This window comes from Pseudomonas sp. HLT2-19-2 (genome assembly GCF_054898005.1).
In genome coordinates this window covers 3,259,765-3,316,229 of the sequence record NZ_CM142712.1, presented here as the reverse complement: position 1 = coordinate 3,316,229, position 56,465 = coordinate 3,259,765, and the positions used below count along the sequence as shown (strand labels likewise).

Below are 56,465 nucleotides of genomic sequence, written 5' to 3'. Positions count from 1 at the left end.
TACTATCTCTCCTGGATTCCAAGCAACATTGACAGAAACGCGCTCGGCAACATCTCGAATTTCAGCCAGAAGGTCACTCGGAAACGCACTTCCATCAGCTAGATGTACGCGAAAGTCGTCTCGAGCGTAGAAATCACTCTTGGGACGATAGGCATGAATCATTAACGAGTTACAAAATGAGGGAACTCCCGAAGTCAAGGAAGGAACTACCGCCATCGTACGGAAACGTCCATGCAAGTCATCACCTTCAAAGTGATATTCAAGCTTTTCGTAAGGTTTGAGCTTATTGCTAAGATAGATAAGCGCTTTTTTTGCTTCTTCGATAGTACGAACGCCCAATGTTTGTTGCCAGCGAACCGGGCGAGCTTCCCAGCTCCAGTGCAGCTCTAAATCTTCAACGAACTCACGAGTAGAGTTCTGAAGCTCATCCAAAAGCCGCGCTCCATCACATATGACTGTTTCCCCTCCTGACGCGGCTGGTCTCTCGCAGAAAAAAATAAGGAGATCGGGACAACCAGGCGCGTAAGAGGCCTCCCGGTGAAGGGGAATTGAATCGATTCCTTTGTTCACTGTTGATGTGCTTGGATCTTTGCTTACCGGGTCACGTTCAATTGTATTGGTAGCGTGGTGAACGATGGGAATCATTAGGGAGTCGCTAATCTCTATGAAGTCACTCATTCTCGCCCCCTTGGTACGAACCATCACAGCGCCGTGACTTGTGAGAGCGCCACGTACTGCCGCTATATTCATGCTCTCAAGGATAGGTAAAAGCTCGTCAGAAACCATGTAAAATTCCTTTTCTTAATGGTAAGTACAACTCGAAATTCAGGTTGGTTGTTGTTTTCAATTTACTTTAAGTGCGGTACCTCTGGGACGCAAAAAGGTTTTAGAAGCCGGTGCACTCATGAAAAATAGTGCTCGCTCACTAAGCCGCATTGGAGAATTCAATCTAGGCTTGCCAATTTTATGGCCGCCGAACTCCTCACATTACAATTGTCAGGTCGGTGTTAAAATCTAATTATTCTCTAGAGGAATCGCCCCCTATGCGTTAGAGATAGTGCCAAAGATAAAATAACACTAGCATTTAAAAACCTGCCACCTGCTGGTTTTGACTTTAGGCTAGCAATAAAAGAGAGGCAAATACTCACCATTCAATTATCCTTGGCTGGTCAACGCTTCATACGCTCGTACACAACGCTATAAAATGGCACAGTAAATATTGGCAAGCCCTGTAAAAGAACGCCATGATCATTGCGCGAATTTAAATATAGCTAGAGACTTATCGCCAGCGACATCTAACTGCGGGCGATAGCGACTACTGATCCCGGCATTGGGAGAGGATGGTCTCGCGAATTGGAGACGACTAAATGATTTTGATTTTGTGACTGCCATGTTCACGATAACTCTTCCATATTGATCTGAGCAGCTTGTTACATTTGGTAATATTTACGCGGATTGGAATTCTTGTCAACCCTAAAAAGTGCCAACCCCTTGAGATTTTCAAGGTGTGCGGACAGGCATAAACTTGCTGCTGGATTAGATGCAGCAGGCGTTATGTGTCATTTGACGAAAGAATAAGGTTATGATTTTTATGGGAATTCCCGAGCGGCAAACCATTTCGCCTCGATTGCTTGCACCCGTGTTGGCCGTTTCTCTCCCCCCTGGAGTCGCATGGGGCTGATCAATCGGTTAGCCAATCTGTTGTCTTACTCATCGAAGGAAATGCCCGAGAACTGCGAAAATGCTGGAACACATCTACTCAGTCACTGAGCCATCAAACGCCGGCCCATGGCACGACTACGATTGAGCCCGGCGTCGGCGTTATCATCGAGCGCACGTTCACCCTCCTTATCCGGCAGTTCTTCAATTCTTTTCTCTATCATGGCGTCGACCTCAGAGCGACCAGCACTTAGTGGATCAGAAGGCGTCAGCATCGGGTCGCCTTCACCCATGCTGGCTTCTAGCTTCGGATCGTTGTTCAGACATACCTCCCAGTACCTTGGAAGTATGCAGATACAGTTTGGAGAGGCATCCAATTTCGAGCGTTCGATTTGTCGACATCCTAGTAACCAACCCTTCAGTCAGCGCGACGGAATGTTAGGACAGCTCCATCTTCTACTTCTTATGAGGATCTGAGGTGAGAGAGCACCCAGTAACCCCTCACGGTCGTTACCTTGTTGTCAAAGGGCAGCTTTGGCGGTGATCTAACCCATCGCTGGAGGAAGACGTGCGCCAAAGGCTCGTAGATGGACTAATGGCGGCTCGACGTGAAGTTAAGCATCGAAGGCTTCGGGAGACACGTCGCAGTTGAAAATAGCTCGAGGAAACGTACAAACCGCCAAAGTCGCGCTCGGTGAGCGGGGCCCTGTCTGGTGGGAGGACGGCAGCCCTGATCTCAATCAGCATCAGGTAACTGATCGAATGACACCCCGATCCCAGCGATAAGGGCGATGTTGTCCACTTAAAAATACGTGGACACTATCGCCCCTATCATCAGGATTGCCATGCGCCAAAGAACCTCTTATCCCAAACCCTTTAAAGCCCAGATCGTCCAAGAATGCCTGCAACCTGGCGTGTCGATGGCCAGCGTGGCCCTGCGTCACGGCATTAACGCCAACCTGGTTCGAAAGTGGATACCTGCTTATCGTGATCATCAGGCGCCGGCTTTTCCTGCTTTTGTTCCGATGAAGCTTGCCCCCGCAACCCAGCCCGATCAGCAGATGTCGGTCAACATCGAGGTTCCTTTCGGGCCGCAAAAACTCACTGTGAAGTGGCCATCCTCAGACCCTGACGGGTGTGCTCGTTTTGTCCGCGAGCTTGCCAAGTGATCCGCATTGATGCCATCTGGCTCGCCACCGAGCCCATGGATATGCGTGCAGGTACCGAGACCGCGTTGGCCAGAGTGATTGCAGTATTCGGTGCGGCGAAGCCGCACTGTGCTTATCTCTTTGCCAATCGACGTGCTAACCGAATGAAAGTCCTGGTTCATGACGGGATTGGTGTTTGGCTGGCTGCACGGCGGTTGAACGAAGGCAAATTCCACTGGCCAGGCATTCGGCAAGGCTGTGAGATGGAGCTGGCAACCCAGCCGATGGCCTCAGGATCACAGCAGTCCAGGGCGAAGGTCACGCTCAGTTTGGCGCCGTCCTCGCAGCGGAACTCAAAACCGTCCGAGCACCAAGGTGTATCACGGGTTTGCACCGCAATACGGCCTTCGTGCCGACGCGGCACCCCGAGCTTTTGATGCGCCGCTCCAGCAGCAAGTTGTGATCACGCATGACCCGGTAAACACGCTTCACGTTAATCGCCGGCAGCAACTGGGTTTCACGGGTGCGACGCAGTATTTCCCAGACACGACGGTAGCCATAGCTCGGCAGTTCGCTGACCTGGCTGCTGGATTTCAATCACCAGCTCAGCGTCGTCCACAGGCCTTCTTCGCCGTACTTTGGGCAAGGCTGATTGCTTGATTCGAACCGTTAATTGCGAGCGCGCCACAACGAGACATCCGCTGACCAGTTTCACTGGTCGTCCCCCGGCAGCAAGGGTGAATGCGCAATCCATTTTCGCGACCGGGCGATCTCCACAGCCTCTTTGAGGATTTCTGCGTCCATCGTTTTCTTGCCCAGCATCCGTTGCAGTTCACGGATCTGCTTGAGCGCATCGCTCAGTTCGGAGACCGGTACCACGGCTTCGCCAGCACTGACCGCCGACAGGCTGCCGTCCTGATACAGCTTGCGCCAAAGGAACAGTTGGTTGGCATTGATGCCGTTGCGCCGAGCCACCACCGAAACGCTTTGCCCTGGCTCAAGACTCTCGCGAACCATGGCCAGTTTTTGCTCTGGGCTCCAGCGGCGGCGCCGCTCCTGGCCCAAGAGTTCCCCACTCTTATGGTTGCTATGAGTCATAAACATAACCGTTTGCCTATCTTTTATCGTAAGGGGGAAACGGCGTCCTGTCTTTCATGGGGCTCGTTCAAATACCTTCAGATATCGCTTATACGGTCGATAACGAGTAGATGGGCTTTGTTGTCCGTCAACTCTTGACGCAGCTCGAACACATATTGCATGAAATATCATGATGGCAATTAGCCTCGACTGGTGCATGATCTGCTCCATTCCTCCAACTGAGTTACCACACCGCCAAGGACTGCCAACCGCAATCACTATCGTATTGGAATCGGCATGCCCAGGATTTGCTCGCTTTTTCTGCTAGTCACTGTTTTGTTATGTGCCAATAGTTGGGCTGGCGTCACCAAGCTTTACGTCGAAATGCATGAGCAAAACGGCAAGCCTCTGTCCGATGTCGTAGTGACCCTCCAAGGGCCTATGGGTCAGGCTAACGTTCAGCTCAAGGCCGACATGGATCAGCGAGCTCAGCAGTTCGCACCCCACGTGTTGGCCGTGCATACCGGCACACCAATCAAATTCCCCAACAGCGACAATATTCGCCATCAGGTGTACTCATTCTCGCCGGCTAAACGCTTCGAGCTACGGCTTTACGAAGGGACACCCTCAGACCCAGTGCTGTTCGATAAACCAGGTATTGTGGTGCTTGGCTGCAACATCCATGACTGGATGCTTGGTTATGTGTATGTCACCGATGACCCTCGCTTCGGTGTTACCGATGATCAAGGTAGACTGACGCTGGAAACTTTGCCGGCTGGTGAGTACCGGGTCACCCTATGGCATCCCCAACTCAAGGACATGAAACCATTCAGCGCAGGCTCCATAAAGATCCCGGTCACCGGCCTCAAACAGACCTTCAGCCTGGCTCTGGAACTGTTGCCTACGACCGCTCCGACCGCTCCCGCACCAAATGCCTTCGGTGACGCGTTTAAGCGAGCTGCCCGTGAAACTACGGAATAGCTTTCAAGCGCAAGTCACTGCGGTGTTGATCCTGCTGTCGCTGGTGGTGATTGGCTCATTGTATTTCAGCGTAAAGGTGGCGACCAACTCAGCGGTTCGCAGTCAAGCAAACTCCCAATTGGAGGTAGGTACACGAGTCTTTGAGCGGTTGCTGGAGGTGCGCGGTCGACGCTTAGCCGATGGCGTGCAATTACTTGCAGCTGACTTCGGTTTCCGCGATGCGGTTGCCAGCAGCGATTCCGCTACCATGCGGTCGGTACTGTTCAATCATGGCAAGCGCATTAACGCCAGTGACATGATTTTGCTTAGCATGGATGGAAAAGTCCTTGCCAGCACGCTGGACGATGTACTAGACGGTTCGGTATTTCGATACGACCTGGCGCTGCGCGAAGCCCGACGCATCCAACAAACCATGTTGATCGTTCCTTTGCAGGGTAAACCACACTTGCTGGTGGAAGCGACTGTACTCGCACCCCTGCCGATTGCGAGGGTGGTGATGGGCGTCAGCATGGACAATGCCTTTGCCAGTGAGCTGCGTTCGCTGACCAGTCTTGAAGTATCGTTTCTTACCATTGATAAGCAGCAACCCGGGCAGCTCATCAGCACCCAACCGGACGTTCTCGGCAAAAGTATCACCGGCTTGATGTTGAGTTCGTCCCCGCAGGACGCAGTGCTGCTAACGGAGCACTTGGAGCATAACTTCCTCAGCCAGTCTTTGGTGTTGGCTGGCGGCGCGAGTGAGTATGACGGTCAGGTTATAGCTTTACTGCAAAGTCCAATCGATGCAGCCATGCAAGCGTTTGCACCGCTGGATGAAAAAATCCTTGGTATTGCCTTGATAGCCTTGCTTGCATCGTTAGTCGGCGCTTTGCTATTGGCCCGTGGTGTGTCGCAGCCAGTTAGATCGCTGGCGCTGGCAGCGCAGCGGATCGGCCAGGGCGACTATCAGACCCCTGTGATACTGCGCAGAAGCGACGAATTCGGATTGCTGGCCAATGCAGTCAACTCGATGCAGAGTGGCATCGCTGAGCGTGAACAGCAGTTGGCTCACAACGCTCTGCATGATCCACTCACAGGCTTGCCAAACCGTACGTTAGCCATGGAGCGACTAGGTAGTGCGATTGCAGCACAACGACCCATGGCGTTGATCTTTCTCAGCATTGAAAATCTTCGGTATATCAACGAAACAGCTGATCCCGAGACAGTTGGTCAATTGCTCCGTCAAACCGGTCAGCGCTTGCAAGTGTTGCTAAGTCCAGGTGATACCGTGGCGCATTTGATAGCAGAGGAATTCCTCCTTTTGCTTGATGGCCTCGACGGTGAAGCGGCAGTCGCAGTAGCTGACCAGCTTCAGCAATTACTGCTTAAACCTCAGCAAATCAACGGTCACGATCTGGCTCTTGATTGCAATCTCGGTATTGCGGCATTCCCCGCTGATGGGCAAAGCGCACAGAACCTGCTGGAACGCGCCTCTATTGCTATGAAAGACGCCGCAAAGTTGCCCGGCCATTTACAACTTTATCAGCACGGGCGTGACTTGGCCCATCGTCGTCAGATCACTTTGATTCGCGACCTACGTCACGCGGCAAGCAAAGGTGAGTTCCTACTGCATTACCAACCCAAGTTAAATATCCGTGAAGCTCGCGTCAGCCAAGCAGAAGCCTTGTTGCGCTGGCAGCACCCGCAACTGGGCATGGTTTCGCCTGCTGAATTTATTCCTTTGGCGGAACGTACTGGAAGCATTCAGATACTGACCAATTGGGTGATCAACGAAGGCATGCGACAACTATCGGAGTGGAATCAGCGGGGGTTGCGCTTGCAGCTGTCGCTAAACATATCCGCCGATGACTTGATTAGCGATGACCTGGCCGCTCGTGTGTTGGCGCTACTACAGAATTACAGCCTGCCGGCAGAACAACTGATCTTTGAAATCACTGAAAGCGCTGTCATGCGGGAGCCAGAGCGGGCATTAAAAGTCCTTCACCAACTGCGTGATTGCGGCATTAGCCTGTCAGTGGATGACTTCGGCACTGGCTACTCGTCCTTGGCTCACCTCAAGCGACTCCCTGTGCAGGAGTTGAAAATTGATCAGTCCTTCGTCCGTGACTTGGATGAAACCAGCGAGGACTCAGTGATCGTCCGTTCAACCATCGAAATGAGCCACAACCTCGGACTCAAAGTGGTCGCCGAAGGAGTCGAATACGAGCACAGCTTAAGTTTACTCGAGCGCTGGCACTGCGATACGGCGCAGGGTTATCTGATCAGCCGCCCGCTCACAGCGCCAGCATTCGAGGCCTGGGTGGCGTTGCCCTTAAGCTTTCGTACATCCATGGTTCATTGAACGATATGACCTCACGTTTGTTTTTGGTGATCGGCTGCCTCGTCAGCTTAATTCACCAATCCACCCTCGCCGATAACGGACGCCTGATTGCTACAGGTGGTGCCAGTAGCCTAGAGGGCGCGGCAGGCGGAGGAATTACGCCTTGGGCAATGCTTGCCGGCTACGGCGAAAAAAATGAGTGGGGCGCAACTGTGTTCGCGACCACAGTCAACCTGCCCGATTATCGGCTGGATGTGGCTGGGCTGGCCGTGGCCTATGACAACCGCGTCGAGTTATCTTTCGCCCGACAGCGCTTTGATCTCGGCTCTTTAATACACAAACTGAGGCTGCCAGAGAACAGCCTCGACCAGGACGTGCTCGGCGTTAAGTTGCGTTTGTTCGGCGATTTAATTTACGACGATCTGCCTCAGGTTTCCCTAGGTCTCGAATACAAACATCAACGAGATTTCCTGATCCCGAGCTTGGTCGGCGCTAAGCGAGACAGCGACACAGAGGGCTACATGGCCGCCAGTCGCTTGTTCATGGGCGCAGCGTTCGGATATAACCTGCTTGTCAACGGAAGTCTGCGTTATAGCCGTGCCAATGAGCTTGGGTTGTTGGGGTTCGGTGGTGACCGTCGCGACACGCGCAGTGTGCTCAAGGAGGGCTCTCTGGCCGTATTGTTCAATCCACGTTGGGCGGTAGGCGTGGAGTATCGAGAAAAACCGGACAACCTGTCATTCGCCGGGGAAAGCGATTGGGCGGATCTATTTTTAGGATATTTCCCTAACAAACATTTGTCGGTAATGCTGGCATACGCACGCCTGGGCGAGATCGCCACGCTAAAAAACCAGAATGGCACGTACCTTTCTGTGCAAGGAAGTTTCTGATGCGCTTGTTCCTACTTTTTCTGGTTCTATCACTGAGTGCCTGCGTGCAAAAGCCGGCCAAGGATGACAGCCTTTATCAGGCTCTTGGCGAGCGTCCCGGCATCACCCGAATTGTTGAGGGCATGCTGCTGAACATTGCTCAGGATGAGCGAATCGTTGAGCGCTTTCGCAAGATTGATATCCAGCGGCTGCGTGACAAACTGATCGAGCAATTTTGTGTTGAGGCTGGCGGGCCTTGTATCTATACCGGTGACAGCATGGCTGAAAGTCACAAGGGGCAGAACGTCAGCCGCAGCGACTTCAATGCTTTGGTTGAGGACTTAATCGATGCGATGGATGATCAGGCGATCGCGGTGCCGGTGCAAAATCGGTTGATTGCGCGACTGGCACCGATGCGCGGGGACGTAATCGAGCAGACGAGACCGACAGTTACTTGCCATACGTCGTCGACAGTGAACATCGCATTGCTTCCTGAGCTCTACCGCAACACATGCATTGAGAATCGTCGTCATAAATGAAGATCGAAAAGCACAGGCGCTTGAAGAATGGCATTCATTGCTCTCAAAATCCGAGATCCTTATGACGGCTCATGAGCAATACGAAGAGCTACTGCGGCTTGCCGAAAAATACTTAAAGCAGGGTTTTATCAATCGTGACGAGCGTAAGGTATTGGTGATGGAGGCGACCCAGAGGTATGCCCAAGCCGTGGAGGGGGTGGGTCAAGGAACTTAGCTCGTAATAGAGGCCAGATTATTTTCGATGGCTGCCGCTGCCCTGCAAGTTGATTAGGTTCTACGTTGCGTGGCTCAGGGTCTCAAGCTTCGCGGCCTATACGGGTAGCACATGAATAAATGATCGCCTTGGTTACTCCGGTGTCACAAGCACCGCAAGAGTCAATCTGATGAACTCTTCGTTCTTGTCGATTGCCTCCAAGGCCCCCCGAACGTTCTGGGCTACGTCGTCTGATCCACGCTGCTCGACCCAAAGCGTAAGCTCCATAAGGGCGGCCTCGAGCGCCAGTTGGTTTTCGTTGATTTTGAAAAGCAGGGAAGGGAGCAGGTCTGCGTTGGACATCGTGATTCCTCCGTGGAAAAGGAGAGAGTAGTCCTTTAATGCCTTAACGTTACTCGCGCTCCAATTGCCTGGCGTCTGACGTCAGCTGCGCAGCGAATGCACGCAGTTGGTCGGGAGTCACTTGATCGAGATTGGGCGAGGAAGTTATACCGTGGATTTTACCAAAGCAGACAGCTTGCGGCAGCAAACCGAGATGCTAATTACAGTTTTAGAGCAGCGTAATAGCTTCCGCCAGACCCCACGCGTTGCCAAGGTAGACCTAGTACCAAAGCCTGAAGTTGCTCGGTATCTAACTGCACTTCACTGCCTTGCCGAACGCCTGGCCAATGAAATTAACCTTGGTTCAAGCGACGTGCCGCCAGCCATACGCCAATCCCATCGTGTACCAGCACTTTCATCCGATTCGCGCGGCGATTGGCAAACAGATAAGCGCAGTGCGGCTTCGCCGCTCCGAACACCGCGACCACCCTCGCCAGCGCCGTTTCAGTGCCGGCGCGCATATCCATGGGCTCGGTGGCGAGCCAGATGGCGTCGACGCGGATCATCGCAACAGGTCTCGAAGGAAAGCGGCGCAGGCAGCAGCGCTATCGGTTGGCCAGTTCACTTTGACGGTGCCGCGTGTGTGCAGAATCTCAACGCTGATATTCGATGAAGATACGGGCGCCGTTGTTTGCATAGGCAATGGGATGAATGCTGGTTGAAGCGCCGTGCTTTTCTGCACTTGCCCCCGAATCCATTTGTGAACGAGGTTTGCGTTAAGGCTATGGCTGAGGGCGATGCTGGCAATAGATGCGCCGGGTTGGGCACACTCTTGAATGACCTGGGCTTTGAAGGATTTGGAATACGAACGGCGTGTTGGCTGCATGAAATACCCGCTTAAAAGGCTAGAACTGGTGCCCACCTAAATTTAAGTGCACACCATGTCCCGGCTTTGCGGGGTTGGGTAGATGACTTGGCCGGACGCATACCATTGATTTGATGCAGAGCCTGCTTCTCTTAAGCCCGGGTAATCATCAAGGGCAAGACGAGGTTTGCCGTCTTCAACCGGGCCGGATTCCTGTTTATGAATCACTCCGGCTTCAGCATCCGCACGCATCTGCTCGAGTTCCTTATGAAATGCCTTGTCTTGAGCCGTTGGCTTGCTGGTGTATGGCTTTCGTTCGGGTTCAGGCTGTGCTGCATAAGTCGTTACCGCGTCAGGGTAATGCTGTAGCTTTTCCTGAACTTGCGATTCGAGCATCGCACGTAGTGCGTCTTTGTCGGGCCGAGTCAGCAATTTGTCACTCCAATTAGGCACGCTATGGTGGTGAAGAGTTCTGTGTAGCCCTGCAAGAGTGTTTTGATCTCACCAGTGCTCATACTCTGATGTGTCCAGGTATGCGTTTCCGGCTTGGCGGAGGACTCTGAAGTTCAGCCTGATGTACTGGTTCAGCGAGGCATTTTATGGCTTCCTCATTTGTCTTCGAGGCGTAAGCGTCCGCCCAACACACCTTGCCTAATTAAACGGGCGCCTACCTGTTGCGAGATTGCACTCCAGTTGACCACCCGTTTGCATTCGACCTGACCTGTCATTTGCATGCGCTCTGACCATCGATCGCATCGGAGTTGACCAGCACGCTTTCCAACCATGGCGACAGAGAACGGCCAGGAACGGTCATACGAGTCTATATCCGCTTTTGGCCTTAATAACTCGGCAGGTTGATGGCGTCAGCTTTCGGCGAAAGGATTTTCCCGAATAAGGTCTTGAATCCCGGTGCTGTGGCGATCCTCAACACCGCGTGGCCAATTGTGATGCCAAGTCGCGAATGCGGTGATGCCAATCTCGGCGCGAACTTGGGTACGCTTTGCGCCTGAGCGACGTAAGGGCGCATCAGCTTTTCGTAGGCCGCGAACGCGTGGGCGTGGTCGGCGTGACGACTCAGTTCGCCAGCCAGCACGTAAGCGCCGCACAGCCCCAGGCTAGTGCCCATGCCACTGATGGGCGATGCACAATATGCTGCATCACCTACTAGCGCGATGCGCCCCTTAGACCAACGGGGCATTTTGACCTGACCCACCACGTCCAGGTAAAGGTCGCTTGCATTCTCCAGCGCGTCGAGTACGCGAGGTGTCTCCCAACCGGTGCCGGCAAACATCTGCTTGAGTAAGGTTTTTTGTTCGTCCTGCGCGAGCTTCTCGTACCCGCTCGGTGCCTGCTGAAAAGATAGAAAGGCGCGCGTGGTGCCCAGGTTATCCGGACGCAAACAGACACAGCGGCCGCCGGGAATGTTGTACCAGCGCATGACCTGGCCATCGCTCGACTGCCATGGCACGGTGAAATAGGCGGTGTAGAGATCAAGAGGTCGGCGCTGGACTTCGTTGCCGAATACCCAATTGCGCGTCGTCGAACCAATACCTTCAGCCACGATCACCAGATCGTAAACCTGCTCGCCTCCCTGCTCGAAGCGCACATGAACCTGCTCGCCCTTGTCGTCCATGGTTTCAATGCTGTCGCCGAATCGGTAGCTGACCCGATCCTGGCTATGCTGGATCAAAAGCTTGGCAAGTTCGCCGCGCAAAATCTCCAGTTCAGCTATCGGCCCCTCACCGTCGAAAGCATTTACATCGATAAAGGCCTTGGTGCGATTGTCCTGGTCGACAAAGGCGATGCCCTGCTCGTGGGTTGTGTTCGCCCGAACCAGAGCTTCCAACCCCATACGCTGAACGACGACGCGACCGGCGCCCCGTACGTCAATCGTTTGCCCGCCGTCGCGAAACGCAGACGCCCTCTCGACCACGGTAACATCCATGCCATAGCGGGACAGCCAATAAGCCAGCGCTGGCCCGGCGATGCTTGCTCCGGTCACAAGAACTTTTTGTGCTTTCATCACGCGTCCTGATTTTCACGGGTAGGGTTAGTGCTGACCGGCAAAGTGCTGCGATAGACCTCGATCACCTGTCGGAGAAATGTCTCGACCACTGCGCGATCCTGGCCGTCGAGTGCGCGGAGGACAGCGCCCAGACCATGGAGCATCGGCGCGATATGCCGATAAGCCTGCGCCACCGAGTCGGCTACAGGGCACACCAGTACACGGCGTTTGTCAGTGAGTTGTCGCTCACGAACCACATGTCCGGCGCGCTCCAGCCGGTCGATAACCTGAGTAACGCCTGCGGTAGTCACTGAAAGACGCGCTGCAAGCTCGGTCGGCGGCAATGGCCCATCAGTGATCAGGTGCTCCAGTGCCGCCACGTCGGTCTGATTAATGCCCAATGCTGTGCCCAGATTGCTGGCAGCTTTACGCGTCAGGATGGCAATTTGTTGCAACTGCTGGCCGATGGCATCACTGGCAATTTGCAGGCTTTGTGGATCATCGGTTGGATATGACGGAGATGAAGGCGACTTCATGCGTAGGGGCTGTCCAGAATTTAAGGCTGAGTGTTATGAGGACAGCGAAACTAACACGTAGCTAACTTACTTAGCTAGCTTTCAAGGCTGCGGGCGAAAAAGCCGCAAGCGTTGCAGACGCGCATCAATTGTTTATGAGGGTTGAATCACAGCATTTAGGGCCGCTTTGGGTCGTTCTCTGCCGGCCATGTCCGCGAAGCGTGCTGCTCAAACCCCATGAAAATGACTTTTCAGGCCGATGCAAACGGGTGGTCAACTCTGTGCAATTACCCACCTGTGCGACAACAGCTCGGAAATCTCGCTCGCCCGCTGGGTGGGCAAACGAGTCAGTACGTCCTTCAGATACGCATACGGATCATGCCCATTCATGCGCGCCGACTGGATCAAACTCATGATCGCCGCCGCCGCCGCCCGCTTGCCGCTGCGCAGCGATCCAGCAAACAACCAGTTCGACCGCCCAAGCGCCCACGGCCGGATCAAGTTCTCGATCTGGTTGTTGTCGATGGGTACAGCACCATCTTCTAGGTAGCGCGTCAGCGCTACCCAGCGTTTAAGGCTGTAATCCAGGGCCTTGGCCGTGGCCGAACCCTCGGGCACAAGTTCGCGTTGTGCCAGCATCCACTCATGAAGTTTTTCAGCGATGGGCACCGCTCTTTCCTGGCGTAATAGCCAGCGATCTTCGTCGCTCATTTCCTTGGCGTGTCGCTCGACTTCGTACAGCCCGCCAATCGAGTGAAGCGCCTGCTCCGCCAACTGACTTTTATTCGCCACGTGCAGGTCGAAGAACTTGCGGCGCGCATGGGCCATGCAGCCGATTTCGGTGATGCCCAGCTCGAAGCTGGCCTTGTAGCCGGCAAAGTCACCACAGACCAGCTTGCCGTTCCAGGAGCCTAGGAAATTACGCGCGTGTTCGCCAGCACGGCTGGGGCTGAAGTCGTAGACCATAGGCTTTAGGGCCGAGAATGGCGTAGTGCTGTAGGCCCAAACGTAAGCGCGGTAGGTTTTCTTCTCGCCGGGCGCCAGCATCTGTACCGGCGTTTCATCGGCGTGAACCACGCGCTGGGACAGCACCGCTTCGCGCAGGGCATCGACCAGCGGCTGAAGCTGCACGCCGGTTTGACCCACTCACTGCGCCAGTGTCGAGCGCGGAATGGCCAGGCCGGCACGACCGAAGATCTTTTCCTGTCGATAGAGCGGTAGGTGGTCGGCGAACTTGGCCACCATCACGTGTGCCAGCAGGCCGGCAGTGGGGATGCCCTTGTCGATCACCTGCGGTGGTACCGGCGCCTGAATCAGCGTTTCGCACTGCCGGCACGCCCATTTTCCACGCACATGCTGTTCGACGGTGAACACGCCCGGCGTGTAATCCAGCTTCTCGCTGACGTCCTCGCCGATGCAGGCGCACTGGGTGTTTTCCGGTTCGTGATGAGTTACGGTGCGTGGAAACTGCGGTGGCAGCGGCGCGCGCTTGGGTTGCTGGCGCTTCTCTTCTGGAACGGGAGCTAGTTTGAGGGCGTTCAAATCGGCGTCAAACAGAGCTCCCCTTGCGATAAAGCTATGCCAGTGCGACACTGGGTTGCATTTTTGCGACATGCCGGGCCGATTTTGGGGGCGATTGTGTCTGTCCATCCTTCCTCACGCCTGAATTTCGGCTTTCGCAAGACCGTGGCAATTTTTATGGAAGGAAGGTAGTCCGATGTCCCTGGTAATGGAAAACCTGAATCGGTTTGAGCGTATTGAGTGTTCGAAGGTTCATGCGAAGGAGGCTTCTTACCCCAAGCATGTCCATGAAGAGTATGTGATCAGCGCAAATCTCAGTGGGTTGGAGCGGATCTGGTACGACGGCAAGCAACAAGACGTGTCATTGGGTGAGGTAACGCTTTACAACCCCATGACAGTCCAAGCGTCGGAGTTCTGCGGGAGAGGCGTGCAGTTTATTAGCGTGCATCTGGATGGCAATCAAGTGCGCAGCATCCTTAACCAGACTGCTAGCACGAATACCCTGCCCACATTCCAAGAGGGGGTCATCCGCGACCATGACCTGTTCCGCTCCATCGTCGACCTATTTGGACATCTGCGCTTGAGTAGCCGCGAAGAGGCACTATTGGTGCTGTTCAGGGAACTGCTGCGATTTCGCACAACTCCTGAGACAGATAGTGAGCCGTTGCAGGCGGAACAGCTGATCAATTTCATGAAGGCCAATCTATACGAGCCGATTGAGCTTAAAGACCTTTGCGCTGAAGCCAACCTGTCCAAGTTTCATCTAGTGCGAAGCTTCAAGACCATCAATAAACTTCCCCCCATGCAGTATTTTATGCAGTTGCGTCTGATCGAAGCTCGCAAGCGTCTGCGTCTCGGTGATCCTCCAGCACGCATTGCCGTCGACTTGGGTTTTTTCGACCAGGCCCACATGAGCAATGCGTTTCGCAAAGTGATGGGTACGTCGCCGCGAAACTACAGTTCGATGCTCGGCGGTTGCGGGTCGCCCAAAAATTCGTTATAGCCGGTGATCACAACGTAGATAGCAAAGTAGGCAAAGATCACAGCTGAAGCCATGTAGGTGTATTTGACTAATTTTTGCCCCAGCAACTGCTTTCCCCGAGACGCAAGCAAACTAAGAACCAAAGCCCAAACCACCCCAGCGGCGAAAAAGCCGCTGAGGAATAACCCAGCGCTGGTTATGTCTGAACCCTGCCGGGCAATGATCGCGCCGCCCACTGCCGCGAACCAGAGAATGGCACTGGGAGAGGACATCGCTAACATGATGCCGCGTAAGAACAGTGCCAGACCACCGTTCCCCCACTGCCTTTCTGCCGCATCTGGATCACCCATTTTAGTTTTCAGGGCGCTCCACAGCATTTTTACGCTGAGATACGATAGGACAGCTGAGCCGCCAACCCACAGTCCCCAGCGCACCCACTCGATCTGCAGTAGTACGGCCATGCCAGCCATGGCCAGAATCGCGTAGATTAGATCCCCCACGCAAGTCCCAATCCCTAACCATACACTCTGAGCAAAGCCTCGCTGCATCGCAAGAGTGATCATGGCCATATTGGCTAGACCCAATTCCAAACAAAGAGATAGGCTAAGCAAAAAACCATTACTGAACTGCATCGATACACCCTTCCATTATCTGTTGAGCATAACCCAATGTAATGCCGCACCTACCCAAGCCGAACATGAGATCCTCCTCATCTTCGATACGGTGCGGGCAATATATATCTATGAAACGTTCGAATTGCGCCAGATCGCCGACGAGCGCGGCTTTTATTAACTTCTGTGCGATGATACGCATGGTCTCGATGAATCGGTCGGTATCGACCGTCAGCCCGGTAATGGGTGTACCGCTGATCACCCCAGCATCATGCAGAATGCGCAATTGGATGTATGCGGAACCAGCATCAGGGAACTGGCGTGGCCCGCGACGGAGGTAACGTAACAGCTCCAGCACGTACATGCGGGTCATCTTTGCTGAGTCGAGACCTATGCTGCCGGCGATGCTTTCATCTACGCTTATCAGGAAACCGAATACGTCCGCCAAGGCCTCCTGGATCACCATCGATCCCCAGCGATCATGCTTACTCAACTGGCCAAAGCTGGTGTCCTGCAGAACAATGGAGTGGCCAAGGTCATGACCCCTGAACCAGGTAATCAGGTAGCGTTCGATCTCATTAGACGCAGGTAAGTCCCCTAGTTCCCAGTTGAAGAGCGGCGCCTGCTCTAAAGCGATCTTCTCGTAAAGATTGCGGTAGGTGTTTGCGAAGACAATAGTACGTTTAATGGGTGAATACTTGACGCCCTGGTCTTCGGGCATGAAGTAGGCGAAATGCTTAGGAAAGTAATTCGCTTCTCCCGCAATCCCGAATAGGTCGATGATCTTGTAGGCTCAGTGCGGTAATGCCTGCAAGGGGACGTCCAGCGTCTGGGCCAAACATTGCAAGGCTTTGGTAAAATGCTCATCGACACAGTCTGACACGCATTGAAGTCCCGTATTTGGGGTTCCGAAAAATGCCGAGTAGAACATTTTTCGTGACTTCCCTAGCCAAGTTGACAACTCCCCCACATGACCAACCAATTCACGCTCGTTCAGCTCCGATAGGTGTTTGCTCATGATCGAGAACATTTCGCCGCCCATTAGCCCCTCGGCGATGAAACCAGCCGCCTTGCGGGAGTCGACATCCTCCAGTTGTGCGCTAACTTCTGCCAAGCGGGTGGCGATGTCTTTCTTCAGCGTGTCGGTTACGAGCGGAATGTGTTCGCCGTAACCTTGTAGGCTGCGCAGTGCATCTACTTGCTTCAAGATTTTACTAATCTGTTCAACTATGGATGGGGCGAGATTTTCAGGCGTCGGTAAATAAACCGTGCGAACGACATGCTGCATGCTAGGGGGCCAGAAAATGCTGCTCATCTTGGTGCTCCTTGGTAAGAGAGCCCATCAAACCTGTTCGCAATCAATGCTTATTGGAAAAAATTGCTCACGTTCTCGCGGAGCAAAGCTACCGGGCCCAAGGTATTCAGTACGTAGAAGTCGCCGCAAAGAATGACAGCAAGAAATGCTTCAAAAAAGGGATCGAATGGGCGCAGTAACTGGGGATCAAGGTGCGCTGGCTGCGCGACGAAGAGCCGACCGAGGAGAAGCTAGAGTTCGTATACGGCATGCTAAGAATGGCGCTTTACGATCATCAAATGTAATCAGCGGGAGCGGGTAATCTTTTCGGTTTGCGCAGGTGGTTGCCATAACCTCAAAGAATCGGGCAGACCGAAAAATTGATGTTGTTGAGTAATTGCTTCGGCCCATCCAGCCTGATTGGATCGATGTCCGAGCGAACTGAAAAGACTTAAATGGAAATTTTAAAGTGACGGAGCCACGCCCCGAGATTCGTTTCACCGAGATTGAAACCGCAGCGCCATCGGCACCATGTCTCTACGAAAATCGTTACAGACGACGGGGTGCTTCTGAAGGTTGGAATCAGTGGCAATCTTCGCAAAGGCTTATTCAGCATCGACAATCTAAGCAGTCACGTCTGAAGCTCAAGGAAGGCGGCGATTGGGGCAATTCGGCTGACGTCATGAGCAAGCAGTCGATTCTCGCTAAACACCTGTTCTTCTCAGCACAATGGTCAGGCTACGACCTGCAGACTGAGGTTGGCCGACAGTCCTTTTTGGAGCACCGATGCCATGTGCTGGTGACAGTGACGCTGAGCCCTCGCAGCCGAGTTTAACGCAAGGAAGGCGTGACGATCCTGACCCGCTCCAGGCTTTACTTCAGCAGTGCGGAAACCAGTCCAGAATAGCCACGTAGTCGCGTACTACTATTAGCAAGGGGCGTTGCGTATTTAGGAAGATGCTACAGGGGCCTTCAACGGCCAATTTCTTGTGGGGTTGGCGAGCGAGAGTTTGTTACACCCACGAATAGGTACTGACCACTTTGCTCTTTGATTCTTTCGACTTTGCCCGCCTCCGGGATGTGCAGTGCTCGTCCATCGCGCTGCATCAATCGCCCTCGATCATCCGTCACAGCGAGGTCTTCAAGTAAGGAAATATTTGGGCGAAACCCAGTGGCGAAGACTAGGCCATCAACTGCTTCGTGGTGACCATCCGCCCAAACAACTCCGGTTGGGGTTACTTGCCCGAACATCGACCGCTGATTGAATAGTCCTGACTTCAGCGCTTTTTTGTAAGTGCCGTCATCCAATACCGGCGTGCTCTGATCATTGAGCCAGCGAGTCCTTTCCAGGCCTGTCCATCTCAGCCAAGCGTGGAAATCCGCGCCGAGTAGTTTCTGCGGAAAGAATCGGATCGCCTCGCGCGTGGCAAGCGTGACCTCAGCCACCTTCGCTAGCTCGTAAGCAATCTGCACTGCCGAGTTCGCCGCTCCAATCACTACGATGCGTTGCCCACTGAGCATTTCCACATTCCGATACTCGGCGCTGTGAATGCGAACACCTTGGAAGCTTTCGAGCCCAGGAACTTCAGGTGTATAGGGGCGACTGAATGCCCCCGATGCCACGATCAGCGCCCTGGTAAAGAAGCGCTGCCCATTGGCAGCCACTATCTGGAACCCCCCAGCTTCTCTACTCACCTTTATGACCTGTATCCCCGGAAGAATCGGTAACTGGAAGAAGCTGGCGTACTGCTCCAGGTAGCGCACTACTTCATCGCGGGAAGGGTAGTGCCCCGGTTCTCCAGGAAACGGCAGCCCCGGTAGTGAGGAGTACGCTACCGGCGAGAACAGTTCGAGGCTGTCGTAGTAGTTACGCCAGTTACCACCTGGTTGCTGCTGCTCATCCAGGATTAGGAAATCGAGTCCCTGCTGCTTCAAATGCCAGCCACAGGCTAGTCCTGCCTGCCCTGCGCCTATTACGACAACCTCGAATGGGCGATCTATTATGTTCATGTGTGCGCACCTATACACATATAAAGGTAAGAAAAAATCAGCGAGATCCGCCTGGGCAGCACAATAAAGCAATGCTCTTGGTGTGATGGAGGATGTCCTCCAGTCGCTTGACGATGGCTGGGCCATCCACCTCATAAAACATCTGACGTCCCACCTTAGTGGCGCGCACGATTCCCGCGTCCAGCAGCACCTGAAGATGACGAGATACCACAGAGCGCTCTTGAGGTAGATCAGCCGCAATCGCGGTCACATCTGCTCGACCTAATTGCATCACGCGCTTCAGCACAGCAACTCTTGGCGGCTCGCAGAGGGCTTTGAAAAATGTGCCCTCGAGAGACTCAATGGCAGACTCAATGGCTTGTGATCGGTTGGTGGTGACGTTCATGCCGAGAATATATGTGCATGTTGATGCACATGTAAAGCCCCGTGTGGAGGGTGGCACTGCCTCCTTCAGTAGACAGCAGTGCCACTACAGTTATTTCTTAATGGTCTGTGCTGTCCGGCTGGATTTATCAGAGTTACGGATTGGAGGCCCTGCTTGTGGGTTTCCTCGGCCTTCGTATTGCTGGCCGCCCTAATTTCAATCGCCTTACCTAGGCATGCCAAGGCGATATGAAACCGTCAGGCAGGACGGAGTGAACCTCTGCGCGTTGCGCGCGAGGGGGAGTTGGCAGAGCCTGAATCAGCTCATGTCGGAGCCACGCCATGCCACCGCAACCGCACCCAGCTTCACTACTTGAGAACTGTGTGAGAGTCATACCTCCCAGCGCGGGTTGCGGCTTATTCAGCCAGGCCGCCGCTTTCTCTTTGTCTGCAAACACTTGCTCGGTTTGCGGCTGAATCAGCTCAACATAGTTCACGATTCTGGCTCCAGTGAAATAGGTTTCCTAGTGATCAGTGCCATGGCTGACGTTTGCACTAAGCACTACGTCCGGAATGTTGTCGTAGGGTGCTGCATCTCTCTTAGCTGCAATCCGTAGCATATCGCCGCTGGGTAGAACTCTGCCTGTGGATCGATAAAGCGAGCGCTCAGCCAAGGACAAGCAATCCGGTCAATCTTGGGTCGTTCACGGGTAATCCACCTCATGGAACACCTCCTGCCTAGTTCAATAGGCTCGGGTGGTTTGGCGAGCACAATGCCCGCCAAAGATTGCTAATCAATTCATGCTTTCTAACGCAGCAAATGCACAGCCAACCCGACGAGCGCGCAGGCCATCAGCACCTGAATGACGCCCCGTTTGAAGCGGAACAAGGCAATTGCCGCCAAAATGGCGATCAGTGCAGAGGGCCAGTCGAGGTTGCCGCTGAACCCCTGCGGCCACAGCACGTGATAGCCAAAGAAACATGCCAGATTAAGGATCACTCCAACCACCGACGCTGTAATGGCGGTAAGCGGTGCAGTGAACTTGAGTTCGTTGTGGGTCGACTCCACCAGCGGGCCACCCGCGAGGATGAACAGGAACGAGGGTAGGAAGGTGAACCATGTCACCAGGGAGGCGGCCACAGCTCCAGCCAGAAACACCTGATCAGCCCCGAACACTTGCGAGACATAGGCCCCGACAAAGCCGACGAAAGCCACCACCATGATCAGCGGCCCTGGTGTGGTTTCCCCTAGTGCCAAGCCGTCGATCATTTGGGTCGGGGAAAGCCAGCCATAGTGACCGACCGCACCTTGATAGACATACGGGAGGACTGCATAGGCCCCGCCAAAAGTCAGCAACGCGGCCTTGGTAAAGAACCAGCCCATCTGGGTCAAGGTGCCTTCCCAACCATAGAGGACGATCAAGATCCCCATGGGCAATGCCCATAGCGCGGCACCGATCAGTGCGAGCGATGCCAGCTTGAACCAGCTGAACCGGGCATGTTCCGGGGAGGGGGTGTCGTCATCGATCAAGGCCGGGCCGAAGGTTTTTTTGGCGGCGCTATGGCCCCCGGCTCTGAACTTTTCAGGCGCCAGACGCCCTCCGATATAGCCGATTAACGCTGCCCCCAAGACGATAAAGGGGAAAGGAACATTGAATGCAAAGATCGCGGTAAAAGACGCCGCCGCTATCGCCCACAGCCAATTATTCTTCAACGCCCGAGAGCCGATCCGATGTGCCGCCTGCACAACGATGGCCGTTACGGCGGGCTTGATGCCATAGAAGAGCCCTGCAACCACGGGTACTTCACCGAAGGCGATGTACATCCACGACAGAGCGATCAGGATGAACAGTGAGGGCAGCACAAACAGTGCACCAGCAATCACACCTCCCCAAGTTCTATGCATCAACCAGCCGATATAGGTCGCCAATTGCTGAGCCTCTGGCCCAGGGAGCAACATGCAGTAGTTGAGGGCATGCAGGAATCTGCGCTCGGATATCCAGCGCCGCCGCTCTACCAATTCCTGGTGCATGAGCGAGATCTGTCCCGCAGGCCCGCCGAAGCTGATGAAGCCGAGCTTCAACCAGAACCAGAACGCCTCACGAAAACTGATCGCTTCCGGCCTCGACAGCTCTTCTTCAACCATTGGTGCCAAAACCTTACTCATTGGGTTGTTCCTCTTTCACAAACTCGGCGAGCAGGCCGTCGAAAATGGCGCTAGCAGCAGCCAGTAAGTGGTCGTCATGGGTAATGGTTTCGCGCAGTCCTGCCAGCACGCGCTCGATGCCGGCAGCCTCCAAAGGCTGAATGCCGCCGATATCGAGGTAGTGCACCAAGGCTGCGATGCGGTTTAGGCCGGGCTCTTGAAGTTCAAAACTGGCTTGAAGGGTTTCAAAGGTCACGCGGTTGCCGACATGACTGAAAGTTGCGTCATCGAAGTCGAAACCCAATGCATCTGCTGGGCAGTCCTGTGGGGTGTTCAGCCAAAGGATCTGAGCCTGCGGATCAATGAAGCGGCGAATCAACCAGGCGCAAGCTAGGCGGTCGACCCATGGGCGTTTACGCGTTGCCCAGACACGACATTGATAATCGCCAAGGCTCAGCGCCATGATTGGCTGGTCGCGGCTATGTGGCTCGTCCGCAGACAGTGCTCTGCTAACTGCTATCTCCAGTTCCTGTAAAGCAGAGTCGATCTGCTGTTTCGACTTACCTGGAAAGTAATCGATGCTGGCGAGCTGTTCGTATGATTTGCGCAGCTTGCGAATTTGTTTGGTGGTCGCCAGTGCATTCTCGGAATTGAGCTGTGCCCGGCATGTTTCGATCTCCGCGCGCAGCTTGCTGTAGTCATCGCTCCGGTCAAACAGCTCAATAAAGCGCTCACCGTTAGGGTCGACAACAGGCAGAACATAGGCAGTGCCATTGATGGCGAGGATGTCGCGTTCGACAGACGCCAGTGCTTCACGACATGCGCCAGTGTCTGGCAGCAGATAAGCGCCATCGCGCAGAACCGCCGCGCCCGAAGCTTTCAGAGCTCGCCAGGCTCGCATGCGTTCTGTGGCATTGGCGGTGGGTAAGCCAAGAATCAGGGTGAGCCAATTGTTCATGTAGAGACAGCTATTTAATATGTAGTAATAATTACATTACTCTTGATTCGTACGCTTGGAAAGCCGCCCATCAGAACGGGATTTCGGCGAAAAAAACTGGAGGCGGGGATCGCGCAAGCTAGGTCAACAGGTGCTGCGATATGGACAGCGAGCAAAAAGGCATCTGTCATGCTTCAAACGTTAGCGGTGAACGTCCGTTATGGACTCCTCCTCATTGCAAGCCCCTTTTCTTTGGCGCCCGTGCCGACTGCACACGCATATTCGGCCTCTAAATACGGCATCGTTTCGATGCAGGGCCATGATGGGCTATTCGCGCGCCGGCTCCCGATCGCTTTTTCGTGCTTTTCGCACGTGGACATTCGAGGGTTTTGCCGACGCCGGTTCGACCGGTTTGCCATCGTTCAGGTTGCTTCGCAATCGTGGTTAAGAGTTGTTTCTCTCGTAGAGCACGTCGGGTAAATAGATCAGGCCGCTGCCTGATTCGGTTGGTAATCAGTGCCGTGACGCAGCATCGCCAAGCCATGCGTGCAGTTTTGTTGGCCAGCGCAAAAGCGGCCACATTGGGATGCGATCGCTCGGCTAAACGAACGGCCCACTGGCTAAGTCGATCCTCTTTGGATTTTGCTGTGCGTAGCGCCGAGCGTGCGCCATGCACCATCAATGTTCGCAGATACGCATCACCGCGCTTGCTGATACCGAGTAGTTGATCCTTACCACACAGAATTGTGTTGCCTCGGTGTCAGTCCCAGCGAGGCGGCAAACTGACAGCCAGGTTCGACTTCTCCAACACCGTTTGCAGCCAGCGGTCACGCGGCAGACGCTGCCGCCAGACGGGTAGCTCATGACAATCCACGCCGTGGATCTGAAACACGTTCTTGGCCAGGTCGACCCCAATGTGCATAAGCTTCATGTGTGGACTCCTTCTTACGGTTTACTGTGGTTCGCACTTTCAGTCTGGCACTCAAGATGCCGAAGTGAGGAGGAGTCCATCCCATTGCTTTTGGCTATCTGTCGTGAAGTAGTCACTCCGGTGTCATGAGCACCGCTAGGCTCATGTTGATGAACTCCTCGTTCTTGGTGATCGTTTCCAGCGCACCGCGCACATTGCCTCCAACCTCGCCCGATCCACGCTGCTCGACCCATAGCGTTAGCTCCATGAAGGCGGCCTCAAGGGCGATCTGGTTTTGAGTGATCTTGAAGAGTAGGGAAGGGAGCAGGTCTGAATTTGGCATCGCGATTCCTCCATGGAAAAAGGACAGCGTAGCAGCAGAAGAATTTGGTGGGATCTCATAGTCAGAGCGCGTTTAGCAGACGCTCAAGCTACGCGCACTCCCAGCCCTTAATAGTTTGACTGGATCTGTGCCATAAGCTGCTCCAATAGGATCTCTGACCCATTTGGCCTCGATCAAATACGTTTCGTTTTCCGGCTGGAAGCTACCGTCTATTTGCTCGCCAACCAGGCTGAATGGCGAACTTCCGCTACGAGCTCTAGGCCATGGGGCGACTGTCATTCACATCAATCCTCTGCGCTTCGACATCAGCAGCCAAGAGCACTTTCTCCAAAGCCCTACCTCAGTCATGACGCAGAGCCTACTTCGCGAGACCTTCGGCTATCTTCCTGCCTCGTAGTTCGGTGGCGATTCAAGGTATATCCGCTTTGGGCTTGCCCCCGCCGGGGGTACGGCTGTCGTGAACAAACCTGGCTGCGCCAAGTTTTGGCCCTACGGGCGTCCATCCTCAGGCCTTTGGCCCGTCGCGGGCCGGCGCGCTCCGCTTGCGCTTTTGGCCGCAAGTCGCAGAGCCATATCTCGACGATCATCGAAGCAAGTCTCACCTGAGTAGCTCCACGCGAGGGCTCCTTATCCAGATTGCTTCGATAGATATCTTAGCCGAGGCGAATGTACTCCGTATGCGTCCGGCGAACACACCTTCCAGATCCCGAAGCCAAAGGCGATGGTGTCCACCTAAATTTAAGTGGACACCATTCCTAGCCTTTTAAGCGGGTATCTCATGCAGCCACCACGTCGTTCTTACTCCAAGTCCTTCAAGATCCAGATCATTCAAGAGTGCGTCCAGCCCGGCGCTTCGATTGCCAGCGTCGCACTAAGCCACGGCATCAACGCAAACCTCGTCCATAAATGGATTCGGCTGCAAGCTCAGACCAGTGCTTCGCTGCAACCTGCCTTCGTTCCGCTGGCTTTGCAGTCGCTCGCGTCACGATCAGATTCCACTCCATCCACAATTTGCCTCGAAATCCCATATCCGCGTGGCACCGTCAAAGTGAACTGGCCAACCGAAAACGCAGCGGCCTGTGCGACCTTTCTCCGAGATCTGTTGCGATGATCCGCATCGACTCGATCTGGCTTGCCACCGAACCGATGGACATGCGGGCCGGTACCGACACCGCTTTGGCGCGGGTGGTGGCAGTGTTCGGTGCGGCGCAGCCGCACTGTGCTTATCTGATCGCCAATCGTCGCAACACACGTATCAAGGTGTTGGTGCACGATGGTCTGGGCATCTGGCTGGCGGCCCGCCGTTTGCACCAGGGCAAGTTCTTTTGGCCAGGCTCTCGACACGGTACTCAGGTGGAATTAGGCGCGGAGCAGTTGCAGGCTTTGGTGCTGGGTTTGCCTTGGCAAAGAGTCGGGCCAGGCGGTGCGATTTCCATCCTATAACGCCTGCCACAGCCAGCCTGGCCGTGCAATTGTCCGATGGATCTATCGCCGGTGTTCGCCTGCTCTGGCAAAATCGGCGGCATGACTTCGCTCCCCAATCTCGACCAACTAAACCCTGAACAACTGCGCGCTCTGGCGGCGCAGTTGCTGTCGCAGGTCGACACAATGGGCAAGAAGATCCACCGTGACCAAACGGTGATCGAGAAGCTGACCCACGAGATTGCACAGCTCAAGCGTTTGAAGTTCGCCAAGCGCAGCGAGCAGCTAAATCCGCAGCAGGCCAGCTTGCTGGATGATCTGATCGATACTGATATCGCTGCGATTGAGGCAGAGCTTGAAGCACTTAAAATACCTCCGGCACCGACCGCGACAAAGCAAAAGCCGAAGCGCACGGCGCTGCCGGCGGAGTTTCCACGCACGTTGATCCATCATGAGCCGGACAATACTCATTGCCAATGTGGCTGTGCACTCAAGCGTATCGGTGAAGACGTCAGCGAGAAGCTGGACTACACGCCCCGTGTATTTACCGTCGAGCGCCATGTCCGTGGAAAGTGGGTCTGTGATGACTGCGAAACCTTGATCCAGGCGCCGGTGCCAGCAAACGTTATCGACAAAGGCATCCCGACCGCAGGATTGCTGGCCCACGTCATGATCGCAAAGTTCGCTGACCATTTTGCCGCTCTACCGCCAGGAATCGATTTTTGGTCGAGCCGGTTTGGCTATCGCTCGCTCGACCTTGGCGCAATGGGTTGGCAACTGTGGTGTGCAGTTGCAGCCGCTGGTCGATGCGCTGCGTGATGCTGTCCTGAAACATGGCGTAGTTCACGCCGATGAAACGCCGGTGCAGATGCTCACTCCGGGCGCAAAGAAAACTCACCGCTCCTATGTCTGGGCCTACGCCACCAGCCAGTTCTCGGACTTGGCGGCGGTCGTTTACGACTTCAGCCCCAGCCGCGCCGGAGAACACGCACGTACTTTCCTGCAAGGCTGGAAAGGCAAGCTGGTCTGCGACGACTTTGGTGGCTACAAGGCCAGCTTCGAACTCGGCGTCACCGAAATTGGCTGCATGGCCCATGCGCGGCGCAAGTTCTTCGAACTGCACGCCACGAACAAAAGCCAACTTGCCGAACAGGCCTTGCGATAATCCAGCTGCTGTACGAAATCGAGCGTGAAGTCCGCGACCTGGAACCGGATTTACGCCGACGAATACGGCAAGAAAAAGCCGTACCGGTCATGGATGCCCTGCATGCCTGGATGATCGCCCAGCGCCAGGTCGTGCATGACGGTTCGGCTATCGCCAGAGCTATGGATTACAGCCTGAAACGCTGGTCAGCGCTGTCGCGCTACCTCGATGACGGGGCCGTACCCATTGATAATAATTGGGCCGAAAACCAAATCCGTCCGTGGCCGTTAGGCCGTAAAAACTGGTTATTCGCCGGCTCACTGCGCAGCGGAAAACGCGCGGCGGCGATCATGAGCTTGATCCAATCGGCCCGGCTAAATGGGCATGATCCGTATGCCTATTTGAAGGACGTTCTTACGCGCTTGCCGACGCAGCGGGCAAGTGAGATTTCCGAGTTGCTGCCGTATAAATGGCAACCCGTTTAGTTACGCAAGACGGGATGCTCGGACGCATACCTTGTGACTGCGAACCAACTGGGCACACTGGGTAAACGTTTCGATTAGAAAGCTCAAGCCGGGCGAGAAGTGACGGAGCGTCATCTACAGCCTGAAGAATCATCGTTTGTACCAGCTATAGCTCTGAAATCTAATCCATCGCAAACAACTAACAATAACTCGCAAGGATGTGAACTGCGATGGAGCAGATCCAAACATGACCCCTACGTTTTCTTTAATGATCCTTGGAGCGTCAATCCTACTGATCGTAGTCCTGATCGGTAAATTCCGTGTTCATCCGTTCCTATCCCTTATCGCAGCAAGCCTGCTAGTGGGTATTGGAACGGGCATGACCCCAACAGCAATCGTCTCGGCTTTTGAAAAAGGCATGGGTAGCACGCTCGGGTTCCTCGCCGGCATCATCGGTTTAGGTAGCATTCTCGGAAAGCTGCTCGAGGAGTCTGGAGGCGCAAAGCGCATCGCGACCACACTCTTGCGGGTGCTGGGAGAGAAGAATGCCTCTTGGGCAATGATGCTGGTCGGCTTCATTGCAGGTATTCCAGTTTTCTTCGAGGTCGGATTTGTCCTCCTGATCCCACTGATCTATGTCGTCGCCCGTCAGACCAAGATCAACGTGTTGTACCTGGGAGTGCCGCTGGCGACCTCACTGATGGTTGTCCACTGCATTCTCCCCCCGCACCCAGCCGCCACCGCCATTACTGGCATGCTGAATGCCGACATCGGCAAGGTGATTCTGTACGGTCTTATCGTCGGCTTGCCAACTGCGGTGATTGCCGGGCCTATCTGGGTACAGATGACCTGCACTCGACAGGCCCCTGAGAACCAGGCTCAGTTTCTGGCTGACCGTGGCGAAGCGGTCATAGACGACACTATGGCACCAAGCTTCGGTATAGCGATGGTGACGGTGCTGTTGCCGTTGGCGCTGATGGTGGGCAAGACGCTTGCTGCGCCTTTACTAACGAAAGGCTCAATGGCGCTTGAATGGGTTTCCTTCATCGGCAACCCTCTGATTGCGCTAGCGCTGTCGATCTGCTTCGCCTACTGGTCGCTTGGCCTGCGTCGTGGACTTGGCATGGGCGACTTGCTCAATCTGACCAACCGTTGCTTCCCACCACTGGCTGGCATTCTTCTGGTCATCGGCGCAGGCGGCGCATTCAATGACATGTTGGTCGGGAGCGGAATCGGGAGGGCGCTGGCAGACGTGCTGGGGCAGTCTCAAATCAATCCGATCATTTTGGCATGGTTGATCGCAGGCTTGATGCACTTCGCTGTTGGCTCCGCAACGGTCGCCATGATCAGCACCGCAGGCATGGTTCTGCCCGTCTTAGCCCAGCACCCAGAATACAGCCCTGAGATCCTTGTCATCGCTATCGGTGCAGGTGCTATCGGCTGGACGCATGTCACTGACTCTGCGTTCTGGGTCGTAAAAGAATACTTGGGTATTTCTTTGTCTGAGGCCATCAAGAAGTTTACTGGCGCCACCGTGCTCGCCTCCTCTGCGGCACTGGTATTTACGCTGATACTATCCAAATTTGTGTGATAACACCTTCGCCTCTTCGCCTACAGTTTATCGAAAGGTAATTCTTATGATTAAAGGTAAAACACTAGACGCTTGGTATGAAAGCCATCCCATCATCAAGGAGCTGGTTTCACTTCAGGAAGTCACCTGGTTCAATCCAGCTATTGCACCGGTGTCCATCGCGCTGGGGGATGCAGGTCTGAACCATAACGACGTCAAAGATGCCAGTGAACGCCTCCGCCGCTTCGCGCCCTACATCGCCAAGGTGTTTCCGGAAACGGCTGCGGCGGGCGGGATCATCGAGTCCGGTATTCAGCCACTGAAAAAACTCCAGCACAGGCTTCTGAGTGAGGCCGGCCTTCCTGGCGTCGGTTCGCTGTGGCTCAAAAAAGATAACGATTTGCCTATCTCTGGCTCGATCAAAGCGCGAGGAGGTATCCATGAAGTGCTCAAACACGCTGAAGACCTCGCCCTGCAAGCAGGGTTGATCAAGCTGGACGATAACTACGAGGCATTGGCCAGCGACTCCGCACTTGAGTTCTTCAGCCGCTACAAGATTGCGGTCGGCTCCACGGGCAACCTTGGACTATCCATCGGCATCATGAGCGCCAAGCTGGGCTTCCAGGCAACTGTCCACATGTCGTCGGATGCCCGCCAATGGAAGAAGGACAAGCTAAGGGCCAGTGGCGTGACGGTGGTCGAGCACGAGTCCGACTACAGCGTTGCAGTCGAAAACGGGCGTATGCAAGCCGAAAAAGATCCTGCCTGCTACTTCATAGACGATGAGAACTCGCCACATCTGTTCCTGGGATATGCGGTTGCAGCCGAGCGACTGGCTCGACAGTTCGAATTGGCGGGTGTGCGAGTGGACGCTGATCATCCACTCTTCGTTTATCTGCCCTGCGGTGTTGGCGGAGGCCCTGGAGGCGTTGCGTTTGGATTGAAGCTCACCTTTGGCGACGCGGTGCACTGTGTCTTCGCAGAACCAACCCATTCGCCCTGCATGCTGCTCGGTGTATACAGCGGCCTGCATGACGAGATTAGTGTCCAGGAGTTCGGTATCGACAACGTCACAGCAGCTGACGGATTGGCTGTCGGCCGCCCCTCTGGCTTCGTAGGTAGGGCCATGCAGCGACTTATCGATGGTTACTATACCGTTACGGATGATGAGCTTTATCGCCTGATGTTTCTGGCCCATGAGCTTGAAAATGTAAAACTGGAACCGTCGGCCTTGGCAGGTGCGCCAGGCGTAGTACGAGTACTCAGCGACGAGAAGTATCTGGAGCGTATTGGAGCCTCTGTGGCGAAGTTAGCCAACGCAACGCACTTAATCTGGGGGACAGGCGGAAGCATGGTGCCCACCGCAGAGTTTGCTACTTACCTTGAAAAGGGACGTGCTCTGCAACATTCTCCTCAGTAACGACAACGTATCGTTCGTAGACGGCGGTTGACTAGAAGGGGAATACACCGATGCCAGCACTGGGTCTAACGAAAGCTCCAAAGCTGAACGGAGCCCATCTGTCCAACCTGCATACTTTTCTCGTCGCCGCCCGCCACCTCAGCTTCGCCCGCGCAGCGGAGGAGCTGTGCCTGACCGCCAGCGCGGTAAGCCACCGGATAGCTCGCCTGGAGGAGGAGTTATCGCTCAAGCTTTTCCACCGTTTGCCTAGAAAGGTCGAGCTGACCGATGATGGTGAGCGGATTTTTAAGGTCATGCAGCACACCATGGATACGCTGTCCGAGGCTGTGCAGGAGCGTTCGCACGCTCAAATTGAGGGGCAATTGTGCTTCTATGCCAGGCCTTCTGTCGCTCAGTGTTGGCTAGTTCCGAGGCTTTCGGATTTCACTGCACGCTATCCCGGGATTCAACTGGATGTTCGGGTTGGCAATGAACCGATTGACTATCGAACCCGCCGTATTGACTTGGTGCTTTGCTATTCGAATGGTGAGCATCCTGGCCTTGAAAGCCTCCGGCTGATGCCAGAGCGGATCGCCCCGGTGTGCAGCCCCGAATACGCCGAGGCACATGATCTGATGGGACATCCGGAGCGCCTGTCGCAATGCACTGCGCTGCATGATGTCGCGGCGTGGGACAACATTTCGTTCGATGCGGAATGGCGTCTATGGCTCGACACGGCGGGCGAGCCCACCGAGCTTCCCAGTCGTTTCATGACGTTTGACCGTTCGGACTTGAGCACCCTGGCAGCGATCAATCATGCAGGTGTGGCGATTGGCCGGGAGCAACTGGTTCGCAAGCGAATTCAGGATGGCGAACTCGTACTTCCGTTCGGTGGATTTAGAGACGCGATTAACTATGGTTACTACCTGGTTCACCCTACTCACGAAACGATGCCCAAAAGGCTTCAGGCGCTGATCGATTGGCTCATCGAACAAGCAGATAATTGAAACGTCGAGACAGCGTGGAGTTAAACTTCTGAGCCCCGCTCTTTAAACGCTTGTCGCTCCAGTACTCGACCATCTCATCAGTTCGATCAGGGACTCGTGAGGTCTTACTGAGGTATCTGTCCGTCCGGCCAACCATCTACCCAACTCCGCAAGGCCAATACATGGTGTGCACTTAAATTTAGGTGGACACCATCGCCTTAAGCGATGGCATCAGGAAGGTGTGTTGCCCGGACGGTTACTGTACTCCCCAACCTGTGGTGGCTATATTTCTATGCAAATACTCTCGCTCGTCGGGTAAGAGCAACATGAAAGGATATATCCATTCTCCCGCTCTCTAGGGGTCAGTGCAAAATCGCCATCGCTTCGTACAGACCCACTTCTCAGTCTCACCCTGCAACTGCCACAAATACCAGATTTACACTGGCTTTTGATCTTCAGATTACATCGATCAAACTCGCCAAGTAGAGCGGCGTTCCTAGAAACCTGATGCTGCTGATCGGTTCCGTAGACAGTGACGTTACATGACGCCTCATCTCCGTCTGCGGAATTCCTCGCTTGGTCAGAGACCTGGGTGAAATTCTCTATCAGTAGTTTTGTTTCCGGAAACAAGTGATTCAGGACATCACGATTTTCCGACACAAAACCTTTGCTTCCGCAAATCACGGCAATGTCCGGAACACTCATTTCCTTGTAATCGGCTCGCAGCGGCCTACCTGAGGTAAAAAGCTTGGAGTCACTTACAAACTTTTCCTGCGTCAAAAAAATTCTTACGTCGAGCCATGCGCTCGAAAGTGCCATCGCCAAAAGCTCATCCAGGTAAGGAAGTTCTACAAGTGAGGGCACTGACACAAACAGTTGAACGCTCGGAGTCCATATTTTTTCCTTGGCCCGCATGTCCAGTTGGCGTATGAGCGCCATGGGTAAAGTAATACCAATGCCCCCTGCAAACATGGCGACCCTTTGCACATCCGCCAAGCTGTCTACAGTGATAGCGCCTCCAACTCCCGCAGAGAGCAGCAATGAATCTACGACCACGTTTGAATGAAGCTGACTCGATATGCCTGACCTGCCGGTGTCCTTGACCGATATCTCGACCAAATCTGCCTCGGGCCTACCGACTATCGAATAATTACGCTGCTGAATAACTCCTTCGTGATCAGGTAGTTCTAAAATCAAATATTTACCCATGTCACATTGCTCGGCCATTTCTTTCGCGAGCACGCGCAAAGCGAATGTTCTGACCGAAGCAGTATCTTGAGTGACGTTCTCACAGCGTAGAAAACTTCTATTATGCATAAATCATCAACTATAAATGGATTTTATCGCCATGCCAATGCAGGCCACAACAACTAATGGTTTTACGAGTTTGGTGCCGTTCTTCTGGACTAGATGTGAGCCCAAGTAAACACCTGCAACTTCGCCTACTGACATGGCGAAACCGGCGACCCAGACCATTTTTCCGAGCAAAATAAAGATCAGTAACGATATAGCGTTACTGAATAAATTCAAAACTCTAGAATAGGCGACCGCGTGAGTCATGGCCATCCCACCCAGCGACACCAAAGCCATCAAGTAAAACGTGCCGGCTCCCGGGCCAAAGAAACCGTCATATAGTCCGATACAAGGGATGACTGACGCTCCCAACATAGATATAGGCATAACCGCTTTTCCGCCTACATCACTGACTTTGGGGGAAAACGCAAAATAGAACGCCATGGCTACCAACATTATTGGGAGCGCGGTCTCCATGAAACTGTTGCCAACAAAATAGACCATTAACGTGCCCAGTGTCCCGCCTAAAAGGGAACCAATGGTCATTTTTTTCAGCACTGCCCATTCAATTATTTTCTTGTTTAAATAATAGTGGGTTGAGGCAAGCCCACCCAATGTACCCTGAAGTTTATTGGCTGCTATGGCTTCAGCAGGTGTAAACCCGGCGAGCAGCAGCACGGGAACGGATATCAGACCGCCTCCACCGCAAATCGAATCGATAAAACCGGCAACAGTAGCGCCTGCTATAAGAAAAAGAACAACATAGAGAGAAACCCCGAACATCTCTTGGAAATGCAAAGCATCCATTATCAGTTCAACCCTATACGATCAATCAACGATTCAACAGAGCCCGTGTAGATGTGTATTCCATCCAGAGACTGGGTATCACGTAGCAATTCCTTGTGATTCTGCAGACCAACCATCGAGAATGCTTTCTCCCATGCGCCAAGCTCATTGTCGGCAAACATGCTTACCGTTTTAGTAATAATGGCTCGGAGGTAGTCTCGTTCGTTGCGACCCAACCCTTGGACGATGTCGGTCGCGACCAAGCTGAACACGCTTGAGTGACTCCATTCATCCATAGCGTGAGCGCTTGTGACCTCATGACAGATGGGCTGGATAGAGGTATCTTCCGACATGGTTTTCAGATAATCCGTTATTAATGTTTCGCTGGCGCAGGCAATTCCGAATCGAGTTAGCCGCCGCTCCCATGCTGCCGTACAAGATGACAAAATATCCCGCTGCCATTTCACCAAGTTGAAATCTGTGAAATCAAAGTAGTCGATGCCGCGCATTTTATAGATGTAGTTACAGGCGGACAATGACATCTTCGTATGCAGGGCTTCATCCAACAATGCTTCGGCCATGGCCTCCTGAATAATCTCTCTGTTGCTTGAGTCGGAGGGGGGTGATTTGATCAGGTCTTCGCATACGGGCGTAACTATATCGCATTCAATATAGATGGTTTTCATGTTGTAAATGATCCAAGCATATGACAGGCATTTGGATCGAATGTGAGCGGGTGCTTCGAGCCACACTTCATGGTCTTTGAAGGGCAGCAGCGATTCGCTGTAGTCATCTTTGTTAGGGTCGAACGCCAGTGCAGAATACATCAAGGGGGCCTTATTGATAGCTGCCCTGTTAGCCCACAGATCTGATAGTTTCTTGAGCATCGCGCCCACATGATTGTTTTCGCCAAAGCTCTGATTAAGCGACGTCACTATTACTTCCTATCTTCGGTCTGTATAAAAATATTAGCCCACGCAAAACAATGGCGCTCCATAAGTATGCAGCCCATTGATCTTTTGGGTGGGGGCGAAAGCCCATATTGCTCGCAGGCGCTGCAAGCACGGGCCAACGGTTTAAATTGGATTTAAGCAGTCATTCATGTCAGGGTGATAGAGTTCATCCCGCCAAATGTTGTTGCTAATGAGGGCGATGAAACTATGTGTCGATGTTCGGGCGATGACTCACCCAGCGTACAAATTTGTCTTATAGCAATTTAGCCAGTAAGCCGCGTAGCTCAAGACAGGCATCCTCACTTAACGCAGACACCGGCAGCCGTGGATCTCCGGCCTCTAGCCCGGTCATGCGGAGACCCGCCTTGATGGTCGCGGGCAATCCGCCTTTGAGTATGAAGTCCAGCAATGGCAGCTGCTGGTAAAATAGCTCGCGGGCGCTACCTAACTCATTGTCGAGAATTGCTCTATAAAGTGCTCCATTCAAGTCAGCTATTAGGTTGGGTGCCGCAGTGCACCAGCCTACAGCGCCAGCTGCGAACGCTTCCAAAGCCAGCGGATTGCACCCATTATAGAATGGCACCCGGCGTTCTCCGAGAAGGTGCAGTTTGTGCATCCTCTGAATATCGCCAGTGCTCTCCTTGACCATTGTGACGTTTTCCACGGTATCGAAAATCCGTAAAATAAGTTCCACCGACATGTCGGTGCCACTTACAGCCGGGTTGTTATAAAGCATGATTGGTAGACTTATGGAGTCACCGATAGTTTGATAATGCTGCAGGATTTCCTGCTCGCTCAGCTTCCAATATGATGATGGGAGCACCATGACGGCATCAGCGCCATGAGCTTCGGCAAAGCGCGCCCGTCGTACAGCGTTAGCACTGGTCAAGTCCGACACGCTGACTATAGTAGGCACGCGCTTGGCAACATGAGAAATACTGAACTCAGCGACTTGATCCCATTCCGTATCACTCAGGTAAGCACCCTCACCGGTGCTGCCCAATGGGGCAATTGCGTGGACGCCGCCGCTGATCAGGCGATCAATTGAGCGGCCAAGCGCATCGAGCTCAATGCCCTCTCCATTAGAAGTAAAGGGGGTAATGGTGTAACCGATGATTCCATGTATGGAAGGGGTAGACATCATGTCTCTCCAGTAAAGCAAATGGATTGGTTCAGCTCAGGCAGCCGGCATGCCGACGCAGTATTTGCCGCGCATAGTAGTTAAATGCTGCGCTGTGGCGCTTGGGCCTGGAAATCCAATCGTGAGCCTCTTGTCCTAATTCCGGTTGGATGGGCTTGATTTCGCCTGCCGCGCTGGCCAGCAATTGCAACTTGGCGGCGCGCTCGATCAGCAGTGCGGTAACACAAGCTTCCTCGATTGTTCTCCCTGTAGACAGCTGGCCGTGATGGGCAAGCAAAACCGCCCGCTTCTCGCCGAGCGCGCGGGTGATGAGCTCTCCCTCCTCATTCCCAACCGGTATACCGGGCCAGTGTTCTAAAAAGGCGCAATCGTCGTAAAGCGGACATATATCCATGTGCGAAACGACCAAAGGCAGTTCGAGCATTGAGAGTGCCGCAATATGGGTCGGATGGGTATGGATCATGCACATTACATCTGTGCGGGCGCGATATACCCAACTGTGGAAACGGTTAGCGGGGTTAGGCATACCGCAGCCTTCAAGTACGTCAAGATCTTCATTAACCAGAAGCAAATTGCTTGCTGTTACTTCGTCGAAGCCCAGACCTAACTGTTGGGTGTAGTACGTACCAGGCTCTGGGCCACGGGTCGTAATCTGCCCCGAGAGGCCAGAATCGTGGCCGTTTTCATAGAGAATTCGGCACGTCAATGCCAGCTTCTCCCGCTCAGTCCATGTATTGTCAGCGAGGTTGCTTTGCATCTCTGCAAGGGCCTGCTTGACAAGCTGATCCTTTGGTAATGCTAATGTCTTGGCCATGTCCATCCTTAGAAGCCACCCTGAAGTACGCCGTCAACGGTGCCACCAGCAGTGTCGCTGGTGATCGGGTAGAATACGTATGACACAAACGACGATATATGACAAATTGTGTCATTGTCAACTGGAAAACTTTTCTTTTACGGAAATGGTAGATGTCTATCCGACTGAAAATATTAAGAAAACGGCTGGGGATGACCCTTGAGGCACTTTCCGAAAAGACTGGCATGACCAAGAGCTACCTGTCCAAAGTGGAAAGAGGGTTGAACACGCCGTCGATTGCAGCAGCCTTAAAGCTCGCGACGGCGTTTAACGTGAGTGTCGAAGAGCTTTTTACTGAAGGATCCACCTCACAAGCCAGCTATAGCCTGGTCAGAAGCAACGAGCGCCAATCGCTATCGTCTAACGGCCACAGGGCTGACTATGCTGTATTAGCCCACAGAGTCGCAGACCTTACCCTGTTGCCATTCATCATTCGCCCCCCTACGACCTTCGGCGATTCGACATTCAAAGAGCACCTTGGTGAAGAGTTCTTATTTGTCCACGAGGGCGAAGTCGAGGTGGATTTCATGAATGAACGGGTGATTCTCAATTGCGGGGATGCGCTGCATTTCAACGCACAAAAACCGCATCGGATACGTTCAGTTGGGGAGAAGCAGGCGCAATTGCTGGTCGTGATCCAAAATGATGAGGAGTGATGCTAACGGGTACCGGTATCCGTTTCGGGTCAGGCTACAGAATTTCCGTACGAGTACCTCGACCTCTCTCAACACTTCAGGATTTCTTCTTGGATCATTGCAGCATCCTGGGACAGGTTGGTGCAGACGGGGTACCCGTGGAATCCGCATCAGCGGCAACAAACGAGCCTTTTGCAGGTGCAGCGAGGGGTTATCTCCAAAGCTATTTGCATGTCACCCACAACAGTGGCCCGTAGGGCGAAAGCAGGGCGGTTTAACACCGTAGAAAGCGACCGCCTTGTCGCATTGGTAGCCGTCTTTGAGAATGCCCTTTACCTGGTCGAAAACGATGTCGCCGCTGCAGCGAGATGGATGAACTCATCAAATCGAGGGCTCGGATGGAATCGTCCACTGGATATGATAAGGACGAGGGTGGAAACGAAGGCCGTCTTCGATCTTATCGGCCGACTGGATAAGGGCGTTCTCGTGTGAGACTCGATAGACGACTTGTTGGGCTGCGGAGCTAAAGCTACTTTGGCTATCGCTCCTTCGGGCTTAAGCCCGGCTCAACCCCAAGTCTCCACATGCCCTGGGCGAGTCACTACACGGCCTGCCACGATTGATTCAAGGAAGCGCATTTCGGCTGCCTCATTTCTCCTCGGCGTTGCCAAGCTGTCCGCTATTCCAGGCTTCAGTGAGCTCGTCTATCCGATCTGTGATTTGAGGCTTTTTTGATAGGACTAGGCAGCGCGTGTTGCCGACAAATTCTTCAATCAAATACACAGCGTCGCCGACATCCAGTTCCAATTCCTGCAATGCTTCATCGGGAATTCGGATCGCACCGTCACCATCCCATTCTTCGATCATGATTCTCATAGGTGGCTTTCTCACGTGTGGTCTCCATGGCTTCTGGGTCGGCAATGGTAACGTGCTATTGCGTAAAGACTCAGAGCGCAGCGAGCAACGTTCGAGTTGTACACGCTCCGAGGTACTTAACAGGTCGATAGGATCAGTTACGCAGCCACGGAAACCGGCACCCATGTAGCGATCTTGGTACAAGCTGAAAAGTCCTGATCACTGTATGGGGCCGGGCATCCCATCTTGCGCAACTAAACCGGTTGCCACTTATGCGGTAGCAGCTCCGCGATATGACTCGCCCGCTGCGTCGGCAGACGTGTGAGAACGCCCTTCAAATACTCGTATGGATCATGCCCATTGATTCGCGCCGACTGGATCAAAGTCGCCGTATTGGAGGAACTTTACAATTGGGTAGAGCAGCGCGGATCGGCCGACATCGCCGATAACGTGCGCTGCGCGCTTGCCATACTGGATGAAAACTTGGAGTTCATCAGAGACGGAATCACAGAGCTTTCAACCTCTGGCCGGCCACGTACCTGAGCAGGCTGGAGCAGGTCAAATCAACGTCGCAGCGTGATACGGTAGAAAACCTCATTGGAGCAGCCATCGCGGTGATAGGGACAGGAAGGGAACGTATGCAACTCGAAGTTAGCGGCAACTGGATTTTCGGGAACGGGATAAAGTTTGAGGTTGAATATCCTGCCCTTGAAGCCGTATTGCTCAACGGGCGGGTGCTTGTGACGTTTGATTGGATGGCTTTTGAGAGGAATGCTCCTGCGCAAAATCTTTTTTGCTACGACTTGTCAGGCAATCTACTTTGGCGAGCGCCAGGTATTGGAATGGGGGCCGTGGATGCCTATACCGGTGTAACGAACGAGGAGCCACTTTGGGTAGGAAATTTTTCTGGATGCAATTGTCGGATAGATGAAACATCTGGCCAGGTTTTAGAGACTTGCTTCACGAAATGAACACTACCCGCGTCCTGCCGCTTTTGCGTAACTCTCAATGGGACGAAAGCCGGCAACGCCGCTGGCGGCTGGTCTTGGTAAAGCGGTAGCCACTTGCGGATAACGTTGGCGTTGATGCCGGGGCTGATGGCAACGCTGGATAGGGTTGCGCCCGGTTGCAGGCATTCCTGAACAACCTGGGCCTTGAAGGGTTTGGGGAGAGCTTGGTTGGCGCATGGAAATCCTGACGTTAAGGGCAATCGCGTCCGCTTAAAAATACGCGGACTACATCGCCCTTAATGCTGGAGTTCGGAAGGTGTGTTGGCTGGACGCTTACGACTATCCAGCGTCGCCGCCAGCTGTGCGCGTTCGAACTTGTCTCGCAGACGTTAATCTCATATTGAGCGCCGTGCAGCTAAGAGAGGAAAGCATGATCAGGATATGCAGGCCCTGACGGAGCATATTCAACAGGCATTGCCTGCCGGTAACTGGTGCCTAGGGTACGCGCCCCCCAATAGGCCCATTGTTACTTGGGCACCAACATGGGTCTCCAGAGAATAACGGTGAGGCCAAGGGGCAGTTGCCCATATACGTCTGGCATGCGTTATTCAGATTCTTGATCTGGGCAATGCCTGGGAAATTTCCTTGTGGTGTTTGGCAGACGCACTGCGACCCAATTGGAAGGCCCACCCCCAGTCCACATGAACCTGCGTTGGTTGCACAGGCATTCGCCGGTGGAGGGGCCGGCATGGGCTGTGTTGGAGCTGGTATGGGCAACGACGCAGTGTGTGCCCCACCCGAGGAATCGGGAATGAGAGATCCTGTAGCTGCCCCCATTGCGGTATTGCACCAACAGGGCGTCCCTACGGGAGCAACTCCGTTAACACGGCAGGATGTAACCAAGGTTCCGCAGATGCTGGAGTTGTCTGTATTAGCAAACGTCGCCACTGGCCTGTTCATAGCATCGGGGTTATACGAATTTGTTGCCGCATTTTGGGTGTTTCGAAGTGCAACCCAAGCAACATGGCGTGACTGCTCGCCATAGGCTTCGTCCTCTACCGCCCGATAATTTCGGACGTAATGAATGGCAAAGTCTTGAATGCCCCAGCGGCGATACTGCCCTACGTGGGTTAATTCATGCGCCCACAAATTCGGGCTATACAACGCATCATTCTCATTTTTAAAGACAATCACATAATCCAAGGTAATGGCGTTTGCATCGCCATACTTCAATGAGTTGACTTGAAGGGTGAGATCCCCGCCGCCCTGCACCCGGTACCTGGCGGCATTCATGTCAGCATCGGAAATGAAGCCAGTGAGGTTGTGCCTGATTTCCTGTGGGATAGGTCTGACACCTTGCGAGAGCGCGTCGTCTCGCGAACTCACGATTGCCTGCTGCAGCAGTGGAGCTGTAGCCTGCACTACCGCCTCGTTCACGGTATGTGAAACAGTCTCTTCAGCCTGACCGTAGATGGGTATCGTCTTTTTGACTTGATCATGTGCTTGGTCGAGAGTTGTGCCGGCGCCTGGGACAACGACATTAACGAGATCCCCCAATACACCACCCGCCATCACCTGAATGGAAGACCCTGCCAGAATCAGAGCTGCGCACAGGCTGAGGAGCTGACGAGAGTGCAAGTGGATGGTCATGTTATAGCCCACCGGGGGTCAGTGATGTCCATAGAAAGTGGCCAACCATTAGCACAGGGGGGCAAGTGCCCGAACATCAGGTCGTATAAAATCAGGGAGCTTTTCCTGGCTGGCTACTCCCCAGCGTAGCCTGCATCTGTCAATGTTCAAACCCCGGAACAGCTTGCGGATTCATTGAAACGCGAGAGCTGCCAGTCATCAGTCTCAACGGGCATGAGTCCGTTCGACATTGTGATTCCTCCGTGGAGAGCTCAGCGTAGCAGGTGGGTGCTATTCCCGTTCAAGCTGCCTGGCGCCTGAGGTCACTGCTTCCATAATAGAAACCCACTCTCCGAGCAGCTCCGCATAGGGGAGAGTGAGATGCCGTAATGGCTTACTAGGTACTACGCGATGCACGCATTGCCAACTGCCTCGGGTGTTCAGCATTCAGTGTCGAGCAAACAGCGTCTGCTTCTGTCCTAACCTTGAACACACCATGCTTGCGAGCTGAACCTCCCTCTACGAGATCAACGACCCTGTATCGCTTGCTACCATCGTCCAGTGTGGTGGTTTCAATCACTCTGAATCTTGCTTGCATGGTTGCGTTCCCTGCATGAGATTGGTGTCCTACAAGTACCGGCAAAACGAGCCGATTTCAAGAATGGGGCGGGCTTAAGCTGAGACAATTTATGACGGTGCACCATGCTTCTCTTCGCATGAAGCGCGGTTCAGCAGTAGATGGGGTGTTCAGCCATTTTTCCTATAGTGGACGGCTTCGGGCCGGCAGGGCCCGGATATAGCACCCTCGGGTAAGCACGCACGCGCCAGGCTCTCGTATTACGTCGTATTGACCAGGATGATGAGTAAGCACAGTTTGGCTGCACGTCACAGCTGACGCGCAGCACCTGTGTAGTTAGACGCGGGCTTAGAAAAGTTAAAGGAGTGATTAATTTCGCCGAAATATTGGTTAGGAATCGGAGCCTGCGTGCGTTACTCGACGTCAGCTTCTGAGCAATCTTCGGGGCGCGAGAGGCATCATGATTGTAAGCGTTGTGTTGTTCATCCTTCAGATCTCTACGATGGTGGCCTGGGGGGAAGGCAATCTGAAAAAGACACCTGAAGGTGAAAGATTTCTAGCGAGAGTTTCTTCGGCTGGATTGTTTTTCTTGAAATGGCGAGCGTACGCAGACTATAAAAATGAGCTGCGTGGCTTAGGACGGGCTGTAGGGTGGCTTGCTCTAGCATCAGTAGCTGTCTTCTACGTTATGCCCGACAGCGCCAAGCCAATTATCTCAGTTTACTCGGTCTCATTTATGGGCCTTTGGCTGTCGCTACGCTTTGGAAGTGATGTGAGAGGCCAATTTTTCGACATGCTAGGGTTGGCCGCTTTTTGCTTCTGCACACCCTTGATACTTTGGCTTACGGATTATTTACACGTAGTGCCAGGTAGCATGCTGCATGTCGCGGCATCGCCTTTTCGGTTGTTTATAGGCGATGGACTTCAGGACTATCAGCTTGCATTAATGTTGGCCGTTATTGGTGGTTTAGCAGGGCTATTGATGGCGATAGGCAATGTTGTCTTCCTTTCAATCGTGCCCTTGCTGCTTCTTGTTCTAATGGTCATCACCTCCCGTGCTTCCAGGTTTTTTCTTGGTTGGACGAAGAATCGGGCAAGGAACTGGGTGGCGATTTACGTCATTCTTATCGGGCCAGGCTTGATCATGCTGCACGCACTGCAAGTCATTTGAGCTTTAGCAGGATTTTATAGCTGCGGTGTTTCTTACAAAAAGCTACTCCCTGACCGTGCAACGTCCCCCGCCAAACGAGAGACGCGGTTTTACATTGACCTGTGTGAATTCACAATTTAAGAAGTGATTGATGTCGTTGAATACCGCTTTATGATGAGCATCCACCATCGCCTAGAAATGGCCCAGGAGGCGTTGTTGTGGAGGATCGCCCTGGAACATTTCGGCCCTGCAGACTTACTCCGCACCATAGTTGAACTTTGGAGTCTGGCTGGGCCGCCTGCTCGACTCACCGTTGAGCACCTCAGTAACGAAATTTTGGGCGAGGAGGTACTGAGCATCTTGAAAATTGCCCAAGTTCAAGTCGGGGCAATTGTGTCGGGCCGAGAGGCCAACCCTGCAAAAATTACGTTGTATTGCCGACACGCCAGTCATCTCGTAGACGGCTTGCTCCAAAGAATCCCGATTGCCAAGCTCCCTCGCTTCCTGAGAGGTGTTCGACTGGAAGAAGCTCTCGGCATATGAACTTGTGTTGTGCCGCATTGCTTATAGAGATTGGGCCCACTGGGCTTTCGTGAGCCCGGAGAACTTCCAATCTTGGGGCGTGATTGAAAGATTCAGCACTGCGTCATACAGGTGCACTCAGCCAAGCTACATCGTTGCGGTCTCCGACCTGATAAGCCAGCGCTAAGCGCAGGCCTAACCGCCTGAATGCGCTGGGCACAGATCACCTACAGATAGCGAATCATCATCTCTGCAGGCAAGCCTCACCGCGTCATCAACCGTGACAGAGTTGGTAGGTATCCAGAGATTGTCCACGACCAAATACCTTTGCTTTGTGACCTCGTTGCGCAACCCTACGGCCTTCAGCATACGATCGATCAGGTTCAGTACTCCGCTTTTAGGCGCAGTTTCAAAAGTGACGTCAAAGACCGCTGCGTCCATCTGTAGGTAGTTCTTGCTGTTGGTGGGGGGCATGAGGAAAGGGGTTATTTTATTCGCAGGCAACACCTTTCCGTTCAGCTCTCGAAACTCGGTGACTGGAAACGAGCTGGTATTGCCTCCGGGCAGCACGTAGCCGCCCGTCCCGGTGGATTGAGCGTAAATTGCGCGAGTGGTGTGAGCAATAGGCTTTTGCGGGGGATACTCAACCTCAAAGCGTTTCACGATCTGATCCACTGAGTTTTCGTTTTCTAGATTGAACGCGTAATACCGGCCGTGCGGTTTCACGAACGAGAGCGTCACGTCCCCCACAAAGAAATTGTAAGCGGCGGTGGAGACGAAACTGATTAGTCCAAGCGCCGCCCCTGCGTTTACAATTTTCCGAGCCCATCGTTTTGAGGTAGCAAAAGGGACAGGACGTTTGAACGGGTTAGCTTTGTTTGATGCACTTCTATTTACCATGATTTCGAATCCTTTCCTGATGGCAGACTTACGAAGAAGCTGTAATGCAAGTCGAGCGGATGCTTCTGGCCGATGGTTTACCTAGGTGAAATGCGGCTGGATACCTTTCGACAGGTCGCGTTTGGCAGACATTTACCAGGAGCCCGAAGTGACCCATTTGGGAAGCTTGATAGCGACTGGCCGTCTCATAACAGGCCTTGTTAATTATCAAGGCTGTCTCGACGTGCGCGACATGCCGCTGGGAGCCGTCGGTAGAAAGATCCGGTGATGAGCACTTGAGTAGAATGATATCGTTTGGCTATTACTGCGTCCATTGGCCTTCTGGCTGATTCTGCTGTTCGCGAAAGGAGGGCCAAAGATTCGCTTCGGTGTCTGATGGTTGCGCTGGTAACAGGCTTCAGAGCCTGGATCATGCAAAAAAACTGCTTACGATGCCGCACGGGTTTTTGCACCGTTACGACCGTTAACTGAGACGATTTTATAAAAATGCTTCGATCGCCGCGCGACGCAGGGTGCAATTGGTAGATGCGTACCTTCTCACCAGTAAAAAGTGGCCGTCCAGTATTGGGATGGTGATGGTTGCATCCGCGTACCTCCTCTTTGGGCTAAGGATTATCAACCTAGGATATGTCGGCACCTCTCGGTGCATTGTGGTAGGAGGGTACGAGCAGGTCGACTGCGTCCATCAGCGGCTTTACTGTGTTTTGTTTACGGCTCCTCTTGCCCCGGTAACCCTTCCAGCATTGCATTCAGTTCCTTCATGGTTCGCTCATGACGCTCAAAATTTGGCATTGAGTTCGTTGGTAAGATGTAGGGCATGGATTTACCTAGCCGCTGCTTTTTGTCCGACGACCAAATTTCAACCGAGCTGTTGCAGTACAAGGCGAATCGAAACTCATTGAGCAAAAGCTCAGACTGCAAATCGCTTTTGCTTTCGCGCCTGTCATTAAGCAGGCCACAACCCTCCAGGGGATTGATGATTAAGCGCTCGCTCCTGAAGTCCATCCAGAACAGAAAGGCTAAACGCCCATCTTGCGACTCCAACCGGATGCAGATATTCCCATCTTCCATTGCGCTATCGGCCACGTGCATGACCCCTAGGTGGAAAGTTGACTGCTCTCTACGGGCAAGCACGTAGAATTCGTCGGGCAGTTCGTATTTTCGCTCAGGAAGAACCACGCCCTGCTTAAGTCCCTCTAGTTGGTCTGCATCAAACAGAGATCGAAATCCCTCGAGTTCATAAAAGTGATCGCGTTCGTAAGCCCATCGCGATGGCACACCCAATCGCTCCTCCATGGCCATTTCCGCCAGATGCCTCATCAGTGGCCTGTCCATGTGAATGCGTTGATGGTCGTCCGGGTCATCTGGATCGACGATATCGTCGCGTTCAGCGTGAGCAATTGCATGGCGCCCTTGGGTAGCGACGTAGTCGGATATGTCTGTCCCTTGGGCGAGCAGTTCGTCCCGTCTTGAAATAGCGCTTCGTTCCGTCAACTTTGGAAGGGTTTGTTGAATCCATGGGCCTCGTTCCTTGCCGACGGGCAGGGAGCGAGCGAACGCTTTGTAGAACCCGAGGAATGAATAGAATGGATTATCTAGCGACAGCCCCTCGCGGTAGTAGGCCATCGCTCTGCGGGCCTCATCGCTCTGAGGCGAATGCAAATTCTCAGTAGAGAAGCAATTGCTGAAGCCATTGTTCCGGAGCATGCCGACCCGGTGCGGATAGCCACCACCTCCCCATATCACGATCTCTACCTTTTCACCCTCTCGCCATGCGATGGCCGTAGCCAAGCGCATGATTGCCGCCCTACCTTCATTCACACTCAATCCGTAGCCGCTGATGCGGAGTGCGATCGCTGACAAGCTGCTGCGCTGCTCATCTTTCTGGGTCGGCTGAAGCAAAAACTCCAAGCCCTCGAAAGCGATTAATTGAGCCCGCTTGGGCCAGAAGACTCGGGTCTCCAATCCGCCAACCACCCAGGTGCCGCGTTGGAGTTGGTGTTTCTCTGCCTCGTCAAAAGGGTCGTCAGTGGCTAACAAAGTGCATGCTCCTGAGGTCGATATGCCAACGGGTTTAATACATATGGCAAGCGGAACTATCCCCCAGACCGAGATCTGTGGCATATAGCCGCTATGAGAAATGTGCCGGTTAATACGGCCTTTGAATGCTCTTAGCGTATTCCTATGCCAAACGATGGCATGGATGTCTAGTCGACAGGATTATCGATGCCTAACGGATTCGTCACACGCGTCAAGCAGCAATGGACTGCACTCATCACGGCTTGCAGGGAAGGGCGTCGTGTATTCGACTCACTGCTTAGCCCTTCAACGCCTCCTGGGTCATTTGAACCACTCACGCCAGTCTTGCTTGCGGACGATCAATTCGAACTGTATGAGCGTGAGCTGAAAGGGGCGCTCAATAACGATGAGATTTTGAACATTGCCCTAACGGGCGGCTACGGAGCGGGCAAGAGTAGTGTCATCAAGACTTTTTTTGATCGACACCCGGAATTTCAAGCTGCATACGTATCGCTTGCCACCTTTAGCAAGGACGCGCCGGTTTCCGACAATGAGCGAACTTCTGATGCCACAACCAAGAGTGCACGCTCCATTGACGGCTCTGCAGAAAACTCTCTGCCAGGAGATTTGATTGTCCGAATCGAGGAGACCATTGTTCAGCAACTCCTCTACGCAGTGCCGGCGGAGCGGCTGCCTAAGACGAGATTGAAACGTATCGTACAGGCGTCTAGTCGGCGAATTCTCATGCGCACCGTGTCCTGCGCTGTGTTCATCATCGGTTGCCTTCGTCTGTATCTCCCCACGGTGAAAGAGCTGCCGGCTTTTGATCCAGATTGGATCTTCCAAGGCTTCATGCTGATCCCAGGTTGGCTCGCAGTCTTTGGCGTAGGCATTGGCTGTTTGTATGCGTTGTATGCCAGCCTGAAATTCCTATCGATGTTTAGCATCGACGGTCTGACGCTCAAAGGTGGCAAGCTCGAAACTATGCATCATGGCTCTGTTCTGCATAAGAACGTGGACGAGATTATCTACTGCTTCGAGCGCAGTGATATTCGCGTAGTCGTGATTGAAGATCTGGATCGCTTCGGAGCCCAGGAAGTGTTTTTCAGGCTCAGGGAGATCAATTTTACAATCCGTCGCTCGCCTCAGATCAAGCGACCTGTTCATTTCATCTACGCCATCCGCGATGAACTCTTCACCGTCACTGACAAGACCAAATTCTTCGACTTGATCATCCCTGTGATCCCCGTCGTTAACTCGGAAAACTCTCGAGAAAAGCTGTACCAGCTAATGGGCACTCGTACAGTGAATGGCAAGCCACTGGGAGCAAGCCTCGACCGTATCCTAGTGGAAACGGTCTGCTACTACATTGATGAGATGCGGCTCATCAAAAATATCGTCAACGAATACGACATATTTGCGAACCTGCTCTCCCATGGTGGTCTGGATCTAGACCAAAACAAACTGTTCGCGATTGTGGTGATTAGAAATCTACATCCTGAAGAGTTTGCGCTATTGAGCAGGCGCCGGGGCCAGGTGCACTCCCTACTGACTGGATTGTCGGAGTGGTTACAAAGCTCAAGTCAGGCCCTCATAGATCGCCAAGAGGAACTGCGCGAGGAGAGATCTCAGCGACTACTTCAAAATGAGGAGCAATTGGTCGATGCGAGACTACGCGTCTGGCATGAAGCCCTGAAGGCGAGCGGGATCGATGGAGCTAACTACATTCAGAGTGAAAGTGGTCAAAGGTTTAGCCTAGGCGACTTCCTCAAGGATGAGATTTTCGAGCAACTCTGCCTAGCGGGACAGTGGCAGAGCGTTTGGTTTTCTAACTGGTCAAACCACAACCCACTTGGGATCGCCGTCAATCCAAAAGATGCTCTTGCGCAGGCTGATTTTAAAAGACGGGAAAATCGAATCCAGACCCCCATGAAGGTGTTGGAAAACGCGATATGGGCTGTCGAGAGGGACGCTATCAGATTTAAAACGCTCTCCTTTCGCGAGGCGGCACGCGGAGATTACGGCACTGTGATTGCGCAGCAGCTCACGGGCATGGAAGTGATCGTGTACTTATTGCGTAGCGGATACCTCGACACCGATTACACGGACTACCTCGGTTTCTTCTACGAAGGCTCTCTGACCCACGATGATCAAAATTTGCTTCTCGCGCTTCGTCGTCGTGCCGTGTTGGACGTTGCCACGCCAATTAGAAACCCTGAGCGAGTGATTGGGAAACTCGAGCACGGTTCACTAGATGGCGGTGGCGGCATTATTGCAGCGCTGATTGCTGAGCTCTCCATGTCTGCGAGCCTCAGTGATCTCGGTGATGTTCGAACTCAAAAGCTTGAGGTTGTTTTGCGGAGTGCGCAGCAGCATCTGGACAGGTTTGCTGATGCGGCTCGCATCATCCTTGCTGGAGAAGCTCGATCAGACTTCATCCGATCAATGTTTGCGATTGAGCCACGCCTGTTTACCCAGTTGTTTGAAACAGACCAATTCAGTGGCTCAGGCATTCGGTTGGACTTTATTTTCGGCCTTTTGGACACCCTGAATCAAAAGCAGATTGAAGGAATGGAAGGTCAGGGTCTACTCCTAAGCATCATTGAAGAACTGCCAGATGCGAAGCCGTTCATCTCAGGTATGGAAACCAAAGCGAATGGCTGGCCGTGGCTTCTTCACGAGCCGGTAAGATTCAGAAGTCTCGAACCTGGCACCGATGAGCAGACGCTCAGGCGCCTGGTGGAGTGGAATTGCCTGGAGCTAAACCTATCCATGATGTTGCTGCTCTGCCGCAAATTGGACGGGGAGGAGGGTAATGTTTCCTGTCGCGGCCTGCTGGCTTTGAATCTCGGCGGGTTGGACGCCATGATCGAGCACGCGCCCAGAGAGTTCGTTCTAGCCTTGATGGAGCAGACAGGAATTATTGAGGAAGACTCCAATTCGCTGAAGTATGTCCTGTCCCTGATCAACGACGATCCCGACCTACAAGACCAGCTGTTCCAGCGAACTGATTGTGCGATAGAAGATCTGAGCTGCTTCCCGGACAACATCTGGATTAAAGCGCTTCAGTTGGATCGCGTAAAGTCAGTCCCAGAAGCTGCATGGGCGTTCTTCAATCACATGCTCATTCGACCAACAGAGCTTCCTAGCAACACACCTACCTCCGATGAAATGAACTATCTCGAAGACGTCTTCGCCCATTTTATTACGCGAAACGCCATTGCTGCTCAACAGCTTTGGGATGAAGAGCGGCCAGAGAACGAAGACCTGAAGACCCGTCTCATCGTGTCAGATCTCTTCGATGACGATACCCTTGAAGATGTGTTTGCCGGCACTACGGTAGGGGCTACTGCAATAGAGGGTGCGAGAATCTCACCTGATCGTTGGGTGTTTTTGGCCACCGCTTCCTTTGTTCCTTTCGATGCCGCAACTCATACGATCTTTGCCAATCAAGGGGCGGATATTGAAATTAGCTACCTACGTAATCGGTGGGGGACAGCACGGGAAGAGCTGGAGCTTTTGAAGCTAGACCCGCACATCGTTGTCTCACTGAGTGAAGCCCCAAACATCCCAGTCGGCGATGTCGTTAGGATGTGGGAAGGGCTGGTCGAGCGCGAAATGGCAAGCGATGCAGAAACTCTCAAGCATTTGAGTAGCGTGTGCGCCCGGGCCAATACTGAAGGTGTCGTTCTCTCACGCAACTGCCTCTCTATAATCGTTAGCACAGCGAACGATGCGAATAACTCTGAGCAGGAACGAAAGGAGCTTCTGCTTCAGGCGCTGAAGTTGAATTTAGACTGGGCAACTACCTCACCAATTTTGGTTGCGTTGGCTGGAGGGTACGGAGACCTCGCAACGAAGAAGCGTTCGGTACGATTGCCCAAATCTAGCTTGGATGCAGACATCGCTAATGCGCTGCGGCTCAGAGGCTTTGTGGGCAAAATCAACAATGGCAATAATTACATTGAGGCGTTCAGCAGGCCGTCAGGAATGGGTTGAGGCGCGGCGCCTGGACTCCATTGGTTTTCTTTAAACCGTTCAAAGCCAATCGTTTCAACGACAGCATTTTTAAAAAAAAACCGGATGATCATAAAGCCCCAGGCAAGGAGCGCCTGTGTTCTGCGACTCGCCTGGGAACAACGCTCAACGATAGCCGCTCGCTATTCGTAAAAGTCGCGGACACTTGTCCAACCTGGTGGCGGAGATGTGATGATTTCTTCGGGAACAAGGTTGGCGAGCTCAATGGGTGGTCTAAGGTCAGGATCAAAGATTCGAGACCTTTCGTGCACGAACCACGAAAGCGACAGAAACTCGGTCGAGACGCGTTGAAACAGGCACTTGCTGATTCTGAATGCGCCTTTCATGAGATCGTCGGGATCGAGGCAGATTTGCATCGAGTGAGTGCCATCCATGAGCCAGGTGCAGTGAATTGCCTCATCTCGGAACAGTTTTTTTGCCACGTCCAGATCTATCAGAACTACGACAGCGACTGCTTCCTGCATGAATAAGACGGCGTTGTGTGGCGACATGGATAGGGTGAATGGGTATGCGGGAAGCCAAGAAAGATCCGGCCCCAATGGCGTTACCCATGTTGAAGTCGTACTCCAGGCGTCGATTTCGCCCATAACTCGCTCTGGAATATCCAGTGAACTCGTGTTGTAGCAGATATAACGCAGGCCGGGTTCCGGAGATTCACTCCACAGTCCCGTCTCTAGCGCATGTCGCATCCCAACGTTGAGTAGCTCCCGATGATCAATCTCCTCGGTCACCATCTCCGTGCGAACGATTCGAATGGATCCTCGGAACCCCCGAGCTTCATCGTTTTCATAGAAGCTCGTAATCTTATTCAATTGCTCGGCTTGTCTTGCGATTCTGCTCCCAGTGAGCGTTGATGATTTCAACTCCAGGGGAACGGGATCGGGGCCGGCAAGCGCACAAATGTCGCCGTGCCGAATAATGTTAGTTAAATCCGACATGACGACAGGAACGCCCATTTCTATCCCGTTTTTAAGCACGGCATATTCGTGCCCAAAACCTTCCTTGCCGTACAAAGCACCTGCTGTCGCCTTCACCTCGTACTTGTCGTTGTAGAGAAGGTGTCGGAGGGCGTGCTGGCTCTGATACACCGAGGCGATTCCATCACCAAAGCATCGCCACAAGTAGGCTAGGTGGCGGACATCCTTGATCCTGGCCATGATGCCCTCGCGAAGCTTCTTGAGCATGCTGGAGCGAGCCTTCAGCGTTTTACCTCCCGTTCGAAACTCTGGCCTTGCCAAGATGCGGGGGATGCGCTGCTGAGCTTTCTGAAGGCGAGCAATACGGATGTCACATCTTGCAATTTTGTAGATGAGGAGCTGCTGGAGACCAAGCACCACGTCGAGCTTGTCCCTATCCGATTTGATTTCCGCGAGCAGTGTGGCGGCCAGCTCCAGGCCATGCCGTTCCCGAGGAAATCGCATAAAAAAAAACTTCGTCGCCCTGTCTTCCGCAGCAACTCCGGCAAGCCTCAACTGAGCGGTGGTGTTTCTTTGCTGGGAGATTCCATCCATTTCTCTGTTCCGTAATTGCGGGTAACTCGGTGTGCTGTCAAACCCGATTTAATCACCGAACATCTCGTTAATTTCCGTGTCGGTGCGTCCCAAAGATTTCATCGATATGTTGCCAGCGTCATTTTCACCGACATGCCATAGCGCAAATTTCGGAAGGTTCAGCCAGGCCGGCGGCTTGGTTGAAATTGGAAAGGCAGATCGCGTTTCGTACGAAGCTGCTCCGTCGATGATCGACACCAGCGCGATGCCATGCGCTTTCGCATATCTTATCGCCCCGGATTGAAAGCCGGACGTAGCGAATAGCATTCCTTTGTGCGCGCCCGTAGATCTAACTTTGTCGTGCAACACCTGAACCAATTCGCGCTCCACTGCACTACGGTATTTTTTGCACTCGACCAAAACTGTGAATTCAGCGCCCGCGAAGGCTTGAAATTTCACCAGCACATCAATTTGGTAGGTTGAGTCATAGGTCTCGACCTTCGCGTCGTGTGTCACCTCCAGCGATGTCAGTTCACCACTTTGCTTGAGGATCCAGTCCCTGACCAACCGCTCAAATTCGGTGGCTGTGATTTCGAGATTGGGATTCGCCATTGGTGGGTACATTCTTTTCCTTATCTTGCAATCCGATTGGCAACGGTGCGAGGGGGGCGCAGAGGGCGGTGCAGCAGTATCTACGACTGGCGTATCGTCATAATGGAATCTGTGATGGCTTGAGCATTTGTGTCCAGCGCCTCCATCGCCGACATTGCATGAGCGGCGACGCTTCCTACGCCATTTTCTGAAAGCCACTTGGTAATCTCTTCTATTGCTGCACCCAGTGCGTGCTGGTTGTGCAAGAGCAATGTCAGAGCGTCTGCCGTGGCGATCTTGTAGTTCGAGTTACCTGGCATGGCGGTCTTCCTTGAGAATGATGCAGAGAGCCTAGTTCATCTCGCCGCAGGCTGAAGCGGCGTGGGTAGTTGCGTAGATCTACCCAATTTTGGCAAAGGGCGACCTAAGGCTGACTGTGTCGGCAGGGGGATGGTGGCCAGAAGGCTGTACTCATCACCGTTTGTGCTTGGTATGTAGACGACAGATGTGATGGATACCTAGAGGCCGGCGCGACCCCTGGATGGTGGAAAGGTGCGATAGCAGGTCACAGAATCTCGATCTCTTCTGGCTTGAGCCATCCAGCCTCGATCACTCGCTGCTTAGCTATGTCAGGCTGCGCGCTGTAAACCACAATTGCGAGACCTTCTTCGGCCCGGCTACAAGTGACGTACAGCAGACGACGAGTGCGAGCCAAGGAGTCATCTTTGCCCTCACGCTGATTTTTTACGTCGCTATCAGAAGCTGGTTTGACCCCCAAGAGCTTGTCGTAACTGAAAAGGAAGCCACCTGCTTCTTCATCATTGAGGATGACCATGACTCTGGGGAACTCTAGGCCCTTTACACCTTGGTGCGTGTCGAAAGGGGAAAGCCCCTCGGTATAGCCAGCGAATGCAGCCATTTCCGAAAAAGGACGTCCCAGTAGAACCTGGTATGCATGTGTTTCTAATGCATCACGATCCGATGTATCGGGAGGGGCATCAGTGGTGGCGCCTGTTAACAGAGCAGCTACGAGGCGATCAGGGAGATCTAGTAGGCCTGTTTGGAGTAGGACATGAGCCACGTCACCTATGAGGGGATCGTTGTCATCGAACAGCTCGCACAGTGACCCAGTAGCGGCTCCTGCTTTTTCAAGCAAGGCTAACTGGTCAGGCGCCTCTTTCATGGATTTAGTATCGAGAAGCGGAGAATGAAGTCGGACAGCTTCTATGAGGCTGAAACTGTTCGTCTTAGCGGCTTGAAGAATAGGGGCTACCCGCTCGAAGAACAGTTTCAAGATTGGCAGTGTTCCGTCCAGTAGCCCCGTTCGCAGATGCTCTACCCCATACAATGGTGTGAACACACCCTCAAACCCCATTCGGCGTCCGGCCATCTTGTGTTCAAGTATTAGGGTCTTTCTTCCATCCTTGCCTGCTGCCCACTGAGCGTCGCCGGTGATGGCTGCCATACGCTGTGCGATATCTTCCTCCAACCCGAAACCTTGACCCGGTGTCTGTTGGGTGCAAAACATTCGCACCGTGCCTTCTACAGCGTCCGGCTTTGGCTTCTGCTGATGACTGTCTGCGCCCGCACGGATTACGTTGATAAGATCAACAACCCTTGTTGGGCATCGACGGTTCATACGTTTTTCGGGCACCGCCCAATCTGGAGGGATCGCTTCCTCCAAACGCACCTTCCCATCGTTGTAGATGCGTTGCATGGTATCGCCGAGAAGCCCGAGAGAGAAACGGTCGGGGATGAGCGATTGTGCTCGCAGAAAAGCGTCCATGAGCGGCCCATAGGTATCTTGGCTCTCATCGATCAAAAGTACCGGGTGCTGATCCGCCATAACGTTCAGCAACGGAGGCTGCTGGATAAATACAGCGGCCATTTGAATGACTTCACTATGGTTTAGGGCCTGCCTACCGCGATTGTCGCCGGTAGGGCTGTAAATGAATGTCGATATCTGATCCAGGGAATCGAGCCGACGAACTTTGCTATCCCTCGAAGCTTGATTTGCTAGAAATGTTTTGTTTTGCCCTCGAGCCTTTCCGAGCTTCTCATTAAGCTCGCCAATGTCTTGGGTGAGCTTGACCCGAAGCCACTCACGAATGTCATCATTGAAGCCCTGAATCATCCGCCAAGAGAAGGCGTGAATGGTTGACACAATCACCAGTGGGTCGTGTTCAAGACGGCGGGTAATTTCCTCGGACGCCGCTTTGGTATAGGTGATGATCGCGATTTGGCGTCCTTCAAAAGTCAGTCGTTGCCGTTCCCTATTCTTTAGAATTTTCACGGCTTGGACTAACGAATGGGTTTTTCCAGAGCCAGCGCCGGCGTATAGGAAAAAACTCTTCGGATGGTCGAGATTCAGACAGTCCTGAATGATCTGATCGGCATCTGGAACATCATCCATAGCAGCTTCCGGCTGCCGGCTCATGGTGTCACCTCGACAATCGCTGAAGGGATGACCAGTAGCTCTTTGCTTTTTCTTTCGAGCTTGGACTGCAACCACGCCAAGCCTTCATGGATGTAATTAGGCACCGTCAACTTGGCGAAATCAGAATCGCCGAGAACATGTAGTGCGAACTCAGCCTTATCACCATCCTTGAGCTTGGTGAACAGCTCTGTGCCAAGCTCTAAGGATGTTTCTGCTTCACGTAGCGCCTTGGCAAAGGATCGCATCAGCCCGCGTCCCGCTTTGTTAGCAAAATGCTCTGTATTGCTCAAGACAAGGCTGTCTTCAAAGGTATTTGGTAATGCTTCGACATCTAGCCCAGTTTTGGGTAAGCGGACAGTAATGGGCGTCTGATAAGCGATCCTGATCGAGAACAACTCGTCAATTTGCTGAGCTTTACTGTCGAAGGGCAGATCCAGTAATGAGTCCACATCATGTCCAAGGCCTGCTGCTCGCATCCAATGGCGCACGGTTGGGTTGTTAGTGGTTTGGCCTTTCTTCCGCTCGACAGGTTTGCCGACCTGTAGGAGACCCGCGTCCAAGTCAGTTATCACCAGAGTGACAATACCCAACGCATCGATTAGGGGCCGGAGCCGATGCGCGTGGCTTCCCCCAATATCCAAAATGGTTATGTAGCACTGGTCTAGGAAACGAAAGTGTTGCCTCAAAAAATGTGGAAGCATCATGCGCTCAGCGGCCCCCTCAACGAGGATCACCGCATCCGCAAAGAACAGGTCGGCATGTTGGGCCCGAAGGTAACGGGTAACGAATTCCTTCGTTTGATTGGACTCGCCGAATACTGTACTTAGGTTCGAGACGGTAGAGACTGGGATTGATATCCCAGCCATGCCGGACGGAAGTCTGCGGAAGTATCTCAAGTTTTCGTAGTCAATCTCATGAGCTACATGGCTGGAATGGGAACTGACCATCAGCTGTGTCCTGAGATTCGGATACTTCGCTAGCAATGGGTCGCTGCACAGCACATGGTAGGCGTGTTTTATGAATGCTTGCTGAACCTGGACGTGCAGGTGGGCCTCCGGTTCTTCGATTAGAACCAAATGTATAGGCTCAACACCAGTAGCGCTTTGTTCTTCAGGACTTCTGTACTTCTTCAGCCATTCATCTCGAAATGCCATCAATCGGAATATCATTGAGATGAGGTTTTGGTAGCCGAGCCCGTTGGACGTCTCCGGAAGCCTAAGAGGCGGTGCTCCAGGGGCTCCTCCAACGGAATCCAATTCAAACAGCACAGCTGCTTCGTGGTTCATCCCGTCCGTAGGGGCGAGGCGGGTGGAAACTCGGATGGACGGGTCTGAGTTATTCGGATAGCCCAAGCCGGCGACTTCCTTGAGCGCAGGCGCGAAGCTCGTGCTCAAGCGAGTGTCAAAGGCAGTTTGAGCTGCCTCAATTGCTCTGAGTGCCTCCAAATCTGAAATATCTGGGCTATCGCCTGGATCGAGATGCCTGCTGTAGTACGCTCGCAATTGTTCCGAGAGCTTCCTGCCCGATCCATGTCCGCCCTCTAGGAGGCCTTCGTCAGCGCTGTCACCAAAGCCGCGTTGAGCATTGATCTCGTGGACTTGAATCAGGTCTGTTAGGGGATTGCGCACGAGTGGTGTTGCAGTGGCCGTAAGCGGTTGCTGGTTAGCTTTACGAGTTGCAGGATCTGGAGCTCGTAGCTGGCCTGGATCAAGTCGGTACCATCGGATCTTGAAGGTTTTACCGATTCGCCGATTCAGGTAGTCATGCAAGCTCTGCGGCCAGAGCGGAAGCGATGGTGGCTGCGTACCTAGCGCTGCCTGTTTTTGAATTTCCTGCTGAAGCTCCCTCACTCGTACTCGCTCTTTGCGGTAATCGACGAACAGCGTTGGCATATCATCTGGTTCCAGCCGGAACCGCATACCGACATGGCCGCCTTTCCAGGCGAAGTTCGGTATGAGATCTCGGATGTGATGAAGCTCGCCCTGAGCTGCTTCAAGCCAAATATCTAGCGTTGGCAACCAGTCAGCCCATTCATTTGCGACTGGGATGGGGAAGCTATCATCTGCAGCCTCCCAAGCTTCACCAATGGCATCGATTGTGGCGAGATGGCTCAGAGTAAGATCTTGCAATCTGAAAATCGACGCTTTCGAAAGTAGGAACTTGCGCAAGGCCAGCATCGCAGATGATTTGCCACTGTTGTTGGCTCCAACGAGGAGTGTGGTCTCGGCTGCGAGGTCGACCCGTACGGATAGGAGCTTGCGGAAGTTCGCGATTTCCAGATGCTGAATTTGCATAGTCTCTTCCCTGATGACTGCTCAGCAACGGAGCGTCCGGCTGATAGATGCTGGAACTCTAGCTTAGCCGGCCCGGCACTCCAACTGCCGTGATGGGATTTTGCCATCATTGATGCGTCTGTGTGCAGTGGAAACAAGCTCGTGGACTGAGTGATGGCACTGAGCTATGGTCGCTAGCAGGATGTGCGTGAAGGCGCGCGATGACTTGGGAAGGAACGGAAACGATGATTTACCAATGCAACGGATGCAAGCGAACAACGTTTGAAACGGCATGCCCGTGGTGCATGGGCTCCCAAGTTTCGCCGTCATCTGAGCTCACTTTGCGGCACCTTACTCCGCTGGATCCTTCGTTCTATCCAGATTTCCAATACAGATCCAAAGGCTTGATTAAAGACTTCCTCGGTAAGAAGAAGGAGCAAGCTCAGCTCAACGACCTTCTGAACAACGTGTTGAGAAAATACGCTGAACTGAAGCAGCCATACTTCACTAACTTCATTCACACGACTCGCGAAAGCGCGGGGAGTGATGACACAGGTGTGCCTGGCCCTCGACTGGATGGCGTTTACACCGAGAGGGAGCTGTTCAGGGAGGTCTTGATTCGCAAAGGCTTTGACGAGCTAGAAGGGCTTCCATCTCTTTTGGACAAGCTGCTGCAAACCACAGCATTCAACTCTGCCTACCTGGGCTTCTCGAGAGAGTTGACCCGCCACATCCGAGCTGATCTTGCCGACACCTTA

The 56,465-nt window shown here is 53.4% G+C and carries 52 protein-coding genes and 9 pseudogenes (2 of these 61 only partly in view); 23 read left to right on the top strand and 38 right to left on the bottom strand.

What is annotated here, in order from left to right; genetic code table 11:
* Both ACYZTU_RS15470 and ACYZTU_RS15465 read right to left on the bottom strand, forming a co-directional pair.
* Window positions 1-786, bottom strand: the 5' portion of a protein-coding gene (locus ACYZTU_RS15470; protein WP_461963995.1) for a TauD/TfdA family dioxygenase. It extends 99 nt beyond the left edge of the window; only the first 786 of its 885 coding nucleotides appear in the window; the start codon lies at window positions 784-786; the stop codon falls past the left edge of the window.
* Between the two features lie 977 nt (window positions 787-1,763).
* Window positions 1,764-1,952 (bottom strand): hypothetical protein, encoded by a 189-nt coding sequence (locus ACYZTU_RS15465; protein ID WP_461963993.1) that lies wholly within the window; start codon window positions 1,950-1,952, stop codon window positions 1,764-1,766.
* Between the two features lie 263 nt (window positions 1,953-2,215).
* On the opposite strand from ACYZTU_RS15465, the pseudogene ACYZTU_RS15460 reads away from it, so the two are divergent.
* The 3 genes and pseudogenes from ACYZTU_RS15460 to tnpB (ACYZTU_RS15450) all read left to right on the top strand — a co-directional run.
* Window positions 2,216-2,445 (top strand): annotated as a pseudogene (locus ACYZTU_RS15460) (hypothetical protein).
* A gap of 59 nt (window positions 2,446-2,504) precedes the next feature.
* Entirely contained in the window at window positions 2,505-2,828 is a 324-nt protein-coding gene (gene tnpA / locus ACYZTU_RS15455; protein ID WP_461963990.1) for an IS66-like element accessory protein TnpA, read from the top strand.
* Between the two features lie 35 nt (window positions 2,829-2,863).
* Window positions 2,864-3,031, top strand: a pseudogene (gene tnpB / locus ACYZTU_RS15450) (IS66 family insertion sequence element accessory protein TnpB); the annotation flags it as partial.
* Window positions 3,032-3,072: 41 nt separating this feature from the next.
* On the opposite strand, the pseudogene ACYZTU_RS15445 reads toward tnpB (ACYZTU_RS15450), so the two are convergent.
* Window positions 3,073-3,905: pseudogene (locus tag ACYZTU_RS15445) on the bottom strand (transposase); the annotation flags it as partial.
* A gap of 363 nt (window positions 3,906-4,268) precedes the next feature.
* On the opposite strand from ACYZTU_RS15445, the gene ACYZTU_RS15440 reads away from it, so the two are divergent.
* From ACYZTU_RS15440 to ACYZTU_RS15425, 4 genes and pseudogenes are all read left to right on the top strand, one after another.
* Window positions 4,269-4,865 carry a methylamine utilization protein gene (locus tag ACYZTU_RS15440; RefSeq protein WP_461971059.1) on the top strand — a complete coding sequence of 199 codons (597 nt, stop codon included), beginning with the start codon at window positions 4,269-4,271 and terminating at the stop codon, window positions 4,863-4,865.
* Window positions 4,849-7,206: a putative bifunctional diguanylate cyclase/phosphodiesterase gene (locus tag ACYZTU_RS15435; protein WP_461963987.1), complete on the top strand. Its 2,358-nt coding sequence runs from the start codon at window positions 4,849-4,851 to the stop codon at window positions 7,204-7,206. The genes ACYZTU_RS15440 and ACYZTU_RS15435 overlap by 17 nt, the downstream gene beginning before the upstream one ends.
* A 5-nt stretch (window positions 7,207-7,211) precedes the next feature.
* A complete protein-coding gene (locus ACYZTU_RS15430; RefSeq protein WP_461963985.1) occupies window positions 7,212-8,075 on the top strand; it encodes a DUF3034 family protein in 864 nt (287 codons plus the stop codon).
* Window positions 8,075-8,485 (top strand): annotated as a pseudogene (locus ACYZTU_RS15425) (group I truncated hemoglobin); the annotation flags it as partial. The gene ACYZTU_RS15430 and the pseudogene ACYZTU_RS15425, both read left to right, overlap by 1 nt.
* A 454-nt stretch (window positions 8,486-8,939) precedes the next feature.
* On the opposite strand, the gene ACYZTU_RS15420 reads toward ACYZTU_RS15425, so the two are convergent.
* From ACYZTU_RS15420 to tnpC (ACYZTU_RS15390), 7 genes and pseudogenes are all read right to left on the bottom strand, one after another.
* Window positions 8,940-9,149 carry a hypothetical protein gene (locus tag ACYZTU_RS15420; protein WP_461963983.1) on the bottom strand — a complete coding sequence of 70 codons (210 nt, stop codon included), beginning with the start codon at window positions 9,147-9,149 and terminating at the stop codon, window positions 8,940-8,942.
* A gap of 332 nt (window positions 9,150-9,481) precedes the next feature.
* The gene (gene tnpB / locus ACYZTU_RS15415) at window positions 9,482-9,694 is read right to left on the bottom strand and encodes an IS66 family insertion sequence element accessory protein TnpB (RefSeq protein ID WP_461963981.1); all 213 of its coding nucleotides are present in this window, start codon (window positions 9,692-9,694) and stop codon (window positions 9,482-9,484) included.
* A complete protein-coding gene (gene tnpA, locus ACYZTU_RS15410; protein WP_461963980.1) occupies window positions 9,691-10,014 on the bottom strand; it encodes an IS66-like element accessory protein TnpA in 324 nt (107 codons plus the stop codon). Before tnpA (ACYZTU_RS15410) ends, tnpB (ACYZTU_RS15415) begins: the two co-directional genes overlap by 4 nt.
* Window positions 10,015-10,056: 42 nt before the next feature.
* Entirely contained in the window at window positions 10,057-10,425 is a 369-nt protein-coding gene (locus ACYZTU_RS15405) for a hypothetical protein (protein WP_461963978.1), read from the bottom strand.
* A 406-nt stretch (window positions 10,426-10,831) separates the two neighbouring features.
* On the bottom strand, window positions 10,832-12,016 hold the full coding sequence (locus ACYZTU_RS15400) for an FAD-dependent monooxygenase (RefSeq protein WP_461971057.1): 1,185 nt from the start codon (window positions 12,014-12,016) through the stop codon (window positions 10,832-10,834).
* Window positions 12,016-12,534: a MarR family winged helix-turn-helix transcriptional regulator gene (locus ACYZTU_RS15395; RefSeq protein WP_461963976.1), complete on the bottom strand. Its 519-nt coding sequence runs from the start codon at window positions 12,532-12,534 to the stop codon at window positions 12,016-12,018. The genes ACYZTU_RS15400 and ACYZTU_RS15395 overlap by 1 nt, the downstream gene beginning before the upstream one ends.
* Before the next feature lie 252 nt (window positions 12,535-12,786).
* A pseudogene (gene tnpC, locus ACYZTU_RS15390) lies at window positions 12,787-14,064 on the bottom strand (IS66 family transposase); the annotation flags it as partial.
* A 166-nt stretch (window positions 14,065-14,230) separates the two neighbouring features.
* On the opposite strand from tnpC (ACYZTU_RS15390), the gene ACYZTU_RS15385 reads away from it, so the two are divergent.
* Window positions 14,231-15,037 carry a helix-turn-helix transcriptional regulator gene (locus ACYZTU_RS15385; protein ID WP_461963975.1) on the top strand — a complete coding sequence of 269 codons (807 nt, stop codon included), beginning with the start codon at window positions 14,231-14,233 and terminating at the stop codon, window positions 15,035-15,037.
* Here ACYZTU_RS15385 and ACYZTU_RS15380 read toward each other — a convergent pair.
* The 5 genes from ACYZTU_RS15380 to ACYZTU_RS15360 all read right to left on the bottom strand — a co-directional run bounded on the left by ACYZTU_RS15380 (window position 14,989) and on the right by ACYZTU_RS15360 (window position 19,316).
* On the bottom strand, window positions 14,989-15,648 hold the full coding sequence (locus ACYZTU_RS15380) for a LysE family translocator (RefSeq protein WP_461963973.1): 660 nt from the start codon (window positions 15,646-15,648) through the stop codon (window positions 14,989-14,991). The genes ACYZTU_RS15385 and ACYZTU_RS15380 overlap by 49 nt on opposite strands.
* Entirely contained in the window at window positions 15,635-16,348 is a 714-nt protein-coding gene (locus ACYZTU_RS15375; RefSeq protein ID WP_461963971.1) for a hypothetical protein, read from the bottom strand. The genes ACYZTU_RS15380 and ACYZTU_RS15375 overlap by 14 nt, the downstream gene beginning before the upstream one ends.
* A 72-nt stretch (window positions 16,349-16,420) precedes the next feature.
* Window positions 16,421-16,942 carry a hypothetical protein gene (locus ACYZTU_RS15370; RefSeq protein WP_461963969.1) on the bottom strand — a complete coding sequence of 174 codons (522 nt, stop codon included), beginning with the start codon at window positions 16,940-16,942 and terminating at the stop codon, window positions 16,421-16,423.
* A 951-nt stretch (window positions 16,943-17,893) separates the two neighbouring features.
* Window positions 17,894-18,931: a flavin-containing monooxygenase gene (locus ACYZTU_RS15365; protein ID WP_461963967.1), complete on the bottom strand. Its 1,038-nt coding sequence runs from the start codon at window positions 18,929-18,931 to the stop codon at window positions 17,894-17,896.
* A 37-nt stretch (window positions 18,932-18,968) separates the two neighbouring features.
* A complete protein-coding gene (locus ACYZTU_RS15360) occupies window positions 18,969-19,316 on the bottom strand; it encodes an ArsR/SmtB family transcription factor (protein WP_461963965.1) in 348 nt (115 codons plus the stop codon).
* Between the two features lie 104 nt (window positions 19,317-19,420).
* Between ACYZTU_RS15360 and ACYZTU_RS15355 the strand changes: the two are divergent.
* Window positions 19,421-19,547 (top strand): annotated as a pseudogene (locus ACYZTU_RS15355) (organoarsenical effux MFS transporter ArsJ); the annotation flags it as partial.
* Here ACYZTU_RS15355 and ACYZTU_RS15350 read toward each other — a convergent pair.
* From ACYZTU_RS15350 to ACYZTU_RS15320, 7 genes and pseudogenes are all read right to left on the bottom strand, one after another.
* Window positions 19,525-19,752 (bottom strand): antitoxin Xre/MbcA/ParS toxin-binding domain-containing protein, encoded by a 228-nt coding sequence (locus tag ACYZTU_RS15350; protein WP_461971055.1) that lies wholly within the window; start codon window positions 19,750-19,752, stop codon window positions 19,525-19,527. The pseudogene ACYZTU_RS15355 and the gene ACYZTU_RS15350 sit on opposite strands and share 23 nt — an antisense overlap.
* Before the next feature lie 104 nt (window positions 19,753-19,856).
* Window positions 19,857-20,018: a chromate resistance protein ChrB domain-containing protein gene (locus tag ACYZTU_RS15345; protein WP_461963964.1), complete on the bottom strand. Its 162-nt coding sequence runs from the start codon at window positions 20,016-20,018 to the stop codon at window positions 19,857-19,859.
* Between the two features lie 84 nt (window positions 20,019-20,102).
* Window positions 20,103-21,461 carry a chromate efflux transporter gene (chrA, locus tag ACYZTU_RS15340; RefSeq protein WP_461963962.1) on the bottom strand — a complete coding sequence of 453 codons (1,359 nt, stop codon included), beginning with the start codon at window positions 21,459-21,461 and terminating at the stop codon, window positions 20,103-20,105.
* A complete protein-coding gene (locus ACYZTU_RS15335; RefSeq protein ID WP_461963960.1) occupies window positions 21,454-22,398 on the bottom strand; it encodes a chromate resistance protein ChrB domain-containing protein in 945 nt (314 codons plus the stop codon). Before ACYZTU_RS15335 ends, chrA begins: the two co-directional genes overlap by 8 nt.
* Window positions 22,399-22,862: 464 nt before the next feature.
* Window positions 22,863-23,162, bottom strand: a pseudogene (locus tag ACYZTU_RS15330) (transposase); the annotation flags it as partial.
* A complete protein-coding gene (locus ACYZTU_RS15325) occupies window positions 23,138-23,308 on the bottom strand; it encodes a hypothetical protein (protein WP_461963958.1) in 171 nt (56 codons plus the stop codon). The gene ACYZTU_RS15325 and the pseudogene ACYZTU_RS15330, both read right to left, overlap by 25 nt.
* A 112-nt stretch (window positions 23,309-23,420) precedes the next feature.
* Window positions 23,421-23,630, bottom strand: a complete 210-nt coding sequence (locus ACYZTU_RS15320; RefSeq protein WP_461963956.1) for a hypothetical protein — start codon at window positions 23,628-23,630, stop codon at window positions 23,421-23,423.
* Window positions 23,631-24,408: 778 nt separating this feature from the next.
* Here ACYZTU_RS15320 and tnpA (ACYZTU_RS15315) point away from each other — a divergent pair.
* The 6 genes and pseudogenes from tnpA (ACYZTU_RS15315) (at window position 24,409) to dsdC (ending at window position 30,636) form a co-directional block, all read left to right on the top strand.
* The gene (gene tnpA / locus ACYZTU_RS15315; RefSeq protein WP_461963954.1) at window positions 24,409-24,741 is read left to right on the top strand and encodes an IS66-like element accessory protein TnpA; all 333 of its coding nucleotides are present in this window, start codon (window positions 24,409-24,411) and stop codon (window positions 24,739-24,741) included.
* A complete protein-coding gene (tnpB, locus tag ACYZTU_RS15310; protein WP_461963952.1) occupies window positions 24,738-25,073 on the top strand; it encodes an IS66 family insertion sequence element accessory protein TnpB in 336 nt (111 codons plus the stop codon). Before tnpA (ACYZTU_RS15315) ends, tnpB (ACYZTU_RS15310) begins: the two co-directional genes overlap by 4 nt.
* A gap of 81 nt (window positions 25,074-25,154) precedes the next feature.
* Window positions 25,155-26,681, top strand: a pseudogene (tnpC, locus tag ACYZTU_RS15305) (IS66 family transposase).
* 226 nt (window positions 26,682-26,907) lie between these two features.
* Window positions 26,908-28,251 carry a GntT/GntP/DsdX family permease gene (locus tag ACYZTU_RS15300; RefSeq protein WP_461963948.1) on the top strand — a complete coding sequence of 448 codons (1,344 nt, stop codon included), beginning with the start codon at window positions 26,908-26,910 and terminating at the stop codon, window positions 28,249-28,251.
* Window positions 28,252-28,297: 46 nt separating this feature from the next.
* Window positions 28,298-29,650 carry a D-serine ammonia-lyase gene (locus tag ACYZTU_RS15295; protein WP_461963947.1) on the top strand — a complete coding sequence of 451 codons (1,353 nt, stop codon included), beginning with the start codon at window positions 28,298-28,300 and terminating at the stop codon, window positions 29,648-29,650.
* A gap of 50 nt (window positions 29,651-29,700) precedes the next feature.
* Complete coding sequence (dsdC, locus tag ACYZTU_RS15290; RefSeq protein ID WP_461963945.1) at window positions 29,701-30,636, top strand: DNA-binding transcriptional regulator DsdC; 936 nt, start codon at window positions 29,701-29,703, stop codon at window positions 30,634-30,636.
* Between the two features lie 261 nt (window positions 30,637-30,897).
* On the opposite strand, the gene ACYZTU_RS15285 is transcribed toward dsdC, so the two are convergent.
* From ACYZTU_RS15285 to ACYZTU_RS15265, 5 genes are all read right to left on the bottom strand, one after another.
* The gene (locus ACYZTU_RS15285; protein ID WP_461963943.1) at window positions 30,898-31,932 is read right to left on the bottom strand and encodes a 2Fe-2S iron-sulfur cluster-binding protein; all 1,035 of its coding nucleotides are present in this window, start codon (window positions 31,930-31,932) and stop codon (window positions 30,898-30,900) included.
* A 6-nt stretch (window positions 31,933-31,938) separates the two neighbouring features.
* Window positions 31,939-32,715 (bottom strand): TSUP family transporter, encoded by a 777-nt coding sequence (locus tag ACYZTU_RS15280; RefSeq protein ID WP_461963941.1) that lies wholly within the window; start codon window positions 32,713-32,715, stop codon window positions 31,939-31,941.
* Between the two features lie 2 nt (window positions 32,716-32,717).
* Window positions 32,718-33,629 (bottom strand): diiron oxygenase, encoded by a 912-nt coding sequence (locus ACYZTU_RS15275; protein ID WP_461963940.1) that lies wholly within the window; start codon window positions 33,627-33,629, stop codon window positions 32,718-32,720.
* Window positions 33,630-33,900: 271 nt separating this feature from the next.
* Complete coding sequence (locus ACYZTU_RS15270; protein WP_461963939.1) at window positions 33,901-34,788, bottom strand: dihydrodipicolinate synthase family protein; 888 nt, start codon at window positions 34,786-34,788, stop codon at window positions 33,901-33,903.
* A gap of 31 nt (window positions 34,789-34,819) precedes the next feature.
* Window positions 34,820-35,602 (bottom strand): aldolase, encoded by a 783-nt coding sequence (locus ACYZTU_RS15265; RefSeq protein WP_461963938.1) that lies wholly within the window; start codon window positions 35,600-35,602, stop codon window positions 34,820-34,822.
* Between the two features lie 152 nt (window positions 35,603-35,754).
* On the opposite strand from ACYZTU_RS15265, the gene ACYZTU_RS15260 reads away from it, so the two are divergent.
* Window positions 35,755-36,297, top strand: coding sequence for a helix-turn-helix domain-containing protein (locus tag ACYZTU_RS15260; protein ID WP_461963937.1), 543 nt, complete (start codon window positions 35,755-35,757; stop codon window positions 36,295-36,297).
* A gap of 120 nt (window positions 36,298-36,417) precedes the next feature.
* Window positions 36,418-36,768: an antitoxin Xre/MbcA/ParS toxin-binding domain-containing protein gene (locus ACYZTU_RS15255; protein ID WP_461963936.1), complete on the top strand. Its 351-nt coding sequence runs from the start codon at window positions 36,418-36,420 to the stop codon at window positions 36,766-36,768.
* A 156-nt stretch (window positions 36,769-36,924) separates the two neighbouring features.
* On the opposite strand, the gene ACYZTU_RS15250 is transcribed toward ACYZTU_RS15255, so the two are convergent.
* Both ACYZTU_RS15250 and ACYZTU_RS15245 read right to left on the bottom strand, forming a co-directional pair.
* Entirely contained in the window at window positions 36,925-37,152 is a 228-nt protein-coding gene (locus ACYZTU_RS15250; RefSeq protein WP_461963934.1) for an AbrB/MazE/SpoVT family DNA-binding domain-containing protein, read from the bottom strand.
* A gap of 233 nt (window positions 37,153-37,385) precedes the next feature.
* Window positions 37,386-37,517, bottom strand: a pseudogene (locus tag ACYZTU_RS15245) (transposase domain-containing protein); the annotation flags it as partial.
* Here ACYZTU_RS15245 and ACYZTU_RS15240 point away from each other — a divergent pair.
* Window positions 37,492-37,674, top strand: coding sequence for a hypothetical protein (locus ACYZTU_RS15240; protein ID WP_461963933.1), 183 nt, complete (start codon window positions 37,492-37,494; stop codon window positions 37,672-37,674). The pseudogene ACYZTU_RS15245 and the gene ACYZTU_RS15240 overlap by 26 nt on opposite strands.
* 95 nt (window positions 37,675-37,769) lie before the next feature.
* The gene (locus ACYZTU_RS15235) at window positions 37,770-38,102 is read left to right on the top strand and encodes a hypothetical protein (protein WP_461971204.1); all 333 of its coding nucleotides are present in this window, start codon (window positions 37,770-37,772) and stop codon (window positions 38,100-38,102) included.
* On the opposite strand, the gene ACYZTU_RS15230 is transcribed toward ACYZTU_RS15235, so the two are convergent.
* Together ACYZTU_RS15230 and ACYZTU_RS15225 are read right to left on the bottom strand one after the other, a co-directional pair.
* Window positions 37,991-38,341, bottom strand: coding sequence for a transposase (locus tag ACYZTU_RS15230; RefSeq protein WP_461963931.1), 351 nt, complete (start codon window positions 38,339-38,341; stop codon window positions 37,991-37,993). The genes ACYZTU_RS15235 and ACYZTU_RS15230 overlap by 112 nt on opposite strands.
* Before the next feature lie 235 nt (window positions 38,342-38,576).
* The gene (locus tag ACYZTU_RS15225; protein WP_461963929.1) at window positions 38,577-39,731 is read right to left on the bottom strand and encodes an eCIS core domain-containing protein; all 1,155 of its coding nucleotides are present in this window, start codon (window positions 39,729-39,731) and stop codon (window positions 38,577-38,579) included.
* 1,016 nt (window positions 39,732-40,747) lie between these two features.
* Here ACYZTU_RS15225 and ACYZTU_RS15220 point away from each other — a divergent pair.
* Together ACYZTU_RS15220 and ACYZTU_RS15215 are read left to right on the top strand one after the other, a co-directional pair.
* A complete protein-coding gene (locus ACYZTU_RS15220) occupies window positions 40,748-41,458 on the top strand; it encodes a hypothetical protein (protein WP_461963927.1) in 711 nt (236 codons plus the stop codon).
* Window positions 41,459-41,581: 123 nt separating this feature from the next.
* Window positions 41,582-41,980 (top strand): hypothetical protein, encoded by a 399-nt coding sequence (locus ACYZTU_RS15215; protein WP_461963925.1) that lies wholly within the window; start codon window positions 41,582-41,584, stop codon window positions 41,978-41,980.
* 174 nt (window positions 41,981-42,154) lie between these two features.
* On the opposite strand, the gene ACYZTU_RS15210 is transcribed toward ACYZTU_RS15215, so the two are convergent.
* Together ACYZTU_RS15210 and mauJ are read right to left on the bottom strand one after the other, a co-directional pair.
* On the bottom strand, window positions 42,155-42,859 hold the full coding sequence (locus ACYZTU_RS15210; protein WP_461963923.1) for a hypothetical protein: 705 nt from the start codon (window positions 42,857-42,859) through the stop codon (window positions 42,155-42,157).
* A gap of 708 nt (window positions 42,860-43,567) precedes the next feature.
* Complete coding sequence (mauJ, locus tag ACYZTU_RS15205) at window positions 43,568-44,899, bottom strand: methylamine utilization protein MauJ (protein WP_461963921.1); 1,332 nt, start codon at window positions 44,897-44,899, stop codon at window positions 43,568-43,570.
* 186 nt (window positions 44,900-45,085) lie between these two features.
* Between mauJ and ACYZTU_RS15200 the strand changes: the two genes are divergently transcribed.
* Window positions 45,086-48,877 (top strand): YobI family P-loop NTPase, encoded by a 3,792-nt coding sequence (locus ACYZTU_RS15200; RefSeq protein ID WP_461963919.1) that lies wholly within the window; start codon window positions 45,086-45,088, stop codon window positions 48,875-48,877.
* A 161-nt stretch (window positions 48,878-49,038) separates the two neighbouring features.
* On the opposite strand, the gene ACYZTU_RS15195 is transcribed toward ACYZTU_RS15200, so the two are convergent.
* From ACYZTU_RS15195 to ACYZTU_RS15175, 5 genes are all read right to left on the bottom strand, one after another.
* Window positions 49,039-50,427, bottom strand: coding sequence for a hypothetical protein (locus ACYZTU_RS15195; RefSeq protein ID WP_461963917.1), 1,389 nt, complete (start codon window positions 50,425-50,427; stop codon window positions 49,039-49,041).
* Between the two features lie 48 nt (window positions 50,428-50,475).
* Window positions 50,476-51,030: a restriction endonuclease gene (locus tag ACYZTU_RS15190; RefSeq protein ID WP_461963916.1), complete on the bottom strand. Its 555-nt coding sequence runs from the start codon at window positions 51,028-51,030 to the stop codon at window positions 50,476-50,478.
* Window positions 51,031-51,098: 68 nt separating this feature from the next.
* Entirely contained in the window at window positions 51,099-51,317 is a 219-nt protein-coding gene (locus tag ACYZTU_RS15185; RefSeq protein WP_116264241.1) for a hypothetical protein, read from the bottom strand.
* A gap of 245 nt (window positions 51,318-51,562) precedes the next feature.
* Window positions 51,563-53,434 carry a UvrD-helicase domain-containing protein gene (locus ACYZTU_RS15180; RefSeq protein WP_461963915.1) on the bottom strand — a complete coding sequence of 624 codons (1,872 nt, stop codon included), beginning with the start codon at window positions 53,432-53,434 and terminating at the stop codon, window positions 51,563-51,565.
* On the bottom strand, window positions 53,431-55,728 hold the full coding sequence (locus ACYZTU_RS15175; protein ID WP_461963913.1) for an AAA family ATPase: 2,298 nt from the start codon (window positions 55,726-55,728) through the stop codon (window positions 53,431-53,433). The genes ACYZTU_RS15180 and ACYZTU_RS15175 overlap by 4 nt, the downstream gene beginning before the upstream one ends.
* A 224-nt stretch (window positions 55,729-55,952) precedes the next feature.
* On the opposite strand from ACYZTU_RS15175, the gene ACYZTU_RS15170 reads away from it, so the two are divergent.
* Window positions 55,953-56,465, top strand: the start of a protein-coding gene (locus ACYZTU_RS15170; protein WP_461963911.1) for a restriction endonuclease. 651 nt of this gene lie beyond the right edge of the window; the window shows 513 of its 1,164 coding nt (coding positions 1-513); the start codon lies at window positions 55,953-55,955; the stop codon falls past the right edge of the window.

Bases quoted from the DNA above. Each gene is read 5' to 3' on its own strand.
- ACYZTU_RS15465 (WP_461963993.1), bottom strand. From the start codon at position 1,952: ATGGGTGAAGGCGACCCGATGCTGACGCCTTCTGATCCACTAAGTGCT.
- tnpA (WP_461963990.1), top strand. From the start codon at position 2,505: ATGCGCCAAAGAACCTCTTATCCCAAACCCTTTAAAGCCCAGATCGTC.
- ACYZTU_RS15440 (WP_461971059.1), top strand. From the start codon at position 4,269: ATGCATGAGCAAAACGGCAAGCCTCTGTCCGATGTCGTAGTGACCCTC.
- ACYZTU_RS15430 (WP_461963985.1), top strand. From the start codon at position 7,212: ATGACCTCACGTTTGTTTTTGGTGATCGGCTGCCTCGTCAGCTTAATT.
- ACYZTU_RS15420 (WP_461963983.1), bottom strand. From the start codon at position 9,149: ATGTCCAACGCAGACCTGCTCCCTTCCCTGCTTTTCAAAATCAACGAA.
- tnpB (WP_461963981.1), bottom strand. From the start codon at position 9,694: ATGATCCGCGTCGACGCCATCTGGCTCGCCACCGAGCCCATGGATATG.
- tnpA (WP_461963980.1), bottom strand. From the start codon at position 10,014: ATGCAGCCAACACGCCGTTCGTATTCCAAATCCTTCAAAGCCCAGGTC.
- ACYZTU_RS15400 (WP_461971057.1), bottom strand. From the start codon at position 12,016: ATGAAAGCACAAAAAGTTCTTGTGACCGGAGCAAGCATCGCCGGGCCA.
- ACYZTU_RS15395 (WP_461963976.1), bottom strand. From the start codon at position 12,534: ATGAAGTCGCCTTCATCTCCGTCATATCCAACCGATGATCCACAAAGC.
- ACYZTU_RS15385 (WP_461963975.1), top strand. From the start codon at position 14,231: ATGTCCCTGGTAATGGAAAACCTGAATCGGTTTGAGCGTATTGAGTGT.
- ACYZTU_RS15380 (WP_461963973.1), bottom strand. From the start codon at position 15,648: ATGCAGTTCAGTAATGGTTTTTTGCTTAGCCTATCTCTTTGTTTGGAA.
- ACYZTU_RS15375 (WP_461963971.1), bottom strand. From the start codon at position 16,348: ATGCCCGAAGACCAGGGCGTCAAGTATTCACCCATTAAACGTACTATT.
- ACYZTU_RS15370 (WP_461963969.1), bottom strand. From the start codon at position 16,942: ATGAGCAGCATTTTCTGGCCCCCTAGCATGCAGCATGTCGTTCGCACG.
- ACYZTU_RS15365 (WP_461963967.1), bottom strand. From the start codon at position 18,931: ATGAACATAATAGATCGCCCATTCGAGGTTGTCGTAATAGGCGCAGGG.
- ACYZTU_RS15360 (WP_461963965.1), bottom strand. From the start codon at position 19,316: ATGAACGTCACCACCAACCGATCACAAGCCATTGAGTCTGCCATTGAG.
- ACYZTU_RS15345 (WP_461963964.1), bottom strand. From the start codon at position 20,018: ATGAGGTGGATTACCCGTGAACGACCCAAGATTGACCGGATTGCTTGT.
- chrA (WP_461963962.1), bottom strand. From the start codon at position 21,461: ATGAGTAAGGTTTTGGCACCAATGGTTGAAGAAGAGCTGTCGAGGCCG.
- ACYZTU_RS15335 (WP_461963960.1), bottom strand. From the start codon at position 22,398: ATGAACAATTGGCTCACCCTGATTCTTGGCTTACCCACCGCCAATGCC.
- ACYZTU_RS15325 (WP_461963958.1), bottom strand. From the start codon at position 23,308: ATGAAGCTTATGCACATTGGGGTCGACCTGGCCAAGAACGTGTTTCAG.
- ACYZTU_RS15320 (WP_461963956.1), bottom strand. From the start codon at position 23,630: ATGCCAAATTCAGACCTGCTCCCTTCCCTACTCTTCAAGATCACTCAA.
- tnpA (WP_461963954.1), top strand. From the start codon at position 24,409: ATGCAGCCACCACGTCGTTCTTACTCCAAGTCCTTCAAGATCCAGATC.
- tnpB (WP_461963952.1), top strand. From the start codon at position 24,738: ATGATCCGCATCGACTCGATCTGGCTTGCCACCGAACCGATGGACATG.
- ACYZTU_RS15300 (WP_461963948.1), top strand. From the start codon at position 26,908: ATGACCCCTACGTTTTCTTTAATGATCCTTGGAGCGTCAATCCTACTG.
- ACYZTU_RS15295 (WP_461963947.1), top strand. From the start codon at position 28,298: ATGATTAAAGGTAAAACACTAGACGCTTGGTATGAAAGCCATCCCATC.
- dsdC (WP_461963945.1), top strand. From the start codon at position 29,701: ATGCCAGCACTGGGTCTAACGAAAGCTCCAAAGCTGAACGGAGCCCAT.
- ACYZTU_RS15285 (WP_461963943.1), bottom strand. From the start codon at position 31,932: ATGCATAATAGAAGTTTTCTACGCTGTGAGAACGTCACTCAAGATACT.
- ACYZTU_RS15280 (WP_461963941.1), bottom strand. From the start codon at position 32,715: ATGGATGCTTTGCATTTCCAAGAGATGTTCGGGGTTTCTCTCTATGTT.
- ACYZTU_RS15270 (WP_461963939.1), bottom strand. From the start codon at position 34,788: ATGTCTACCCCTTCCATACATGGAATCATCGGTTACACCATTACCCCC.
- ACYZTU_RS15265 (WP_461963938.1), bottom strand. From the start codon at position 35,602: ATGGCCAAGACATTAGCATTACCAAAGGATCAGCTTGTCAAGCAGGCC.
- ACYZTU_RS15260 (WP_461963937.1), top strand. From the start codon at position 35,755: ATGTCTATCCGACTGAAAATATTAAGAAAACGGCTGGGGATGACCCTT.
- ACYZTU_RS15250 (WP_461963934.1), bottom strand. From the start codon at position 37,152: ATGAGAATCATGATCGAAGAATGGGATGGTGACGGTGCGATCCGAATT.
- ACYZTU_RS15235 (WP_461971204.1), top strand. From the start codon at position 37,770: ATGCAACTCGAAGTTAGCGGCAACTGGATTTTCGGGAACGGGATAAAG.
- ACYZTU_RS15225 (WP_461963929.1), bottom strand. From the start codon at position 39,731: ATGACCATCCACTTGCACTCTCGTCAGCTCCTCAGCCTGTGCGCAGCT.
- ACYZTU_RS15220 (WP_461963927.1), top strand. From the start codon at position 40,748: ATGATTGTAAGCGTTGTGTTGTTCATCCTTCAGATCTCTACGATGGTG.
- ACYZTU_RS15210 (WP_461963923.1), bottom strand. From the start codon at position 42,859: ATGGTAAATAGAAGTGCATCAAACAAAGCTAACCCGTTCAAACGTCCT.
- ACYZTU_RS15200 (WP_461963919.1), top strand. From the start codon at position 45,086: ATGCCTAACGGATTCGTCACACGCGTCAAGCAGCAATGGACTGCACTC.
- ACYZTU_RS15195 (WP_461963917.1), bottom strand. From the start codon at position 50,427: ATGGATGGAATCTCCCAGCAAAGAAACACCACCGCTCAGTTGAGGCTT.
- ACYZTU_RS15190 (WP_461963916.1), bottom strand. From the start codon at position 51,030: ATGTACCCACCAATGGCGAATCCCAATCTCGAAATCACAGCCACCGAA.
- ACYZTU_RS15185 (WP_116264241.1), bottom strand. From the start codon at position 51,317: ATGCCAGGTAACTCGAACTACAAGATCGCCACGGCAGACGCTCTGACA.
- ACYZTU_RS15180 (WP_461963915.1), bottom strand. From the start codon at position 53,434: ATGAGCCGGCAGCCGGAAGCTGCTATGGATGATGTTCCAGATGCCGAT.
- ACYZTU_RS15175 (WP_461963913.1), bottom strand. From the start codon at position 55,728: ATGCAAATTCAGCATCTGGAAATCGCGAACTTCCGCAAGCTCCTATCC.